General features: G+C 63.7%; 41 protein-coding genes and 1 riboswitch (3 of these 42 only partly in view). Of the genes, 15 read left to right on the forward strand and 26 right to left on the reverse strand.

Translation table 11 applies throughout. The annotated features are described in order from the left end of the window. A protein-coding gene (gene hypF, locus B9N93_RS05100; protein ID WP_085211488.1) for a carbamoyltransferase HypF crosses the window boundary here: on the forward strand, window positions 1-2041 show its 3' portion. The gene continues 224 nt to the left of window position 1, outside the view; 2041 of the gene's 2265 nt are visible here — the last part of the coding sequence; its start codon lies beyond the left edge, outside the window; its stop codon occupies window positions 2039-2041. Between the two features lie 88 nt (window positions 2042-2129). Here the strand turns inward: hypF and B9N93_RS05105 are convergent, their stop codons facing one another. The 6 genes from B9N93_RS05105 to B9N93_RS05180 all read right to left on the reverse strand — a co-directional run bounded on the left by B9N93_RS05105 (window position 2130) and on the right by B9N93_RS05180 (window position 16941). Continuing rightward, on the reverse strand, window positions 2130-3317 hold the full coding sequence (locus B9N93_RS05105; protein ID WP_085211490.1) for an iron-containing alcohol dehydrogenase: 1188 nt from the start codon (window positions 3315-3317) through the stop codon (window positions 2130-2132). Window positions 3318-3321: 4 nt separating this feature from the next. Continuing rightward, window positions 3322-3618 (reverse strand): antibiotic biosynthesis monooxygenase, encoded by a 297-nt coding sequence (locus tag B9N93_RS05110; protein WP_085211492.1) that lies wholly within the window; start codon window positions 3616-3618, stop codon window positions 3322-3324. A 202-nt stretch (window positions 3619-3820) separates the two neighbouring features. After that, window positions 3821-4912 carry a calcium-binding protein gene (locus B9N93_RS05115; RefSeq protein ID WP_085211494.1) on the reverse strand — a complete coding sequence of 364 codons (1092 nt, stop codon included), beginning with the start codon at window positions 4910-4912 and terminating at the stop codon, window positions 3821-3823. A 170-nt stretch (window positions 4913-5082) separates the two neighbouring features. Then, the gene (locus tag B9N93_RS24470) at window positions 5083-13482 is read right to left on the reverse strand and encodes an Ig-like domain-containing protein (RefSeq protein WP_125468845.1); all 8400 of its coding nucleotides are present in this window, start codon (window positions 13480-13482) and stop codon (window positions 5083-5085) included. Between the two features lie 389 nt (window positions 13483-13871). After that, window positions 13872-14342: a tRNA (uridine(34)/cytosine(34)/5-carboxymethylaminomethyluridine(34)-2'-O)-methyltransferase TrmL gene (gene trmL / locus B9N93_RS05175; protein WP_085211497.1), complete on the reverse strand. Its 471-nt coding sequence runs from the start codon at window positions 14340-14342 to the stop codon at window positions 13872-13874. 100 nt (window positions 14343-14442) lie between these two features. Continuing rightward, complete coding sequence (locus B9N93_RS05180) at window positions 14443-16941, reverse strand: glycogen/starch/alpha-glucan phosphorylase (RefSeq protein WP_085211499.1); 2499 nt, start codon at window positions 16939-16941, stop codon at window positions 14443-14445. Window positions 16942-17295: 354 nt separating this feature from the next. Here B9N93_RS05180 and B9N93_RS05185 point away from each other — a divergent pair, with 354 nt between their 5' ends. Then, on the forward strand, window positions 17296-20835 hold the full coding sequence (locus B9N93_RS05185; RefSeq protein WP_085211501.1) for an EAL domain-containing protein: 3540 nt from the start codon (window positions 17296-17298) through the stop codon (window positions 20833-20835). A 43-nt stretch (window positions 20836-20878) separates the two neighbouring features. Here B9N93_RS05185 and B9N93_RS05190 read toward each other — a convergent pair whose 3' ends face one another. Together B9N93_RS05190 and B9N93_RS05195 are read right to left on the reverse strand one after the other, a co-directional pair. Further along, window positions 20879-21721, reverse strand: coding sequence for a quinoprotein dehydrogenase-associated putative ABC transporter substrate-binding protein (locus B9N93_RS05190; RefSeq protein WP_085211503.1), 843 nt, complete (start codon window positions 21719-21721; stop codon window positions 20879-20881). A 148-nt stretch (window positions 21722-21869) separates the two neighbouring features. Continuing rightward, complete coding sequence (locus B9N93_RS05195; RefSeq protein ID WP_085211505.1) at window positions 21870-23732, reverse strand: methanol/ethanol family PQQ-dependent dehydrogenase; 1863 nt, start codon at window positions 23730-23732, stop codon at window positions 21870-21872. A 398-nt stretch (window positions 23733-24130) separates the two neighbouring features. Here B9N93_RS05195 and B9N93_RS05200 point away from each other — a divergent pair, with 398 nt between their 5' ends. Together B9N93_RS05200 and B9N93_RS05205 are read left to right on the forward strand one after the other, a co-directional pair. Further along, window positions 24131-25063: a quinoprotein relay system zinc metallohydrolase 2 gene (locus B9N93_RS05200; protein ID WP_254899340.1), complete on the forward strand. Its 933-nt coding sequence runs from the start codon at window positions 24131-24133 to the stop codon at window positions 25061-25063. Between the two features lie 72 nt (window positions 25064-25135). Beyond that, entirely contained in the window at window positions 25136-25948 is an 813-nt protein-coding gene (locus B9N93_RS05205; RefSeq protein ID WP_085211509.1) for a quinoprotein dehydrogenase-associated SoxYZ-like carrier, read from the forward strand. Window positions 25949-26011: 63 nt separating this feature from the next. Here the strand turns inward: B9N93_RS05205 and glgX are convergent, their stop codons facing one another. Next, window positions 26012-28132, reverse strand: coding sequence for a glycogen debranching protein GlgX (gene glgX / locus B9N93_RS05210; protein ID WP_085211510.1), 2121 nt, complete (start codon window positions 28130-28132; stop codon window positions 26012-26014). 546 nt (window positions 28133-28678) lie between these two features. Between glgX and amoC the strand changes: the two genes are divergently transcribed. Then, entirely contained in the window at window positions 28679-29437 is a 759-nt protein-coding gene (gene amoC / locus B9N93_RS05215; protein WP_085211512.1) for a bacterial ammonia monooxygenase, subunit AmoC, read from the forward strand. 340 nt (window positions 29438-29777) lie between these two features. Beyond that, a complete protein-coding gene (locus B9N93_RS05220; RefSeq protein WP_085211514.1) occupies window positions 29778-30017 on the forward strand; it encodes a hypothetical protein in 240 nt (79 codons plus the stop codon). Between the two features lie 46 nt (window positions 30018-30063). Here B9N93_RS05220 and B9N93_RS05225 read toward each other — a convergent pair whose 3' ends face one another. Then, window positions 30064-30915, reverse strand: coding sequence for a GNAT family N-acetyltransferase (locus tag B9N93_RS05225; protein WP_085211516.1), 852 nt, complete (start codon window positions 30913-30915; stop codon window positions 30064-30066). Window positions 30916-30946: 31 nt separating this feature from the next. Continuing rightward, window positions 30947-32419 (reverse strand): hypothetical protein, encoded by a 1473-nt coding sequence (locus B9N93_RS05230; RefSeq protein WP_085216176.1) that lies wholly within the window; start codon window positions 32417-32419, stop codon window positions 30947-30949. Window positions 32420-32607: 188 nt separating this feature from the next. Between B9N93_RS05230 and B9N93_RS05235 the strand changes: the two genes are divergently transcribed. Next, window positions 32608-33753 carry a cytochrome-c peroxidase gene (locus B9N93_RS05235; protein WP_085211518.1) on the forward strand — a complete coding sequence of 382 codons (1146 nt, stop codon included), beginning with the start codon at window positions 32608-32610 and terminating at the stop codon, window positions 33751-33753. 209 nt (window positions 33754-33962) lie between these two features. Here B9N93_RS05235 and B9N93_RS05240 read toward each other — a convergent pair whose 3' ends face one another. The 4 genes from B9N93_RS05240 to B9N93_RS05255 all read right to left on the reverse strand — a co-directional run bounded on the left by B9N93_RS05240 (window position 33963) and on the right by B9N93_RS05255 (window position 42249). After that, window positions 33963-36281, reverse strand: coding sequence for a DUF4465 domain-containing protein (locus tag B9N93_RS05240; protein ID WP_085211519.1), 2319 nt, complete (start codon window positions 36279-36281; stop codon window positions 33963-33965). A 155-nt stretch (window positions 36282-36436) separates the two neighbouring features. Further along, window positions 36437-38533 (reverse strand): TonB-dependent receptor, encoded by a 2097-nt coding sequence (locus tag B9N93_RS05245; protein WP_085211520.1) that lies wholly within the window; start codon window positions 38531-38533, stop codon window positions 36437-36439. A gap of 50 nt (window positions 38534-38583) precedes the next feature. Then, the gene (locus B9N93_RS24475; RefSeq protein WP_125468846.1) at window positions 38584-40977 is read right to left on the reverse strand and encodes a PKD domain-containing protein; all 2394 of its coding nucleotides are present in this window, start codon (window positions 40975-40977) and stop codon (window positions 38584-38586) included. 110 nt (window positions 40978-41087) lie between these two features. Continuing rightward, window positions 41088-41303: riboswitch (cobalamin riboswitch) on the reverse strand. Between the two features lie 43 nt (window positions 41304-41346). Beyond that, window positions 41347-42249: a LysR family transcriptional regulator gene (locus tag B9N93_RS05255; protein ID WP_217807270.1), complete on the reverse strand. Its 903-nt coding sequence runs from the start codon at window positions 42247-42249 to the stop codon at window positions 41347-41349. Window positions 42250-42360: 111 nt separating this feature from the next. Between B9N93_RS05255 and metE the strand changes: the two genes are divergently transcribed. After that, complete coding sequence (gene metE, locus B9N93_RS05260) at window positions 42361-44655, forward strand: 5-methyltetrahydropteroyltriglutamate--homocysteine S-methyltransferase (RefSeq protein WP_085216177.1); 2295 nt, start codon at window positions 42361-42363, stop codon at window positions 44653-44655. 52 nt (window positions 44656-44707) lie between these two features. Here the strand turns inward: metE and B9N93_RS05265 are convergent, their stop codons facing one another. Further along, window positions 44708-44929: a cysteine-rich CWC family protein gene (locus tag B9N93_RS05265; protein WP_085211524.1), complete on the reverse strand. Its 222-nt coding sequence runs from the start codon at window positions 44927-44929 to the stop codon at window positions 44708-44710. 215 nt (window positions 44930-45144) lie between these two features. Further along, window positions 45145-45594, reverse strand: a complete 450-nt coding sequence (gene nikR / locus B9N93_RS05270; RefSeq protein ID WP_085211526.1) for a nickel-responsive transcriptional regulator NikR — start codon at window positions 45592-45594, stop codon at window positions 45145-45147. Window positions 45595-45686: 92 nt separating this feature from the next. Here nikR and B9N93_RS05275 point away from each other — a divergent pair, with 92 nt between their 5' ends. Then, the gene (locus B9N93_RS05275; protein WP_085211528.1) at window positions 45687-46502 is read left to right on the forward strand and encodes a HoxN/HupN/NixA family nickel/cobalt transporter; all 816 of its coding nucleotides are present in this window, start codon (window positions 45687-45689) and stop codon (window positions 46500-46502) included. Window positions 46503-46567: 65 nt separating this feature from the next. Here B9N93_RS05275 and arsB read toward each other — a convergent pair whose 3' ends face one another. The 5 genes from arsB to B9N93_RS05300 form a co-directional block, all read right to left on the reverse strand. Further along, the gene (gene arsB, locus B9N93_RS05280) at window positions 46568-47647 is read right to left on the reverse strand and encodes an ACR3 family arsenite efflux transporter (RefSeq protein WP_085211530.1); all 1080 of its coding nucleotides are present in this window, start codon (window positions 47645-47647) and stop codon (window positions 46568-46570) included. Continuing rightward, window positions 47644-48165, reverse strand: coding sequence for an arsenate reductase ArsC (locus tag B9N93_RS05285; protein WP_085211532.1), 522 nt, complete (start codon window positions 48163-48165; stop codon window positions 47644-47646). Before B9N93_RS05285 ends, arsB begins: the two co-directional genes overlap by 4 nt. Then, on the reverse strand, window positions 48162-48605 hold the full coding sequence (locus tag B9N93_RS05290) for an ArsI/CadI family heavy metal resistance metalloenzyme (protein ID WP_085211534.1): 444 nt from the start codon (window positions 48603-48605) through the stop codon (window positions 48162-48164). The genes B9N93_RS05285 and B9N93_RS05290 overlap by 4 nt, the downstream gene beginning before the upstream one ends. Window positions 48606-48666: 61 nt before the next feature. Continuing rightward, window positions 48667-49011: an ArsR/SmtB family transcription factor gene (locus B9N93_RS05295; protein WP_085211536.1), complete on the reverse strand. Its 345-nt coding sequence runs from the start codon at window positions 49009-49011 to the stop codon at window positions 48667-48669. Between the two features lie 400 nt (window positions 49012-49411). Beyond that, the gene (locus B9N93_RS05300; protein ID WP_125468847.1) at window positions 49412-49660 is read right to left on the reverse strand and encodes a hypothetical protein; all 249 of its coding nucleotides are present in this window, start codon (window positions 49658-49660) and stop codon (window positions 49412-49414) included. A gap of 605 nt (window positions 49661-50265) precedes the next feature. On the opposite strand from B9N93_RS05300, the gene B9N93_RS05305 reads away from it, so the two are divergent. The 4 genes from B9N93_RS05305 (at window position 50266) to tnpC (ending at window position 53359) form a co-directional block, all read left to right on the forward strand. Beyond that, a complete protein-coding gene (locus B9N93_RS05305; protein ID WP_085211540.1) occupies window positions 50266-50775 on the forward strand; it encodes a hypothetical protein in 510 nt (169 codons plus the stop codon). 302 nt (window positions 50776-51077) lie between these two features. Further along, window positions 51078-51377, forward strand: a complete 300-nt coding sequence (tnpA, locus tag B9N93_RS05310) for an IS66 family insertion sequence element accessory protein TnpA (RefSeq protein WP_085211542.1) — start codon at window positions 51078-51080, stop codon at window positions 51375-51377. Next, window positions 51374-51715, forward strand: coding sequence for an IS66 family insertion sequence element accessory protein TnpB (gene tnpB / locus B9N93_RS05315; RefSeq protein WP_254899320.1), 342 nt, complete (start codon window positions 51374-51376; stop codon window positions 51713-51715). The genes tnpA and tnpB overlap by 4 nt, the downstream gene beginning before the upstream one ends. A gap of 78 nt (window positions 51716-51793) precedes the next feature. After that, window positions 51794-53359: an IS66 family transposase gene (tnpC, locus tag B9N93_RS05320; protein ID WP_085216178.1), complete on the forward strand. Its 1566-nt coding sequence runs from the start codon at window positions 51794-51796 to the stop codon at window positions 53357-53359. A 619-nt stretch (window positions 53360-53978) separates the two neighbouring features. Here tnpC and B9N93_RS05330 read toward each other — a convergent pair. Then, a complete protein-coding gene (locus tag B9N93_RS05330) occupies window positions 53979-55193 on the reverse strand; it encodes a tyrosine-type recombinase/integrase (RefSeq protein WP_085211546.1) in 1215 nt (404 codons plus the stop codon). Window positions 55194-55635: 442 nt separating this feature from the next. Between B9N93_RS05330 and B9N93_RS05340 the strand changes: the two genes are divergently transcribed. After that, complete coding sequence (locus B9N93_RS05340) at window positions 55636-56223, forward strand: transporter substrate-binding domain-containing protein (RefSeq protein ID WP_176225129.1); 588 nt, start codon at window positions 55636-55638, stop codon at window positions 56221-56223. After that, entirely contained in the window at window positions 56193-56909 is a 717-nt protein-coding gene (locus B9N93_RS05345; RefSeq protein ID WP_085211552.1) for a chorismate mutase, read from the forward strand. The genes B9N93_RS05340 and B9N93_RS05345 overlap by 31 nt, the downstream gene beginning before the upstream one ends. On the opposite strand, the gene B9N93_RS05350 is transcribed toward B9N93_RS05345, so the two are convergent. After that, entirely contained in the window at window positions 56890-57156 is a 267-nt protein-coding gene (locus B9N93_RS05350) for a hypothetical protein (protein WP_085211554.1), read from the reverse strand. The two genes, B9N93_RS05345 and B9N93_RS05350, sit on opposite strands and share 20 nt — an antisense overlap. Before the next feature lie 38 nt (window positions 57157-57194). Continuing rightward, on the reverse strand, window positions 57195-57671 hold the 3' portion of the coding sequence (locus B9N93_RS05355) for a PIN domain-containing protein (protein WP_085211556.1). Its footprint extends 9 nt past the window's final position; 477 of the gene's 486 nt are visible here — the last part of the coding sequence; its start codon lies off the right edge, out of view; the stop codon is at window positions 57195-57197. Next, on the reverse strand, window positions 57661-57671 hold the 3' end of the coding sequence (locus B9N93_RS05360) for a helix-turn-helix domain-containing protein (protein ID WP_085211558.1). Its footprint extends 1069 nt past the window's final position; 11 of the gene's 1080 nt are visible here — the last part of the coding sequence; its start codon lies off the right edge, out of view — the gene reads right to left on this strand; the stop codon is at window positions 57661-57663. Before B9N93_RS05360 ends, B9N93_RS05355 begins: the two co-directional genes overlap by 20 nt.

The raw sequence follows: 57671 nt of genomic DNA on the forward strand, positions 1-57671 counted from the left end.
CGTGGCCGTGGTCGAACCCCAAGGACTACAGGGCTTCGCCATCCGGCACAGCGCCGCCGCCGATACCGCCGACGCCCATCTCCCACCCGATTATTTCGTCTGCGACGATTGCTTGGCCGAGATGCGCGACCCGGCCCAGCGCCGCTACCGCTATCCCTTCATCAACTGCACCCAGTGCGGTCCCCGTTATACCCTCATCGAACGCTTGCCCTACGACCGGCCCCATACCGCCCTGGCCGGTTTTCCGCTGTGCCCGGATTGCCTGGCCGAATACAGCGACCCCGCCGACCGCCGTTATCACGCCCAGCCCTTGGCCTGCGCCCGCTGCGGTCCCAGCTTGGTTTTCCGCCAACCCGGCCAGGGCGATAGCGTGGGCGACGAGGCGGCGCTCGCGGCCTGCCTCGCCGCGTTGCGGGCCGGTTTGATCGTGGCGGTGAAGGGCGTGGGCGGCTATCACTTGCTGTGCGACGCGCTGGACCCCGGCCCGGTCCTGCGGCTGCGGGAGCGTAAGCACCGGCCCCATAAGCCTTTGGCGGTGTTGCTGCCCTGGCTGGGTGGGGATGGCCTGGAATGGGTGCGGCGGGTGGCCGAGCCGACCGTCGCAGAAGGGGAGGCGTTGCGCTCGCCCCTGCGGCCCATCGTGCTGGTGCGACAGCGCAGGCAGTCGCCCTTGGCCGGGGCCGTGGCCCCCGGACTCGACGAAGTCGGCCTGATGCTGCCTTATAGTCCCTTGCATCATCTGCTGGCGGAAGGCTACGGCGCTCCCTTGGTGGCGACTTCGGCCAATTTGAGCGGCGAGCCGGTCCTGATCGAGGCCACCGAGGTGGAAACCCGCCTGGGCCGGGTGGCCGATGGCTTCCTGCACCACGACCGGCCCATCCTGCGCCCGGCGGACGATTCGGTGTTGCGCCGTGTCGCGGGCCGGGTGCGCCCGATCCGCTGCGGGCGCGGGCTGGCCCCGCAGGAAATGGCGCTGCCCTTCCCGGTGGAGCGGCCCCTGCTGGCGGTGGGCGCGGACCTCAAGAACACCGTGGCGCTGGCGTTCGATGACCGGGTGGTGGTGTCGCCGCATCTCGGCGACCTGGGCACGGTGCGTAGCGCCGAGGTATTCGAGCGGGTGGTGGCCGATCTGTCCGCGCTTTATGGCGTCGAACCGGCCTTGATCGTCCATGACGCCCATCCGGGTTATCACTCGGCGCGTTGGGCGCAAGCTAGGGGACTGCCGTGCTGGCCGGTGTTCCATCATCATGCCCATGCCTCCGCCCTGGCCGGGGAGTGCGGCTGGCTGGACGGGCCATCCTTGGTGTTCACCTGGGACGGCACCGGCTACGGCGAAGATGGCACGGTCTGGGGCGGCGAGGCTTTGCTGGGTGCGCCCGGCGCGTGGCGGCGAGTGGGTTCGTTGCGCCGGTTCCGCCTGCCGGGCGGCGACAAAGCCAGCCGCGAAGCCTGGCGCTGCGCCCTGGCCCTGTGCTGGGCAACGGGCCGGGACTGGCCGGAGTGCCCCAAGGATTCCGGCCTGTTGCGCCAAGCCTGGGAACGCGGCTTGAACAGTCCCTTGGCGAGTTCGGCGGGCCGCTTGTTCGATGCCGCCGCCGCTTTGATCGGCGTGGCGCTGGAATCCAGCTATGAAGGCCACGCCGCCATGCGCCTGGAAACCCTGGCCCGGCCCGGTGCCGAGCCTTTGCCCTTGGATTTGGCGCGGAATGCCGGGGGCGTGTGGATCGCCGATTGGGCGGGTTGGTTGCCGATGTTGCTGGACACGGGTTTGGCCGCGGCGGAACGGGCCGCGATCTTCCATGCCAGCCTGGCCCGCCTGATCGCCGGGCAGGCGGAAGCCCTCCGGGCCGAACAGGGCGTGGAACGGGTGGGGCTTGCGGGCGGCGTGTTCCAAAACCGGCTGTTGACCGAACTGGCGGTGGCGGAATTGACCGGGCGGGGCTTCGAGGTGGGGTTACACCGGGACATTCCGGCGGGGGATGGCGGCATCAGCTATGGGCAGGTGATCGAGGTGGGGCGGCGGGCCTCAAATCCGCTGTAGCCCGGATGGAGCCGGGTGGAATCCGGGATATGGGCGCTTCGGCCATGCCCCGGATTCCGTTGCGCCCCAGCCATCCGGGCTACCCGGTTCAAGCCAGCCTGGCCCGCACGATGCCCGCGATCTCGTCGTCGCTCAGCACGATGGGGTTGGTCTTCATACTGGAACCCCGGCTGTGGGCGACGATGCGCGGCACATCCGCCCCGGCCACGCCCAGCGCCGACAGCGTCGGCAACTTCATGGCGCGGGTCCAGTCCTCCAAGGTTTCTACCAATAGGGCCAAGGCGTCCGCTTCGGCCAAGCCCACGTTTCCGGCGAATAGGCGACCGACCTCGGCGTATTTCGCCAGCGCCGGATTTTGGGGGTCGCGGGTTAGTATCGCCTCGATATTGCTCCGGGTCGCCGCCGCCACCAGGGTGCCGCATACGACCCCATGCGGAATCGGGAACAAGGAGCCCAAGGGCTGGGCCAATCCATGCACCGAACCCAGCCCGGCCTGGGCCAGGCAAATACCGGACAGGAGCGAGGCCAGCGCCATTTTCTCCCGGCCCAGCGCGGCGGATGCCCCGCCTGCGTACCAAGCCAGCAAGCCTTCCCGCGCCGCCCGCAAACCCTGTAAAGCCAGGGCGTCGGTGATGGGATTGGCGCGGATCGAGACATAGGCTTCCAACAACTGGGTGAGGGCGTCCATGCCGTTGGCGGCGATGAGTTCCGGTGGGCAGCCCGCCAGCAGGTCGGGATCGACGATGGCGTATTCGGCCATCAGCCGGTCGTCGCGGAAGGATTTCTTGAAACCGTCCGGGCCGTGGCGCGACAGCACGGCGTTCTTGGTGGCCTCGGAGCCGGTGCCCGCCGTGGTGGGCACGGCCAGGAACGGGGTGGCGGGTCCGGCGTAGGGCAGTTCCGGTCCCACGCCTTCCAGATGGTCCATGACCGAATTGCCGGGACGCAGCAGGCCGGCGATGGCCTTGGCCGCGTCCAGCACGCTGCCGCCGCCGATGCCGATCACGCCCTCGATCCCGGCCCCGCGCCAAGCCTTTACCGCCCCGTCCACCAGTTCCGGCGAGGGTTCGCCCGCCACCGTCACGCCTTCCCAAACGCAGCCTTGCGCCTGGAGCGCCGCGAACCAGGGTCCGGCCTGGGGCGATTCCCGGAACGAGCGGTTCCCGGTCACGATCAACCAGCGTTGGCCGTAACGGGCCGCGATGGCCGGGAGCCGGGCGAGGCTGCCCGCGCCGAATTCGATGCGGGGCAAGCGGCCTAGGCTGAAGGGTGCCATGGCTTCAAGCCTCGGGGTACAGGCCGAGCATGGGCACGCCCCGGCGCGGTTCGGCCATCATCTCGGCAACGGTGTCGCGCCAGGTGGCGTAGTGCGGCGTTTGCTTATGGGCGGTGGCGTCCCCGGCGGACGCATAGGCTTCGTAGAGGATGAAATGGTTGGGCTGCTCCGGGTCGCGTAGCACGTCGAAACGGCGGTTGCCGGGTTCCAGCACCGAGGCGGCATGGTTGGCGTGGGTGGCTGCGATAAAGGCGTCCACGCATTCGGGCTTGACATGGACATGGACCAGGGTGACGTGCATGGTGGGGTCTCCGCGCGGGATGGATGGAACCGGCATTCTAGTAGGTCATTCGGCTTGCGCGTAGGTTTTGCGGACGAGCCGTATGTTGTCATCGTCCATGCGTATTGGTTCCGGCGAGTGGAGGTGGAATGGCATCGAGCGAACCGAATGACCCACTGGGCGCTGTTCCGAATCCGCCCCATGGACCGGAAACGCGGACCGTTCAGGTCAGCACGAAGCCGTCCCCCGAGACGGCGATATGATGGACGCCGACCAATTTGACGGAGAAATCGTCCTTTTCGACGAATTGCCCGTCCTGGTTGATATCGAATTCGAGCAGGCTGGGGTTCTGGCCCGAACCCGGCACGAAGGCGATGGGGTGGTCGGCGTCGATCTTGCCCGCCGCCGAGGAACCCACGTGCAGGCCGTCCCACAGGGGGGCCGTGAACAAAAGCCGGTCCCCGGCGGTGGCGTAGACCGTGTCCTGGGTATTCGCCCCGAGGTCGTCGGCGCTATAGCCATAGTTGTCCTTGCCCTTGCCGCCGTCCAGGATATCGCTGCCCGCGCCGCCAATCAAAAGGTCGGAGCCATCCCCGCCGTAGAGTTTGTCGTTGCCGCCGCCGCCATTGAGGGCGTCGCTGCCCGAACCCGCGCCCTGCTTGGTGGTCTTGCCGTTGCCGCCGTAGAGCGTGTCGCTGCCATCGCCGCCCCTGAGGGCGTCCTTGCCCGCGTTGCCGGTCAGGGTGTCGCCGCCCGCGCCGCCGGAGAGGTAGTCGCCGCCCGCCCCGCCATAGAGGGCGTCGTTGCCGTCTTCGCCGAACAATTGGTCGTTGCCGCCCAGGCCGGTGAGCTTGTCGTTGCCACCATAGCCGATCATCAGGTCTGGTTTGCCCGAACCCTTGTGGATGTCGTCGAGGGGGTTGGCGCTGTCGCCGGTCCAGACCGGATTGCTGGCCGTGCTGGTGGGCGGGGTGATGAAGAAGTCCAGGGTGCCGTTGTCCTGGGACCAGGCCTGCCCATCGTTCACCTTGAAGGTGAGGTGCTGGACCCAGGTTCCGAAGGGGTTCGACGGCTGGTAGGCTGGTGCTTGATAGCCGAGGTTGGCGAGGTCGCCGACCAGGAGGGTGGCCTGGGCCGTGACCGCTTGCCCGTCGAGCAGGAGTTGGCCTTCGGCGGGCAGGCTGGCGATTTTGATCTTTTGCAGGGAGTCGCCGTCCGCGTCGGAGAAGGGGAAAGCGGCGGCGTCCAAGGCCAGGCTGGCACCTGGGGCGATAGCGACAGGGTTGTAGCCGGTGGTGGGGAGGGTATTGCTCATGGGGGAATCGCTCTGTGCTGGGGGAGGGGCCGTCGCCGGGGTTGGGAATCCGCGACGGCTTGGATTTTAAGGGCAAAGCGTTACGGCAGATAGCCGCGCCCGGACGCTCCAAACGGAACGCCCGCGCGAGGCGGGCGTTCGTGGGGCGGTGGGCGCGGTGTCGTGCCGGTTCAGCCTAGGGTTAGGAGCGTGTTGCCCGCGTCCACCACGACCTTGTGGACGCCGACCAGGGTGATGGCGAAATCCTGCCCCGCGCCGAACTGGCCGTTGCCATCCACGTCGATCTGGAGGGTGTGGCCGTCGAAGGCGATGTTGGTGCCCTGGCCCAGGCTTTTGGCCAAGAGGCCGCTGCCCAGGGCCGAACCCTGGTTGAGGAACCCGGCCCAGACGGCGTCGCTGAAGTCGATGGCATCCCCCGGCGTGGCTTTGATGACGTCGTGGAAACCGCCGATCAGATCGTCCGTGCCCAGGGCATCCGCCAGATAGCGGTAGATATCCTTGCCCGCGCCGCCATCCAGGAAGTCGTTGCCTTCCCCGCCGATCAAGGTATCCCGGCCGGCTTGGCCCAGCAGTTTGTCGTCGCCCGCCCCGCCGGACAGGAGGTCGCTGCCCGCGCCGCCCTTGAGAGTGTCCGCGCCGCCGCCGCCGTACAGCAGGTCGTTACCGCCCTTGCCATTCAGGAGGTTGGCGTTGGCGTCGCCCAGCAAGGTGTCGGCGGTTTTCTTGCCGATGGCCTGGCCGTTGCCGCCGACGGTTTGGCCCGCGCCCGAGGTCGGGGTGAGGGTCAGGGTGTATTGGTTGTCGCTGGCCGAGAAGGTCTGGCCGTCGCCGACCTTGAAGGCGAAGCCCTGGGCCAGGTTGCCCGATAGCACGTCCGGGGCTTGGTAGCTGAGCAGCCCATCGTCGATATCGGCGACGGCGATGGCCTGCCCGCTATGCACGGCTTGTCCGTCCAGCAGCAGCCGGCCTTCGGCGGGCAGGCTGTCGATCAGCACGGCTTGCAGATTGTCGCCCTGGTCGGGATCGGTGAAGGGGAAATCGGCGCTGTCGAAGACGTAGGCACCGCCTTCGGTCACGCTCGCGCTGTTGTCGGTGCCGGTCGGGGCTTGGTTGCTGCCGGTTTGGACGGGGGTGCCGGAGGTGGCCGCTGCAACCTGGAGGACGAAGGTGTCCGAGGCGCTCAGGGTCGGGAACAGGGCGTCGATGGCGGTGACCGTGATGGAGAGGGAGGCACCGGCATCGCTATTGGTCGGCGTGCCGCGGAAGGTGCGGGACGCCGGGTCGAACACCAGCCAGCCGGGCAGGGCCGAACCATCGGCTTGCCGGGCGCTGTAGGTGAGCGGATCGCCCGCCGCGTCCTGGAAGGTGCCGCCCGGCACCTGGAATTGGAAGAAGTTGTTGGGGGTGGCGGATTGGTCCTGGAGTTGGGCCGCCAGGGTGGGCGGGCCGTTGACCTGGAGGCTCACGGAGCCTACGTTGGTATGGCCCAGGCTGTCGCTGACCCGATAGAGGAAGCTGTCTTTGCCAATATAGCCGGTGTCGGGGGTGTAGATGATGGTGTCGTCCAAACCCACTACCAAGCGGCCATGGCTGGGGTCGGAGACATTCGAGACGAAGATGAAATCGCCTTGCGGGTCGGAATCGTTGGCCAGCACGTCGATGCTGACTGTTTGGTTCTGCCCGGTGACGGCGCTGTCGTCGAGGGCGACGGGCGCTCCGCTATCGACCGTGACCGTGATCGAGCCGACGCTGGTGTGGCCCTGGCCGTCGCTGACGCTGTAGGTGAAGTTGTCGGTGCCGACGAAACCGGCGTCGGGCTTGTAGGTGACGATGCCGCCATTGCCGGCGGTCGCGGTGCCGTTGGCGGGATCGGCGACCCCGACGATGGTCAGGGTGTCGCCTTCCGGGTCGCTGTCGTTCTGGAGCGCCTTGATGGTGACGGGCACGTCCTCGTCGGTGGTGGCGCTGTCGTCGGTGACCACCGGGGCACCGGGACCGGAATTGTCCACAGTGACGTTGACCGTGCCGACGCTGGCATGGCCCTGGCCGTCGCTGACGGTGTAGGTGAAGCTGTCGGTGCCGAAATAGCCGGTCTTGGGCGTGTAGGTGACGACGCCGCCCGCGCCCAGGGCCACCGTGCCGTTGTCGGGCGCGGAGACCTTGGTGACGATCAGGGCGTCGCCTTCGGGGTCGGTGTCGTTGTCCAGCACGCCGATGGCGATGGCGGTGTTCTGCTTGGTCTCGACATTGTCGGGGGCCGCGACCGGCACGCCGGGGCCGGTGTTGGTGACCGAGACATTGACCGTGGCGGTGGCTTGGTGGCCTTTGCCGTCGCTGATGGTGTAGGTGAAGCTGTCGGAACCCACGTACTGCGAGTCGGGGGTGTAGGTGATGACCCCGGTGTTGAGGGCGACCGTGCCGTGCTGCGGCTGGGTGATCTGGCCGGGGACCACCGACAAGGCGTCGCTGTCCGGGTCGCTGTCGTTGGCGAGAACCTGGATATCGACCGGCTTGTCCACCCCGGTGGAGGCGGAATCGTCGGCGGCGGTGGGGGCGCGGTTGACGACGTTGATGGTGACGGTGGCGGTGGCGGTGTGGATGCCATCGCTGACGATGTAGGTGAATTGATCCTGGCCGGTGAAGCCGGATTCCGGGGTGTAGGTCACGGTGTCGCCGGCGCTGTAGTCCACCTTGCCGTGGGACGGGTCGGTGCCCGAACTGAAGGTCAGGGGATCGTTCTGCGGGTCGGAGACGCTCTTGCCCAACCTGACATTGACCGTGTTGTTCTGCGGCACGTCGAGGGTGACATCGTTGGCGACCGGGGTGCCGTCCTCGATGGTGACGTTGACGGTGCCGGTGCTGGTGTGGCCCTGGCCGTCGCTGACGGTGTAGGTGAAGCTGTCGGGGGTGGTGCTGAAATAGCCCGCCGTCGGGGTGTAGGCGAGGGTGCCGTCGTCGTTGATCTTCACCGTACCGTGGGCCGGGAGCGAGGTCGCCGTCACCGTCAGGGTGTCGTTCTCGGGGTCGGTGTCGTTGGCGAGGACGGCGATGGTGACGTCCTTGTCCTGGCTGGTGGTGGCATTGTCGGCGGTCGCCACCGGCACGCCGGGGCCGGTGTTATCGACTGAGATGGCGACCGTGGCGGTGGCGAAATGGCCCTGGCCGTCGGTGATGGTGTAGGTGAAGCTGTCGGTGCCGGCGTATTGCGTGGTGGGCGTGTAGGTGAACACCCCATCGTCGCCGAGGCTGAGCGTGCCATGGGCGGGGGCGCTGAACGTGGTCACGGCTAGCGCGTCCTGGTCTTCCGGGTCGGTGTCGTTGCCGAGGGCTTTGATCTTGACGGTCTCATCGACACGGGTGGAGACCGTGTCGTCCTGGGCGGTGGGCGGATTGTTGACCACGGTGACGCTGACCGTGGCGGCGGCGGTGTGGCCCAGGCTGTCGCTGATGGTGTAGCTGAAGCTGTCGTTGCCGTGGAAGCCGGCCTTGGGGGTGTAGGTGATGACACCGGCGTTGATGGTGACTTTGCCGCCCTGGCTGGTGGTGCCGGTGCCGTCGCCCGCCTTGGTGATGGTCAGGGTGTCGTTCTGGGGGTCGCTGTCGTTGTCGAGGACCGGGATATTGACCGAGCCGTTCTCGTCCACCGACCGGCTGTCGTCTTGGGCGGTGGGTGTGCCGTTGGCGATGGTCACTTCGACCCGGCCCTGGCTGGTGTGGCCCTGGCCGTCGCTGACGGTGTAGGTGAAGCTGTCGGGGGTGGTGCTGGAATAGCCCGCCGCCGGGGTGTAGGTGAGGCTGCCGTCGGTTTCGATCTTGACCGTGCCGTGGGCGGGGCGGGAGGTGGCGGTGACGGTCAAGGGATCGCCGTCGAGATCGCTGTCGTTGCCCAGCACGTCGATGTTGACGGCCTTGTCCTGGCTGGTCGCGGCGCTGTCGTTGACCACCGTGGGCGGGTTGGGACCGCTGTTGGTGATGGTGACGGTGACGCTGCCGGTGACGAAATGGTTGTTGCCGTCGCCGAGGGTGTAGGTGAAGGTGTCGTCGCCGACGAATTTGCCATCGGGCGTGTAGGTGATGGTGCCGTCGTCGTTGATCTTCACCGTGCCATGGGCCGGGTTGGTGCCCGCGCTGACCGTGAGCGTGTCGTTCTCGGGGTCGGCGTCGTTGGACAGCACCGTGATGAGGGCCGCTTGGTTGATGTTGGTGGAAACCGTGTCGGCGACGGCGACCGGCGGCGCGTTGGTGATGGTGACGGAAACGGTGGCGGTGCTGGTGCGGCCCTGGCCCGCGGTCGCGCTGTCGCTGACGGTGTAGGTGAAGCTGTCGGTGCCGAAGAAGTCTTTGTCGGGCGTGTAGATCAAGCTGCCGCCGCTGATGATGACCTTGCCATGGGTGCCGTCGGTTTTGGAGGCGATGGTCAGGGCGTCGTGCTGCGGGTCGCTGTCGTTCGCCAGCACGTTGACGACGACGGTGCCGTTTTCGCCGACATTGGCGCTATCGTCCTGGGCGGTGGGGGTGCCGTTCTCGATGGTGACGCCGACCGTGCCCACCGTGGTATGGCCCTGGCCGTCGCTGACGGTGTAGGTGAAGCTGTCGGGGGTGGCGCTGAAATAGCCCGCCGTCGGGGTGTAGGTGAGGCTGCCGTCGGCATTGATCTCGACCGTGCCGTGGGCTCCGGCGGTGACCGCCACCACCTTGAGGGGGTCGTGTTCGGGGTCGCTGTCGTTGGCGAGGACGTCGATCACGACCGCCTGGTCCTGGATGGTGTGAGCGGTGTCGCTGACGACCACGGGCTTGCCCGGCCCGCTGTTGGTGACGGTGACGGTGACGGTGGCGGGGACGAAGTGGTTGTTGCCGTCGCTGAGGGTGTAGGTGAAGCTGTCGGTGCCGACGAATTGCGCATCCGGCGTGTAGGTGACGATGCCATTGGCATCGACGGTGGCGGTGCCGTGGCTGCCATTGGTGACCGCCGTCACGGTCAGGCTGTCGCTGTTGATATCGCTGTCGTTGCCCAGTACCGGGATCAGCACGGCTTGATCGACGCGGGTGGTGGCGGTGTCGTTGGTGGCGGTGGGGGTGGCGTTGGTCACGGTGATGTTGACCAGGCCGGTGGCGCTGTGCAGGCCGTCGCTGGCGGTGTAGGTGAAGCTGTCGGCACCGGCGTAGCCGGCATCCGGGGTATAGGACACCGTGCCGTCCTTGTTGAATGTCACCGAGCCATGGGCGGGCTTGGCGACCCCGGTCAATGATAGGGCATCGCCGTTGGGGTCGGTGGTGGCGGCCCCCAGGACGTTGAGGCTGCCGGGTTGGTTGGCGGTGGTGGTCAGGTTGTAGTTGCCCGCGACCGGCGTGCCGTCCACCACCGTGAGCGCGACGGTGGCGGTGCTGGTATAGCCTTGGCTGTCGGTGAGGGTGTAGGTGAAACTGTCGGTCCCGTGATAGTTGGAAGCCGGGATATAGACGAGCGAGGTTTTGTCCCCATTGATGGCGACCGTGCCATGCGCCGGGGTGGAGGTCGCCGAGATCGTCAGGGTGTCGTGGTTCGGGTTGTCGTCGTTGCCGAGGACGTCGAGGGTGGCGGGTTGGTCTTCTTGGACCGTGACGCCGATGTCGTTGTGGGCGGTCGGCAGGCCGGCGTTGTCCACGTTCAGATAGACCGTGGCGGTGGAGGTATGGCCGCGCAGGTCTTTGATGGTGTAGGTGAAACTATCGGCCCCGTAGAAATGGGCGTTGGGGGTGTAGGTGACGACCCCGGTGGTGGGATCGACCGAGGCCGTGCCATGGGACGGCGCGGTGGTGGTGATCGGATTGACCGGGTTGCCGGCGCTGAGCAGGTCGCCATTGGGGTCGCTGTCGTTGGCGAGGACGGCGATGGCGACGGCGGTGCCGAGGGTGGTGGTGCGGCTGTCGTCGACCGCCGTCGGGGTGCCGTTGGCGACGGTGATATGGACGGTGGCGGTGCTGGTGACTCCCGCGCTGGACTGGAAGGTATAGGTGAAGCTGTCGGTGCCCACGAATGTCGGGGCGGGGGTATAGGTGCCGATGCCGTGGCTGTCGAGGGTCACGATGCCGTCATTGGCCGTGGTGATCGTCGAGCCGGCCGCGACCACGTTTTCCCCGTTGACGGAGATGACGGTGAGCGTGGTGTTGTGCGGGTTCGAGTCGTTTTGGAGTACCGACAAGTTGGCGGTTTGATCCTGGCTCACTTGGACGAAGTCGTCGTCGGCTTGCAGCGATCCATCGCCGACGACGTTCAGGTTCACCGTCGCGGTGGCGGCGTGGCCGAGGGCGTCCTTGACCGTGTAGGTGAATTGGTCGGTGCCGAAATAGTCCAGGCTGGGGGTGTAGAGGAATTGCCGGTAGGTCGGGCTGGTGGGATCGGTATCGACCACCACGGTGCCGTGCGTCGGGGCCGTGGCCAGGAGCGGGAAGGTCGTGAGGTCGTGGTTGGGGTCGCTGTCATTGGTGAGGACGTCGATGGCGACCAGGGTGTTTTGGCCGGTCGCCGCGCTGTCGTTGATCGCCACCGGCTTGGCGTCGGTCACGGTGATGTTCACCGTGGCGGTGCTGAGCGCCCCTTGGCTGGACCTGAGGACGTAGGTGAAGCTATCGGTCCCGACATAGCCCGAGGCGGGGATATAGCTGCCGAGGCCGTTGGAATCGATGACCACCTTGCCGCCGTTGGTGGTGCTGAAGATCGCTTCGCCGGGCTGGGGCATGACCAGGAGGTCGGTCGAGGAGCCGCCGCCCAGGCCGATGATGGTGATGATCTCGCCAGCAGGATGGAGGTCGTTTTGCAGGATGTTGATCGAGGTCGCTTGATCCTGGGCTATCGTGATGTTGTCATCGACCGCCACCACCGCACCGGTGTCGGTGACGTTCACCGAGACCGTGGCGCTGGAAGAATGGCCGAGGAAGTCCTTGATCGTGTAGGTGAATTGGTCGGTTCCGAAGTAATTCGCGAACGGCGTATAGGTGACGACGCCCGTGGTGGGGTCTACCGTCGCCGCGCCATGGGCGGGCGCGGTGCTGATCGTGGGCGTTAATGGTTGGCCGTTGCTATCCAGCAGGGGTTTGTTCTGGCTGTCCTTGAGGTCGCCGTTGGGGTCGGCGTCGTTGTCCAGGATGTGGATTTGGACGGATTGGTTCTGTTGGGTGCTGGCGGTGTCGTTGACGGCGGTCGGGGTGCCGTTGGAGACGGTGAAGGTGACGGTGGCGGTGCTGGTCAGCCCGTTGATGGGGGCCGTGGCGGTGTCGCCCGCATCGATGAACTGGTAGGAGAAGCTATCGGTGCCCACATAGTTCGTGGCGGGCGTATAGCTGACATTGCCTTGGGGATCGATCACCACCGTGCCGCCATTGGTCGTGGTGAAGGTGGCGCTTTCATGGCCGACCGGCGGCACCCCGCTATGGCCCGCCGAGGTGCTGACTTCGACCACCAGGAGGTTATGGTGCTGGGGATTGAAGTCGTTATCGAAGACGTTGAACGATATCGCCTGATCCTCCGAGAGTGTCAGGTTGTCGTCGATGGCCTTGGCGACTTGCTGGTCGTTGACGACGGTGGCGGTACCGCTGACGCCGCCGGTGGTGTTGCCGACGGTTCCGGTGACGACCAGGCTGAAATATTCGCTGCCTGCGGGAATGGGCTGGTTGATGACAGGAACGCTGATGATGGCTGTGGTTTGGCCCGCCGCGATGGTGAACGCTATCGCTTTGTCGGAAGCGACACCGACATAGTTGGTTCCGCTGGCGGCGGTGCCATCTATTGTGTAATAACTGAGTTGTAGGTCGCTGGCGGCGGGTTGGTCGAGCCGGACGGTGAAATAGACATAGCCGTCGGATATCACGGCGGTCGGGTTGTCGACGCTGATGAATCCGGTGTTGAGCGTGGCTTGGTCGTTGGTGATCGTGGCCGTCCCGGTCAAATCCGAGTGTGCCGCGTCGATGCCGCTGGGGTTGGAAAGGTTCAGGGTGAAGGTTTCGTCGGCGTGGGGCAGGCCATCGTTGACGATGGGCACGGTGACATATTTGACGACTTCCCCCGCCGCGAAGCTCAGGTTGCCGGTCCGGGCCGTGTAATCGCTACCGGCCAGCGCCGTGCCATCGGCGGTGTTGTAATGGACCGTCACCGTGTTTTTGGCGGGCTGGCTGAGGTAGACGGCGAACGTGGCCGTCCCCGCCGAACGGTCCACCGAAACATCGGCGACGGTCACGGTCGGGGAGGCGGCACCGGTATTGTCGTCGTCGATGAGGGTGGCGATGCCCGAATCCCGCGAAGGGTCCAGCACGGCGTTGACCGGGTTGGTCAGGACCAGTTGGAAACCCTTGGCGATTTCCGCCACGTTGTCGTTGGTGATCTGGACCGTGACGGTCTTGTCGGTTTCGCCGGGTGCGAAGGTGAGGGAGCCGGTTTGGGCGGTGTAATCGCTGCCGGCCAGGGCGGTCAGGTCTGCGGTCATATAATCGACAGTGATGGGACTGCCGGACACCGCGTTCAACCGAACGTGGAAGGTGGCGACGCCGTTCTCGCCCACGACCAAATCTTCGACCCAAAGATAAGGAATAGCCATACGAGTATTTCCCAGAGTTAGATGTGAGGTTTATTCAAGCGGGCAAGGCCACTGTGCTATCGCCAAATTCTGATATTGGCCCGGGCGGAGCGCGGTCGTATCGAGGCGTGGACCGCTTGGGGTGTGCCATCGGGGTGGGCGCGACAGCCCGTAAATATAGCCCAAAGCCTTTCCCCAAAGGGTCGCAAGTCTGCGGTTTTGCGCGGAAATTCGCAATTATCCCCGAACAATCGGCCCAAGCCCACGCCGCCGCCTTGATTCCTTGTGCCGCGGCGCGGGGAGGCGAACCGCCGGATGGGGCCGAGCTTACCCCGGCCTGGAGATGGGATCGAACCGGATTTGACGCAAGGTCGCACCGGCACCGACGAACGGGTCGGGAGCGCGTGGATTCAAAGGTCTTGCGCCCCGGCGAAACCCTGCTGCCGCCAGGCCTCGTACAAAGCCAGGGCCACCGCGTTGGACAGGTTGAGGCTGCGGCTATGGGGACGCATGGGGATGATGAGCCGTTGGGATTCGGGCAGGCCGTCCAGCACGGCGGCGGGCAGCCCGCGGGTTTCCGGGCCGAACAACAGGGCGTCGCCGGGTTGGAACGCGGCTCCGGTGTAGCGGTGGCGGGCTTTGGTGGTGAAGGCGAACAGCCGTCCCGGCCGGACTGCCGCCAGGAAGGCGTCGAGGCCGGGGTGTTCCTTGACCTCGGCCCATTCGTGGTAATCCAGCCCGGCCCGGCGCAGTTTGGCGTCGTCCAACTCGAAGCCCAAGGGCTGGATGAGGTGCAGGGCCGCCCCGGAATTGGCGCAGAGCCGGATGATATTGCCGGTGTTGGGCGGGATTTCCGGCTGGTAGAGGACGATATGGAACATGGGTTGCCTTGATCCAAGGCCGGGGGGCGGGTGTTTGGTTCCCCGTCCTGGCCGGGTCGTGGGCGGGTTACGCGAGCAACCCGCCTCTACAGGAGGGGAATCAGCCGAGCGGCAGGGCATCGACCGGGGTGAGTTTCCAGATATCGCGGTTGTATTCGCCGATGGTGCGGTCGGTGGAAAACTTACCGCTGGCCGCGCAGTTGAGGATGCTCATGCGGGTCCAGTGTTCCGGGTCGCGGTAGGCGGCGGCAGCGCGTTTCTGGGCGTCCACGTAGCTGCCGAAGTCCGCCGCCGTCATCCACGGGTCCCAGGCACCGCGCACCGATTGGATGATCGGCTCGAAGATGCCCGGCTCGAACTGGTTGAAATGCCCGGATTCCAGCAATTGCATCACCCGGCGCAAGTCTTCGTTGGCCTCGATGATCGACCAGGGGTCGTAACGGTCGCGGGTGCGCTCGACTTCCTCGGCGGTCAGGCCGAACAGGAAGAAGTTTTCCGCCCCCACTTCCTCGCGGATTTCGATATTCGCGCCGTCCAGGGTGCCGATGGTCAGCGCCCCGTTCAGCATGAATTTCATATTGCCGGTGCCGGACGCCTCCTTGCCCGCCGTGGAAATCTGCTCCGACAGGTCGGTGCCGGGGCAGATGATTTCCATGGCGCTGACCCGGTAGTTGGGCAGGAACGCCAGCTTGAGCTTGTCGCCGACCTTGGCGTCGTGGTTGACCACGTTGGCGACGTTGTTGATGAGCTTGATGATGCGCTTGGCCATCACATAGCCGGGCGCGGCCTTGCCGCCGAAAATCACGCAGCGCGGGGTCCAGTCGCCTTCGTCGCCGCGCTTGATGCGGTCGTAGAGGTGGATGACGTGCAGCACGTTCAGCAACTGGCGCTTGTATTCGTGCATGCGCTTGACCTGGGTGTCGAACATCGCGTCGGGGTTGATGACGATGCCGACTTCGGCCTGTTTGTATTGGATCAGGCGTTCCTTGTTGGCCCGCTTGATCTTGCGCCATTGCTCGCGGAAGGCTTTGTCGTCGGCGTATTTCGCCAATTTGCCGAGTTGGCCGAGATCGGTGGTCCAGCCGGTGCCGATGGCTTCGGTGATGAGCGCCGACAGCCCCGGATTACAGGACGCCAGCCAGCGGCGCGGGGTGATGCCGTTGGTTTTGTTGTTGAACTTGTGCGGCCACATCTCGTAGAAGTCGCGGAACAAGCCTTGTTTCAGCAAATCCGAATGCAGTTCCGCCACGCCGTTGACAGAGAAACTGCCGACGATGGCGAGATAGGCCATGCGCACTTGCTGTTCGTAGCCTTCCTCGATCAAGGACATGCGACCCAAACGGTCCAGATCGCCCGGCCAGCGGCTGGCGACTTCGGCCAGGAAGCGGGCGTTGATCTCGAAAATGATTTCCAGGAGCCTCGGCAGCAATTGCCGGAACAGGCGCACCGACCAGCGCTCCAGGGCTTCCGGCAGCAAGGTGTGGTTGGTGTAGGCCATGGTCTTGGAGGTGATGGCCCAGGCCGCGTCCCAGCCCAGCCCATGCTCGTCGATCAGGAGCCGCATCAACTCGGCCACGGCGATGCTGGGATGGGTGTCGTTGAGCTGGAAGCAGTTCTTCTCGGCGAACCCGCTGAAATCCTCGCCATGGGTGTGGACCCATTTCCGCACCACGTCCTGGAGGCTGGCCGAGGCCAGGAAATATTGCTGGCGCAGGCGCAGTTCCTTGCCGTTCTCACTGGCGTCGTTGGGATACAGCACCATGGTGATGTTTTCGGCTTGGTTCTTGGAACGCACCGAGGCCGTGTAATCGCCCGCGTTGAATTCGTTGAGCCCGAATTCATCGGTCGCCGCCGCCTTCCACAGCCGGAGGGTGTTGACCGTGCCGTTCTGGTAGCCGGGGATGGGGACGTCGTAGGGTACGGCCAGCACGTCCTGGGTGTTGACCCAGCGGGTGCGGCCATTTTCGCCGTAGTTGTCGGTATGGCCGCCGAAGCGCACCCGGATGGTCAGCTCCGGGCGTTCCAGTTCCCAGACATGGCCGTTGCGGAGCCAGTGGTCGGGTTCTTCGACCTGCTGGCCGTCCTCGACGCTCTGGCGGAACATGCCGTATTCGTAGCGGATGCCGTAGCCCGTCACCGGGAGCTTCAAGGTGGCGCAGCTATCGACGAAGCAGGCGGCGAGGCGTCCGAGGCCGCCGTTGCCAAGGCCCGCGTCCGACTCGCTTTCCACCACTTCTTCCATTTCGAGGCCCAGGGTCTTGAGGGCCAGGCCCGCCGAGTCGGTGATGCCGAGGTTGAGGACGGCGTTGCCCAGCGCCCGCCCCATCAGGAATTCCATCGACAGGTAATAGGCGCGTTTGCAACCCGCCCCGTCGTAGGCGTAATTGGTGTTCTTCCAGCGCTCCATCAGGCGGTCGCGTACCGCCAAGGCCAGGGCGGTGTAGGTGTAATGGGCGGATTGGCTGGATTTGTCCTGCCCCAGGGTGTAGGTGAAATGGCGGCGTGTGTCCAAGGCCAGGGCATCGGCGGAAAGACCCAGCGAAGGCAGTTCGGTCAATTGGGCATTGGGCTTGCTCTTGGTCAAGGGTTTGTTCGGCATGGTTTGGAATCCCTAGGTTGGAGGAGGAAGAGGGGATGGCGATCCGGCGGGACGCGGGCGGGTGGCCGGGAGCGATCCCGCGCCCGGATCGCCCAGGGCGTGGGCGATTATCGCACTAAAGGGAAGACCGTCGAACGCCGATTCGGGAATTGCCGAGTTCACCCAAGGGCCGCGAATTCCATCCGGGAGCCGCGGCGGGTATCCACCTGATCGCAACGCCTCGTCCAGGGTGCGCCGCGATGGTGGTACATTGCCCCGCCGGGCAAGGCCGCCCTCGTCCCGGCTCCCCTTTGCGTCCGGGCCGGGCCGTGTCAAGCTTGCGGCCTCCGGTCAAAACCTGAATCCGATCATCACATGCGCCGATTGCTTCGACAGATTTTGCTCGCCCCCGCCGCGCTGGCCACGGGGATGGCCGCCTGGGCGGGTGAGCCCGTGGTGCTGCAACTCAAGTGGCAACACGCCTATCAATTCGCTGGCTACTACGTGGCCCAGGACAAGGGTTATTACCGCGACTTGGGGTTGGATGTGGATATCCGCGAGGGCCGTCCCGGTATCGATTTCGTCGCCGAAGTGGTTTCGGGCCGGGCGCAATACGGCACGGGTTCCAGCGGCTTGTTGCTCGACCGCGCCCAGGGCGCGCCGGTAGTGGTATTGGGGGTGGTGTTCCAGCATTCGCCCGATGTGTTGATGGTGCCGGCCCGGTCCGGGGCGTCTTCCCCGCAGCACTTGGTCGGGAAACGGGTGATGACCAATTACAGCACGCCCGCCGTCGCGGCGATGCTGCGTGGCGAGACGGGTTCCTTGTCCAAGTTCGGGCTATTGGACCAGACCAACGATCTGACCGGCTTGATCGAGGGGCGGTTGGACGCCCTGGCCGGTTATGAGACCGACCAGCCTTTCCTATTCCTACAGCGGGGGTTTCCGGTCGCCCTGTTGCGGCCTATCCATTACGGCGTGGATTTCTACGGCGATAACCTGTTCACCAGCGAGGCCGAGTTGCGCCGCCATCCCGACCGGGCGCGGGCTTTCCGCGCCGCCAGCCTCAAGGGTTGGGAATATGCCATGGCGCATCCCGACGAGGTCGTCCCGTTGGTGCGGCGTTATGGCTCCACCCGTTCGCTGGAGCATCTGCGCTACGAATATCAGGCGATGCGGGCTTTGATCCTGTCCGATATGGTCGATCTGGGTTATGTCAACCCCGGCCGCTGGCGGCATATCGCCGACACCTATGTGGACCTGGGCTTGTTGCGGCGTGATTATTCGCTCGATGGCTTCCTCTACGATCCCGGCCCGGACCGCGTCTGGGACGGCGTCCAGGGCTATCTCTGGGCCGCGGCCACGGCGGTGGGTTTGGCCTTGGGGGTCATCCTGGCCTTGTTCCGCTTCAACCGCCGCCTGCGCCGCGAGGTCCGCGAGCGCCTTTCGGCCGAACAACGCCTCAGGCGTAGCGAGCAACGGCTGACCGAGGCCCAGCGCATCGCCCATATCGGCAGTTGGGAGCTGAATCTCGCCACGGGCCGGGCCGCTTGGTCGGACGAGATGTACCGGCTGTTGGGCTATGAGGTCGGCGGCGTCGAGTCCTGCCTGGAAAACCTGCTTTGCCGCGTGCCCGCGGAGGATCGGGGCAAGCTGGCCCAGGCGTTGGCGGCTACCCGGGGGCGGGCCGATGGCGCGTACCGGGTCGAATACCGGGTGGACCTGCCCGGCGGCGAAACACGGATGGTGGACGAGCGGGGCCGGGTGGTGCTGGACGGCCTGGGCCAGCCCCTGCTGTTGCTCGGCACCACCTTGGATATCACCGAGCGCAAGCGCTACGAATTGGCGCTCAAGGAACAGCGGACCTATCTCCGCACGATCTTCGAGCATGACCCGCAGTGCATCAAACTCCTGGACCGCGACGGCGCGTTGTTGGACATGAATCCCGCCGGGCTGGCCATGATCGAGGCCGACAGCCTGGACCAGGTCCGGGGCCATCCGCTCTACGGCATGGTTGCGGACAAGGACCGCGGCGGTTTCGTCGAAATGGTCGCGGCAGTGTTCCGGGGCGAACCGCGCCGCTTGATTTTCGAGGGGACCGGATTGAAAGGCACCAGGCGTCATCTGGAAACCCATTCGGTACCGTTGTGGGATGGCGAGCGCCGTGGGGTGCGGGCCTTGCTGGGCGTGACCCAGGATGTCACCGAACGTCTCAGGGCCGAGGAGAAGCTGCGCCTTTCGGCGGCGGTGGTGGAGGCCACCCAGGAAGGCGTCATGATTACCGATCCGCAACTCCGCATCGTCGCGGTGAACCGGGCCTTCACCGCCATCACCGGCTACCAGGAACCGGAAGTGGTTGGCCGAAAGCCCGCCCTGCTGGCTTCGGGCCGCCACGGCCAGGATTTCTACCAGGCGATGTGGGCTTCGATCCAAGCCGTCGGCAGTTGGCAGGGCGAATTATGGAACCGCCGCAAGAACGGCGAGAGCTATCCCGAATGGCTGACCATCAACGTGGTCAAGGACACCGGGGGCGGGATCATCCATTATGTCGGGGTGTTCTCCGATATCAGCCATCTCAAGCAATCGCAATCGCAACTGGAATATCTGGCCCACCACGACCCCCTGACCGGCCTGCCCAACCGCCTGCTGTTCACCGCCCGCTTGGAACACAGCCTCGAACGCGCCGAACGCAACGGCTACCAGGGCGCGGTGCTGTTCCTGGACCTGGACCGCTTCAAGCATGTCAACGACAGCCTGGGCCATAACATCGGCGATGAATTGCTGCGGCAGGTATCGGGGCGCTTGGGGCAGGCCGTCCGCAAGGAAGATACCGTGGCCCGCCTGGGTGGCGACGAATTCACCGTCTTGATCGAAAACCTCAAGGATAGCGACGACGCCGCCCGCTTGGCCGATAAGCTGATCCACGGGTTGACCGACGCCTTCGTGGTGGATGGGCGGCGCTTGTTCATCGGGGCCAGCGTCGGTATCAGCGTCTATCCCAAGGATGGCCGCACGGTGGACCAATTGCTGCGCAACGCCGACGCCGCCATGTACCGGGCCAAGGAAGAGGGCCGCAATACCTACCGTTTCTATACCGAGGAAATGACCGCGCTGGCCTTGGAACACCTGGAATTGCAAAGCCGTTTGCGCCATGCCATCGAGGCCGGGCAATTGGTGCTGCATTACCAGCCGCAGATGGAGTTGGCCGGGGGGCGCATGGTCGGGCTGGAGGCGCTGGTGCGTTGGGAGCATCCCGAACAGGGGTTGATCGAGCCTTCGCGCTTCGTGCCGGTGGCGGAGGATACCGGCTTGATCCTGTCCTTGGGCGAATGGGTGCTGCGGCAAGCCTGTTGCCAGGCCAGGGCTTGGCTGGATGCGGGGCTGGAGTTCGGGCGGGTTTCGGTCAATGTGGCCGGCAAGCAAGTCCAGCGTGGCGATTTGCTGGCGGTGGTGCAACGGGCTTTGGCAGATTCCGGCCTGCCGCCGGACCGGTTGGAACTGGAAATCACCGAGAGCTTCGTGATGAAGGAGGCCGAACGCGCCATCGACCTGTTGCGGGCCATCCGCGCCTTGGGTGTCAAACTGGCGATAGACGATTTCGGCACCGGCTATTCGTCCCTGGCCTATCTCAAACTGCTGCCCTTCGACAAGCTCAAGATCGACAAGGGTTTCGTGCGCGACCTGCCGTGGGACGAGAACGACGCCGCCATCGCCCGCGCCGTGATTGCGCTCGGCCATAGCCTGCAATTCACCGTGATCGCGGAAGGGGTGGAGAACGAGGCCCAGCGCGAATGCTTGCTGCGGGATGGTTGCGACCAGGCGCAAGGATATTTGTACGGGCCGCCCATGGCCTGGGACCGGGTCGAGGCGCTGTTGCGGCGGGAGGAGGCATCCGTGTGGCGGGTGGTGGGTTTGTAGCGGGATGCGCCGGTCGGCGCGGCGCATCCCGCCTGGGGATGGGCTAGGGCAGCGGATTCCCCTGTGCGTCCACCAAGGGCACCTTGTATTCCTTGAGGGTCGCCTGGATTTCCCCGGCCTTGCTTTTAAGCAAGCCTTCCAGTTGCGCCTTGCGCTCCTTGTCCGGGAAGCGCACGCCCATCGATATGGGGAAATCGAATTTCAGCCCCGGTTCCGATTTCATCGGGATCAGCGCCAAGGGATTGCGCGAGGCCAAGTAACCGGCAATCGGTCCCCACACGATCACCATGTCGATCTTGCCGGCCTTGAAATCCTGGTCCAGGGTCTGGGCGGTGTTGGTGCTGACATCGCCGGTCATGGTCTGGTAGGGGATGCCCTGCCCGATCAAACCATGGTTGAGCAGCCAGGTGGTGCCGGGAGCGCCGTCGAACATGGCGATGCGGAGCTTGGCTTTCTGGTCGGCGGGCAGTCGGTCGAGGTCGGCGGGGGTTTTGATCCCGTCCAAGCCCTTGCCCTTGGCGTAGACCAGGGCGTAGGTCGAGCGGTAATAGGCCGGGGTGGTCGCCGTCAGTTCATAGCCCTCGGGCACGCCCATCACCACGTCGCATTTGTATTCCTCGGAGTCTTCGATCTTGGCCTTGAGCGTGTTGCGGATGAAGCCCAGGCGCTGGGGGAACCAGGTGTATTCGAGCTTCTGGCCCAGTGCCTTGGCGAAGGCTTCGGCGATCTTGTTCTCGAAGCCCTGGCCCTTGTCGTCGGAGAACGGCGGATTGTTGGGGTCGGCGCAGACCTTGAAGGCCGGTCCGCCCGCGTGGACCGGGCCGGAGATCGTCAGCAGGGATGCGAGGCCGCAGGCGAGCAGGCGGCGGTGGGTGCTGGGGCGCATGGAAAACTCCTTGTACTGCGAAAGTTGGGGTGGGGATTTTACTCCGGCGCGGCGGTGCCCGTGGGATTTCCACCGCCGTAAAAAAAGCCCCGGTCGAGGGATCGACCGGGGCTTCGGGTTCCTAGCTCAGGAAACTAGGTGCCGCCGCTTAATTGGGCAGGGCGAACACGGTGAAGACGCCGCCCAGCTTGGTGTGGCTGGAGAGGCTCTTGTACGCGCCGACCGCGCCCAGACCTTCGCTTTCGCCTTCGAGGCCCGCCGCCATGCCCACGCCGGCCCAGCCGCCGATACCGGACAGGATGCCGATATACTGCTTGCCGTTATGGGTCCAAGTGCTGACGTTGCCGATCACGCCGGACGGGGTCTTGAACTTGTAGAGTTCGGCGCCGGTGTTGGCGTCGCGGACCTTCAGGTAGCCTTCCAGGGTGCCGTAGACCACGAGGTCGCTGGCGGTGGAGAGCATGCCGCTCCACAGGGAGAACGGCTCGTCGATCTGCCAAGCGATCTTACCGGTGGTCGGATCCCACGCGGTGAAAGAACCCATGTGCGCGGATTCTTCCTTCGCGCCGGTCTTCACATTGGCCTTGGCCGGGTAGATGCTCAGGGTCGCGCCCACATACGGCTGGCCGGCGGTGTACTCCACCTGGAACGGCTCGTAGTCCATACAGGTGTGGTTGCCGGGGATGTAGATCAGCTTGGTCTTGGGGGAGAAGGCGACCGGGGGTTCGTTCTTGGAACCCATGGCCGAGGGGCAGATGCCCTTCTGGTTGTGGTCTTCGCCGCCCTGTTGGGTGGAGTATTGGCTCACGACCTGCGGACGGCCGGTCTTGGCGTCCACATGGGTGGCCCAGTTGACGGCCTTGTCGAATTTCTCGGCGACCAGGAGTTCACCGGTCACGCGGTCCAGGGTGTAGCCGAAGCCATTGCGGTCGAAGTGGGTCAGCAGTTTGCTGTGTTCCTTGCCGTCCTTGTCCTTCATGGGCAGGTCGATCAAGGTCATTTCGTTGATACCGTCGAAGTCCCATTCGTCGTGCGGGGTCATCTGGTAGACCCACTTGGCTTCGCCGGTATCCACGTCACGCGCCCAGATGGTCATGGACCATTTATTGTCGCCCGGACGCTGTACCGGGTTCCAGGTGGACGGGTTGCCGGAACCGTAATACATCAGGTTCAGGGCCGGATCGTAGCTGTACCAGCCCCAGGTGGAGCCGCCGCCGATTTTCCACTGGTCGCCCTGCCAAGTCTTCAGGGAGGAATCCTTGCCGACCGGGGCCATCTTGCCATCGGTCCAGGTCATGGTCTTGTCGGGGTCGATCTTCATATCGGCGTCCGGGCCCATGGAATAAGCTTTCCAGGCCAAGCTGCCGTCCTTGATGTTGTAGGCGGCGATGAAGCCGCGTACACCGAATTCGCCGCCGGAGATGCCAGTGAAGACCTTGTCCTTCACGACCAAGGGCGCGTTGGTGTTGGTCATGCCGGCTTTGGGATCGCCGTTCTTGACCTTCCATACGATCTTGCCGGTCTTGGCATCGAGGGCCACCAGGGTGGCATCGCCTTGGGCCAGGAACACCTTGCCGTCGCCATAGGCCAGACCGCGGTTGACCACGTCGCAGCACATCACGCCGATCACCTGGGTCTGGTCGGTGCCCGCGTCGGGGGCGTAGTTGTATTCCCAAACCACGGAGTGGGTATCCTGGTTCAGCGCGTAAACCTTGTGCGGATAGCCGGTGTGGATGTAGATCAGGTCGCCGACGACCAAAGGACCACCTTCGTGGCCGCGCAGCATACCGGTGGAGAAGGTCCAGATCGGTTGCAGGCTCTTAGCGTTGTCCTTGTTGATCTGCGTCAGGCTGCTGAAGCGGGTGCCGTAATAATCGCCACCCCAGGTCGCCCAGTTCTGGGGATCCTTGGAGAGCTTTTCCACTTCGGCATTGGCGAACGTAACCCCGGGGGCTGCCAGCACGGACGCGATAGCGGTCGCGAGCAACCAACTTTTCACGGGTTTTTTCATCTCTTTTCCTCCTCGTAATCTGTTGTGGCTAACAGAGTACTGTTGTTAACGACAAGTTACCCTTAAAGCGATAGGGACGGTTTTTTCATTGAGCAAGGAAAAATTTCCTGAAATTATCCTGATATTTTCCCGGCTAGGCCCGTCAGCGTGCGTAAATTGAAGGATTTCCACCTAAAAGTCAATGATGCGGAAACGGGGCTGCGACGGTGGTTTCCGGGGCTTGCAAGCCAAGTTTCGCCCCTTGATCGTGCCTTTCGGGCTGGTGGTCGGAGGCTCGCGCCGAGGCCGGGGCGGGGTGGCGATTGTCACGGAACGGGTGGGCTAGCAAGCCGGGGTCGATGGTTGAATCCCCATCCCGGCGCGGGGAAAATGCCCTGCCACTTCCAAGGAGAATCACCATGAAATCCCCGCTCGCCGCCTGTGTCTTGGCCTTGCTCGCCTTACCGTTGCCGGGTAATGGCGGGCCGTTGCCCGAAATCTCGCTCCGGGAAGTCGCGCCCGGCGTCTATGTCCATCAAGGGGTGCATCAACTACCGGACCGCCATAACTGCGGCGAGATCGCCAATATCGGCTTCATCGTCGGCGAGCGTTGCGTCGCGGTGGTCGATACCGGCGGTAACCCGGAGCAGGGCGAAGCGTTGAAACAAGCCGTGGCGGCCGCGACCCCGGTGCCGGTGTGCTATGTCATCAATACCCATGTCCACCCTGACCATATCTATGGCAACCTCGCTTTCAAAAAGCCGGGGGTGAATTTCGTCGGCCATTACAAGTTGGAACAGGCCATGGCGCTACGGGCACCTTATTACCGGGATTTGGCCGAGCGCGAATTGGGGTTCAAGCCCGGTCCCGAGCATTTCATCCCGCCCGACCGGCCGGTGCGCGATACCCTGGAATTGGAATTGGGCGGGCGCACCCTGCTACTGACCGCCCATCCCACCGCCCACACCGACAGCGACCTCAGCGTCTATGACCAGAAAACCCGGACTTTGTGGCTGGCCGATCTTTTATTTATGGGGCATACGCCGGTGGTCGATGGCAGCCTGAACGGCTGGCTCAAGGTGATCGATAAACTCAAAGGGATCGATGCCCGGCTGGCGATTCCGGGACATGGTCCGGTGTCCGCTGCCTGGCCCTTGGCGCTGATATCGGAGGAACGCTATTTAAGGATGTTGCAAACCGAGATCCGCGCCGCGCTCAAGGCCAATAAGACCATGGAATGGGCCATGGCCAATGTCGGCCAATCTGCCCGCCCGGAATGGCAGTTGTTCGACGAGTTCCACCAGCGCAATATCGCGACGGCGTTCGCGGAGTTGGAATGGGAAGACGAATAGCCGGGCATTCCCACCCATCCCGGCCCGGCCTACAATCCCGCCTCTTTATAAGCGTTGTCTTTTGGAGGAACCATGAACCCACCCCGCGCCCCGCGTATCCTCTTCCTTACCCTGGCTGGCTTCTTACTGGCGGGCACCGCCCACGCCGCGGGCGAAGAAGACCTGGCCTGGAACACCCGCCTCAAGCAGCAGTTCTACGGCGACCGCCCCATTGAGGAAGGCACCCAAGTCGTCGAATTGACCGCGCCCTACCGCGCTGAAGACCCGGCCTTGGTGCCCCTGCAAATCACCAGCAAGATTCCCCAGGCCCAGGACCATTACATCAAGAACATCACCCTGGTCATCGACAACAATCCGGTGCCGTTCTCGGCCTCGTTCGATTTCACGCCCGAGAGCGGCAAGGCCGATGTGGCGCTGCGGGCGCGGGTGAACGCCTATACCAATATCCGCGCCATCGCCGAGACCAACGACGGCAAGCTTTATATGAACAAGGCGTTCGTGAAGGCCAGCGGCGGCTGTTCCGCGCCCATCGGCACCGACCTCGAAGCCGCCATGGCGCGGCTGGGCAAGATGAAGTTCAAGTTCGACGGCGACAAGGCGGCGCTGGGCCAGCCCAATCCGGTGCAATTGCTGATCAGCCATCCCAATATCAGCGGGATGCAGATGGACCAGATCAGCCGTTTGGTGAAACCCGCCCATTTCGTGGACGAGGTGAAGGTGAGTTTCGACGGCAAGCCGGTGTTGACCGCCAAGACCGATATCGCCGTCAGCGCCGACCCCAATTTCCGCTTCTATTTCGTGCCGGACAAGGCGGGCGAACTCAAGGCCGAAATCAAGGACAACCTGGGCAACCATTTCATCCAGACCCAGGCGGTGACGCCGTAGCCGGGATTTTCCCCTGGGCATGAAAAAGGCCGGTGCGACCGGCCTTTTCCATAGGCGGAACGCTCAGCCCCGTTCCGCCACCAGGACCACCAAACTGCGGTCGCGCACCAGGAGCGAGCTTTCATGGTGGAGCGGGAGGCCGTGGCCGGGCTGGCAGACATCGAAGGGCTGGCCGGCGCTGGTATCCACCTTCTTGGTCCAGCGGCAGCCGCCCGGCGCGTGCGGCAGTAGGAAGCTGACCGCGTGGGGCAGGGGATTCGATAGCAGGCACAATTGGCGTTCGCCGGTTTCGGCGGCGTGGATATGGCAGCCGATGGCGGATTCGGTATGCCAATCCGGCATCCAGCCCGCGGGGTTGAACCAACTCACGTCCTCGGGTTTGTAGAAACGCTCGCTGGTCAGCACCGGATGCCGCCGCCGGAAAGCGATCATATCGCGCACGAATTCCAGGAATTCCTGGTTCTGGTCGGCGAGGCTCCAATCGAACCAGGAGATCGCGTTGTCCTGGCAATAGGCGTTGTTGTTGCCGTGCTGGGTGCGGCAGAACTCGTCGCCGCCGAGGATCATGGGCACACCGCGCGATACCAGCAACGTCGCCATGAAGTTTTTCATCTGCCGGAGGCGCAGCCGATTGATATGGGCGTCGTCGGTCGGGCCTTCCACGCCGTAGTTGGCGCTGAAATTGCCGTCCGAGCCGTCGCGGTTGTTCTCGCCGTTGGCGAGGTTGTGCTTGTGGGTATAGCTGACCAGGTCGTTCAGGGTGAAACCGTCGTGGCAGGTGACGAAATTGATGCTGTTGATCGGGGCTTTGCCGCTGTGTTCATAGATATCGGCGCTGCCGCACAAACGGCTGGCGAACGCCCCCGCCAAGCCCGCGTCGCCGCGCCAATAACGCCGCACATCGTCGCGGTAGAGGCCGTTCCATTCCGACCAGCGTTCCCCCGGAAACCGCCCGACCAGATAGGCACCGCCCGCGTCCCAGGCTTCGGCGATCAGCTTCACGTCGCGCAGGATCGGGTCTTCGGCGATTTGTTCCAACAGCGGTGGGTTGGGGATCAGGTTGCCGTTGCGGTCGCGGCCCAGGATCGAGGCCAGGTCGAAGCGGAAACCGTCCACATGCATTTCCACCACCCAATAGCGCAGGCAATCGAGGATGAAGTTCCGCACCACCGGGTGGTTGCAATTGATGGTGTTGCCGCAGCCGGAATAGTTCTTATAGCGGCGCTTGTCCTCTTCCAGGATGTAGTAAATGCTGTTGTCGAGGCCGCGGAAGCTCAAGGTCGGGCCGGTCTCGTCGCCTTCCGCCGTGTGGTTGAACACCACGTCCAGCAAGACCTCGATCCCGGCTTTGTGCAGCGCCTTGACCATGGTCTTGAATTCGTCCACCTGGCAGCCGGGATAGAGCCGGGTGCCGTAGCCTTCGTAGGGCGCGAAGAAGCCGATGGTGTTGTAACCCCAATAATTGGAAAGCCGCTGCCCGGTTTCGGGATTCACCAGGGTGGTTTCGTGGGGATTAAATTCCTGTAAGGGCATGAACTCGACGGCGGTGATGCCGAGTTGCTTGAGATAGGGAATCTTGTCGATCACCCCGAGATAGCTGCCCGCCAGTTTGGTGCCGGAACTCGGGTGGATGGTGAGTCCACGCACATGGGTTTCGTAGATGACCAGATCGGACCAGGGATGGTAGAGCGGGCGGTCGTCCTCCCAGTCGAAACCGTTGGCGGTGACCAAGCCCTTGACCAAGGCCGGTTGCCGCCAATCGGGGCTGTGGTCCTGGTTGGCCGAGAAGCCCATGAAGTCCCAGTGCGGCGGGCTGGTCAGCGCGGTGGCGTAGGGGTCGATGAGGATACGGCGCGAATCGAAACGGTGGCCGCGCTCGGGCGCGACCGGGCCATCGACGCGGTAGGCGTAGACCAAGCCCCGACCGGCTCCTTCCACCACGATATGCCACATGTCGCCGGTTTTATGCTGGCGCGGGTCGAGTTCGATGACCTGGAACGGCTCGACGGCGTTGATATCCTCGAACAGCAACAGCCACACCTTCACGGCATGGCGGCTGAACAAGGCGAAATTGACCCCGCCCTTGTGCAGGTGGACGCCGTGCGGCAACGGCGAGCCGGCACCGTAGGAGAACGGGGGGCGTTTGGTGGAAACGATGTCCAAGGGGCGCTCGGCGGATTTCATGGCGATGAACGTGTCGCTAGCTGGATGAATATCGGCGTAGACCAGGCGTTCCTTCGGCGGAAAAGCATTCCCCGACCGCGGATGATGATGAATTTATCGAGTCCTAACGACTTCAAAATCAAGGGCTTATCGGTGAATTCCAGGGGTCTGACGCTAATCTTACCATTCTAGTTGGTTAAACGGGAAATTTGTCGCATCGCGACCACTAGCCTATTTTTCCGATAAATCAAATTCCGCCGGGCCGCCATCGCCTGTGGCATATCACTCGGACACTGGGTGAAATGCCATCATGTCCTGGCTTGGAGCGGGTGTTACCCTGTCCGGCGAGGATGGCGGAAGTGCCGGTTTCGCGTAAACTCCGCCCGCCTCGGAAGGCCATTCCGGCCTCGCCCCGGTGGGATATCCGAAAAATTTCTGAGCGAAACCCTGGGATACCGGAATTTTTTTTTAAGGCTCGGGTCAGAGCATGCGTCAGTGGTTAACAACCGATGAAGCTGACACACACAACCGCTGTTCAATCAACAACAAGTGTTTTTGGAGGTTAATATGGCTGCAACGACTGTTGGCGGCGTAAGCGTGCAAGACAAGCCGCTCTTGAATACCAAGTGGCTGGCGTTCGCATTCACGATCTACACGGTGTTCTATATGTGGGTGCGCTGGTATGAAGGTGTCTATGGCTGGGCGGCCGGCCTCGACTCCTTCGCACCGGAATTCGAGACCTACTGGATGAACTTCCTGTATACCGAGATCGTGTTGGAAGTGACCACCGCGTCGATCCTGTGGGGTTATATCTGGAAGAGCCGCGACCGTAACCTGGACGCCTTGGAACCCCGCGAGAACCTGCGCCGCAACTTCACCCACCTGATCTGGGTGTTCGCCTATGCCTGGGCGATCTACTGGGGCGCTTCCTACTTCACCGAGCAGGACGGCACCTGGCACCAGACCATCGTGCGCGACACCGACTTCACCCCGTCGCACATCATCGAGTTCTACCTGAGCTACCCGATCTACATCATCACCGGCTTCGCGGCGTTCCTGTACGCCAAGACCCGCCTGCCGTACTTCGCCAAGGGTCTGTCCCTGCCGTACCTGGTGACCGTGGTCGGACCTTTCATGATCCTGCCGAACGTGGGCCTGAACGAATGGGGCCACACCTTCTGGTTCATGGAAGAGCTGTTCGTAGCTCCGCTGCACTATGGCTTCGTGATCTTCGGCTGGCTGGCCCTGGCCATCGCCGGTGTGTTGCTGCAGATTTTCTACAGCTTCTCCGAAGTGCTGAAGAAGGACCTGTGCCCGGACCTGTAATCGGTACGCACGGCTAGGGCGGTTGGGTTCCCCGGACGGAAACCCAGCCGGTCCCGGCTAGATTGGAACCGTCGTCCGAGAGGGAATTCGGACGGCGGTTTTTTAATGCCCGCAGATCGACACCACCCGGCGGTCGATGGGCGAAAAACCACGGCCAGGCCACCCGCATTGCCCCGGAAAATTTAACTTGCTAGCATTCGGCGGTCCCAGGTATGCCCTGGACGCTTGGATTCGCGAGCAGCGTTCGGTTCCGCCGGTAGGGCGCGGAATAAGCGGATGGGTTTTCCATCCCGCGATACACCAAAACAAGAAGAACCGCCCCCTCCACCGGAAACGCCCCATGCCAGACCTGATGTCCAAATTGAAACACGCCGGTCGTGTCGTCGTCGGTGGAACCTGGGGTTTGGTGGCGTGGAGCCTTTCGGGTGTGAGCGCGGTGGCCATGGTCATCTGGGGCATCAAGGCGGTCGCCATCCCCTTGCTGATGCTCAAAACCGCTTCCTGGGGCATTTGGGGCTTGGGCGTGCTGCGCGAGGCCAAGACCCGCCCCCCCTTGCCGCCGCCTTCCGATCCCTCTTGAAGACCGGGCCGGAAATCCATCCGGCTTCCAGCCCCTTCGATATTCCCTAACCCAGCTCGAACGTGGTGATGCCGAACACCCGCGCCAAGGGCGTGGCCGGGATCGCGCCCTGGTACATGCGGGCGGTCTCGAACACCACCGTCATCCCATGCCGCGCCGCCAAGGCCACGGCGTCCGCGTTTGGCTCGGGCACGTCCAACAGCACCGGCTCGCCCGGTCCCGCATGGTTGCGCAAGGCCAGGAACAAGGTTTCCGCACCCTCGGGGGTGTCCGCGAACAAGGGGCCGATCTTCCAGCCGCTGTGGCATTTCCGAATCATGCCGTAACCCGCCAGCCCGCCGCCCTTGGGTAGCCCGAACGCGGCGCTTTCCGACTGTCCGATCCAGGGCCGCAGGAAGGTTGTGCGTGGCGCGGGGAATAGCTCCGCGTCGTAACGCGCCACGGTCTCGAACGGTAGCGCCGCCAGCGGCACGGTGGTGGCCGTGGCGGGCGGCTGCCGTCCCGGCGCGATGCCCTGGTAGCGCACATTGCGGTAGGCCAGCGCGAAACCCGAGCGCCCATAATCGGCCTGTCGCTCCACCACGCCGTCCAGCCCGATGGTCTGTCCGCGCAGATATTCCATGGCGGTCCGCCAGAGTGTCATCCCATGGCCTTGGCCCCGGTGTTCCGGCTTGACGATATAAAGCCCCAGGAAACCGAAGCGCCCGCCATAGCTCACCGCCGACAACGAGCCGATCAGTTCATTCCCGAGGAACGCCCCGAAAAAGCCCTCCGGGTCGGCGGCATGGAAGGCTTCGGCGTCGTACAGGCCGGGATTCCAGCCTTCTTGGGCCGCCCATCGCAGGGGGATTTCCAGTTCGGCGCGGCTGAGGGGGCGGACGGTCGAAGCGGTGTTCATGGCGGTGCCTCGTGGGTTGAAAGCGGCGACCTCAGTAGATGAACCCGACGCCCAGGTTGAACTCGTCGGGCACCGGGCCGCCATTCGAGCTGATGTTGCGGTAATCGGCCTTGATCGCGATGTTCTGGATCGGCTTGTAGGTCAGGCCGCCTTGGTAGATCCAGCGGTCGTAGAAGCCGCCGTAATTATCGAAGCCCGTGGGCACGGAGGCCAGGGTGTTATAGCGCTCGTAGCGGAAGAAGGGGGCCAGGTATTGGCTGCTGTCCTTCCACAGCCAGGGCATGATGTCGTAGGCCACTTCGGTATACCAGCCGTAGTTCGCCGAACCGATGGTCTCGCCCTTGGCTTGGCTCAGCACGGCGGCGTCGCCGATATGCCCGTAAGCGCCCAGGGCGCGGAATTCCATGCCCCTGTAGCGCCATTCGACATGGCCTTCGTAGAGTTGGGTGAGGGCGGATATTTTGCGCCCCGCGTAGAGTTCATCCTGGCCCGCGTCGCCGATGAAGGTCGAGGCGCCCACCAACAGGCCGGGCACCGCGGCGGGCGTGTAATCCAGGCGTCCGGTATAGGCCCAATTCTCGGCGATGGACATGCTGCCGCCTTGGCGACCCTCGCGTATCCCCGAGCTTTCGAAGCCCTCGGCGTTCAGGCCGTTCATGGCGTACATGCGGTATTGCAGGCCGGGGACGATTTCGCCGAACAGCCCCGCGCCCATTTCGCGCCAGGTGCTGGGGATGATGTATTGCTCGACATTGGGGCGGTGGTTGCCGTGGAAGGTGGTGGGTTCGTGGATTTCGTTGATGAAGCCCATCGGCACCAACATCAGGCCGGCCCGGATGTTGGCGGCGCGGTGCAACAAGAAATCGAGCTGGGAGAATTCGACCGAGACCTCGCCCTTTTCTTCGCTGCCCTCGCCGGTGCTAGCGTGTTCGAATTCGAACTCGTTGTTGAGGATGATCCAGTCGTTGAATTTATAACCGACGTACAGCACGGCGCGTTCCATATCCGCCGTATCCTTGGCATCGCCCTTGTCGGCCACGTAGTTGGTATAGAGGAATTCGCCGTAGCCGCCGATGGACAGCCCGCGGTTGACCCGGTAGACCTCGGACGCCGCCGGGCCGAAGCCGTATTGGCTTTTGTATTCGCGCTTGTCGGGAATGATGAGCTGGGTTTTGAGCTTTTCGACCTCGGAGGCGAGGATGTCGGTCTTGCGCTCGGCGTCGGTCTTCGACTTGCCTTTGGCGGAGGGTTCGGCGGGACCGGCACCCGTGGCAGCTTTGGTGGCGTCCTGCTGGCCCGCCTTCAACTGCTTCACTTCCTGCTTGAGGGTTTCGTTCTCGCCCGCCTTGGCTTTCAGGGCTTCGATCTCCTTTTGCTGCTGCTGGATGATCTTCCACATCTCTTCCATGGTGGCGGGCACGGGTTGGGCGGCGTGGGTGGCGGCGGAACAGAGCGCCGTGCCGATGGCTACGCCCAGGGAAAGGAAGGGTTTGTTGGCTTTCATCGGGAACTCATTGTGCATAGGGATGATAGTCAGGATTATATGCAAGCCTTTCCCAAATGGAAACGCTTCTCAAGTAATGGGTTAAGCATTACACTCTTTAGAAAATCGATTCCCAGGGAAACATCGCCATCGCCGGGCTATCGGGTCGCCGCGCCGATGAATCCCCATCTCCTAAGTACAGGTTTTCCATGAACAAATTCAATGCCGCCGCATTCCTCGCCTTGGCCCTGGCCTTGGACGGGAACGCCCAAGCCGCGAATATCAGCCGCAAGGCGCAACTGGGCCGCCAATTGTTTTTCGATACCAATCTATCCACCCCGCCGGGCCAGGCCTGCGCCACTTGCCACGATGCCGGCCTGTTCTTCAGGGATCCCGACCAGGATGTTCCGACTTCCGAAGGCGCGTCCCCGGAACTCAAGGGTTCGCGCAACACGCCCACCGCGCTGTATACCGCCTTCATTCCCAAGTTCCATTTCGACAAGGCGGAGGGTTTGTATGTGGGGGGGCAATTCTTGGATGGCCGCGCGGCGACTTTGAAGGAGCAGGCCAAGGGTCCGTTCCTGAATCCTTTGGAGATGGATAATCCGGACAAGGCCACCGTGGTGGGGAAGGTGAAACAGGCGGAATATGCGCCCTTATTCCTCAAGGTCTATGGCCGGCGGGCTTTCGATAATACCGGCAAGGCATACGACCGCATCGCCGAGGCCATCGCCGCCTTTGAACGGACGCGGGTGTTCGCGCCGTTCACTTCCAAATATGATTATTACCTCGCGGGCAAAACCCAATTCACCGAGCAGGAGCGGCGCGGGCGGCAGGTGTTCGAGGCCGGGGACAAGGGTAATTGCGCCGCTTGCCATCCCGACCGGCCCGGCGCGGACGGCACGCCGCCGCTGTTCACCGACCACACCTACGACAACATCGGGATACCCAAGAACCCGGACAATCCGTTCTATGCCTTGCCCAAGGATTTGAACCCCGAGGGTTCCGCCTTCGTGGACAAGGGGCTGGGTGGCTTCGTCAAAAAGCCCGCCGAGGACGGCAAGTTCAAGGTGCAGACCCTGCGGAACATCGCCAAGACTCCTCCCTATATGCACAACGGTTATTTCAAGACCTTGCGCGGGGTGGTGGATTTCTACAACACCCGCGATATTAAACCGGCCTGCCCGGACCCGTTGACCCCGGAGGCGCAAGCCTTGGCCCAGGGCTGTTGGCCCGCGCCCGAAATGCCGCGCAATGTGAACCACGACGAACTGGGTGCTTTGAACCTGACCGAGCAGGAAGTGGATGATCTGGTGGCGTTCTTGCAAACCCTGACCGATGGCTATCAGCCTTAGCGGCGCCATCGTTGCCCCGGCCTGACGTGCCCACCAGAGCATTTCCGGTTTGGGGGTACGCTCAGCCGTAGGGTGGGCATGTACCCATGCCCACCGCTTAACCGGGCAATCCCGGTGGGTACGGAATACGTACCCACCCTATCAATGACGTGAAAATGCGCTCGCCGGGCCGGACATCACGTAAAAGCGATATGGATGCGGGGATATCCTCAACGCTTCTGTGTCGATTTATATGAGGCGGCGGTATCCAAGACGGCGGTTCCCTGCTTGTTGGGAGGCACTTGCACGGTGATCGTCCCCTGGCAGGATTGGACGCCGTCGTTGGCGCTGAAGCGGACGGTGTAGACCCGGCCATTGCCGGTGAAGGGTTGGCCTTTGCGGGCCCGGCCCTGGCGCTCGGCGCGGAGCAGGACGCTTTGCTGGGTCTTGGGTTCTTTGGCCGTGGCCCTGGGCTTGACGATCTTGGCGTCCGGTCCGGTTTTGTCCTTGAGTTTGGGATTCCTGACGGGTTCGTCCTGTGAAACGGCGTCGATGGCGAGGGTGTAGGCGTTGGGGCCGGTGACGCCGAGGATGTGGACGGATTTGAAGCCCTGGTTGGGGGGCCAGAGGGAGGCGCGGCTGGGCCGGGCCGAACCGCAGTCCAGGGCGGTGCCGTCCGCCGTGACCAGGAGGTTGAATTCGGCGCTGGCCGACCTGGGGTCGGGGCCGAAGTCGTCGGTGGCGGTGAGGCGCAGGGTCAGGGATTGCGCGGTGCCGTCGGCCAAGGCGGGGGTGGTCAGGCGCAGTTCCGGGCCATCGGCACCCTGGAGCGGCACGGCGGGACCGCCGGTTTGTTCCCATTGGTAATGGAGGGCGTCGCCGTCGGGGTCCAGGGCGGTGGCGTGGAGGATCACTGCCTGGTTTGGCGCGGCCAGGCGCTGGGGTTCCGGGGTGATCATGGGCGGGTTGTTGGCGGTGACGGCGACCTGGGTCTCGCGGCTGTCGCGCAGGCTGCCGTCGGACACGGTGAGGCGGAACCCCAGGGTCTGGCCCAGGGCCGCCAGGGGGACGACCGTGGTGGGCTTTGCCGCCGTCGGGCTGGACAGGGTCACGGCGGGGCCGGAAGTTTGTTCCCAGGCGTAGCCCAGGGCGTCGAAGTCGGGGTCGTAGCTGGCGGTCCCGTCCAGGACCAGGGTGGCACCAGCCCGGATCGGGATGAATTGTGGGAGTTCGGCCACCGGGGCATGGTTGACCCGTTTAATCATGATATTCACAACCGCCGGATCGCTGGCATTGCCGTCGGGGTCGGTGACCACCAACTGGAAACTCATCTGGGTGTTCGCCGCCGCCACCGGCACGGTGAGGCTTGGCCGCGCCGCGTGGGCATCGCTCAGGGCGGCCTGCGGTCCGGCCACCTGGGTCCATTGGTAGCCGAGGGCTTGGCCCTGGGGGTCTTGGCTGGCGCTGCCGTCCAGGGTCAGCGTTTCCTGGGGGGAGGCGGAACGGTCGTCGCCCGCGACCGCCAGGGGCTTGTTGCGGACCGTGATGCGCACGCTGTCGGCGTCGCTCGACGCGCCGTCGTTGTCGAGGACGACCAGTTGGAATTCGAGGACGCCGTCGCCGCCGGTGGGCGCGGCGAAGGACGGGGTGGCGGTGGCGGCGTCCGCCAAATCCACCCCGGACCCGGCGGTTTGCGACCATTGGTAGGCGGCGATGACGCCGTCGCTGTCGGTCGCCGACCCCTGCAATCGCACCACGCTCCCTCCGTTCACCGTTTGATCCGGGCCGGCGTCGGCCACCGGGGCGGACAGCGTGGCCGCGCTCAAGTCGTCCATCGCGAAATAGGCCGGTGTATTCATGCCGAACTGGCCGACATCGGAGGAAGACAGGGCGAATTTCAAGCCGTCAATCGCGCCCAGGGGCGACAAGTCCAACCACGTCCAGCGCTTGACGATATAATCCTGGCTGTTGTCGCCCGGCCTGTAATCGGCCAGATAAAAATCCACGGTCCCGGACTCCTGCCCGCCCTTCAAGCCGGTAACGGTCAATTTCAGCCAATCGGCATCATCGCCGCTGGCCCCGCCGAATTTCTTCGCGAAACTATCGCCGTTCAGCATGGACAAGGCCGCATAGGTGGTATTGGTCACATAAAACCCATCGACATGCACCGTTTGAGCGAAGCTGATGGGCGACCCGTCGCCAGCGACGTAGTTCACGCCAAAATGACCACCGCTGTGGGCCTGCCCGGCATAGACGCTGTACTGGTTGCCATATCCCGGCGTGGTGTCGTCGGTCATGTTGGAATAGGCCCAACCCACCGCGGTTGTGAACCCGCCCCAATCGGTCATTGCATTCGAGAAGGTCGCCAATCCTGAAACGAAGGTGCCTGGATTGGGTTCGCCCTGGGGTATGGAGGGATTGGTTTGTCCGGCCCAATAGCTGTCGGGGTCCAAGGCCAAATCCTCGAAATCACTGACGACCGTTGCCGCCTGGAGTGGCGGGGTCAGGGATAGGCTGAGCAAGGTGATCGAAGGCCATTCAAGTTTCATGATGATTTTTCGCAAAGAATCAAAATTCAAAGGGAAAGGTTTCACTTCCTATAGGGCGCGATGGCGCGGTGTCTTGCACCGGATGCCGCCGCTTGCCGTGCGGCGCCTATTGGCCGCACCTTTTGAGTCCGAAAGGACGCGGCGTTATCGCATGGTTAATTTCCTGGAGATGAAAAGGTATAGGTCAAGCCGGCATAAAACTGGCGGGTCGGCATGGGATAAAAAGACAGGCCATACGCCGTGGTTTCATAAAAATCGTCGAATAGGTTATTGATGCCGGCGAAGAATTCGGCATCCCCCAGCTTGTAAAAGGCTTTCAAATCCACCCTTTGGTAAGCATCGAGTTTTGGTGCGTCGACGCCGGGGGCGATATTCGCCCCATTGCTGCGCGAGCCGATAAACTCGGCGGAAACGCTAAGGCTTAGTTGGGTCGTGGCCTGCCACAGCAGGCTGACTTGGCCGGTCAGTTCCGGCACCAGCGGCACCTTGAGTCCGGTGTTTTCAAAACGGGCGTCGATGAAACCGAAATTGCCCGACAAGCTGAGTGTATCCATCGGCATCAAGCGCCCACTAAACTCCAGCCCTTGCCGTAAGGTGGCGTCCGCATAATTCCGGTTGACGTGGTTATCGTAATAAATCTCCTGGTCATTCCTCATCCTGAACAAGGCCAGCGATAACCGCCCTCCGCTTTGGAAGCGCAGCCGCCATCCCGTCTCGAAATTATTGCCGGACTGGGGGTGTAAATCCGGCGCGCTCAGCACCAGTTCTTCCGCATTCGGATTGCGATAACTATGGTTATAATCGAAATACCATGCCAGATGGTCCGTCATATTCCAAGTCAATCCTATATCGGCGGCGAAGTTTTGCCAGGTATTATTGCTGTCGTCTAGTGCGAGCCAGCGATTTTCGCAACCCAAGGGCCGATACGGGAAAACCGGCGCGTAAGTACACATCCGCTTGAGCGCCGCCGACTGCCGCTGCATCGCGAAACGGTCATACCGGTAGCCGGCATCCACTACCAGGGGTATGGGCAAACTCCAGCGGGTATTGATGAAACCGCTCTGATTGGTGTATTCCGCATCTTTTTGCACGCTTTGATCGGGAATATCTTGGCCATTTTCATTGCGGGCCGCCGAACCGAAACGCCCGAAATACCCTAAGGTCCAATCCTGAACAATGGGGCCGGAATTAAAGGCCAGTTGGTGCCTAATATCTACCTCCTGGAATTTGAAGGTATTTTTCCAAGGGGCGACCGCGTTGTCTCCAGTGGACCAATAGTTGGCCGCTTCATAAGGATTATCCCGATACCGGTAGGACCATTTCAGCACGGTCGAGCCCACGGGACCCCAATCCATGGAGCCACCGGCCTGGCCCATGTAATCGCGGGTTTTGCCGCCGCCATCGGGTGTGGAGGCTGCGCGGCGTAATTGCGCGTTATTGATCACGCTATAATCGACCGGACCGGGTAAACCGTATCGATCGTCGTGGAATCGGAATCCAGCCTGCAATTCCAAAGCCTGGGTTAATGAATGAGCGAGGTTGACGGTCGCTTGGTTTTTGTCGAGAAACGAGTTTTCCCGATAACCATGGGTCTGGTTATGGAAGGCGTTCAAGGAAGCGCGGGTGGAACCGCTTTTGAAAGAGGCGTTCAAGTTTGAGTCCAGGGTATCGAAGCTGCCATAGTTGCCATAAAGGTCCGCCTTGGTCTGATTGCCGCGCCGGGTGACGATATTGATGACGCCCCCGACCGCGCCGTCCCCGTACATGACCCCGTTGCCGCCGCGGATGATCTCAACCCGCTCTATCTGCTCCAGGGATAAAGTCGTGAAATCGACACCGGAAAGATCGGGGGAATTCAATTTGACGCCATCCACCAATACCAGCACATTGCTGGAATAGGTATCGCCCATACCGCGAATATCTACGCCACCAAATTTATCATTCCCCGTAGAACTTCTTAAGTTGACGTTGGCTTCCCGGCTCAATAAGTCGATTAGAGAATTGCCAGGGGCGTTTTCTATGGCTTTCCGGTCGATGACGGTGATGTTTTTGGGTTGATCCGGTGCCGTGTCATAAACAGTAACTTCTGGTAATTGATGGGCTTCATCTTTAAGGGTATCACCCCAGGCCGATTCGATGGGCCTTATCCCCATGGCCAGACCTGCGGAAGCCAGCAGATTCAATAATTCCGTCGTGCGGAAACGCATTTTCATCGTTCGGGCAATCGCCAGCCATCCGGCCCGCTGGAGCATCGCCGGTAATACCGGCGTAACGATTGATCTCAATCGACAGGTGGTAACGCTCAACGCTTCTGTGTCGATTTATATGAGGCGGCGGTATCCAAGACGGCGGTTCCCTGCTTGTTGGGAGGCACCTGCACGGTGATCGTCCCCTGGCAGGATTGGACGCCGTCGTTGGCGCTGAAGCGGACGGTGTAGACCCGGCCATTGCCGGTGAAGGGTTGGCCTTTGCGGGCCCGGCCCTGGCGCTCGGCGCGGAGCAGGACGCTTTGCTGGGTCTTGGGTTCTTTGGCCGTGGCCCTGGGCTTGACGATCTTGGCGTCCGGTCCGGTTTTGTCCTTGAGTTTGGGATTCCTGACGGGTTCGTCCTGTGAAACGGCGTCGATGGCGAGGGTGTAGGCGTTGGGGCCGGTGACGCCGAGGATGTGGACGGGTTTGAAGCCCTGGTTGGGGGGCCAGAGGGAGGCGCGGCTGGGCCGGGCCGAACCGCAGTCCAGGGCGGTGCCGTCCGCCGTGACCAGGAGGTTGAATTCGGCGCTGGCCGACCTGGGGTCGGGGCCGAAGTCGTCGGTGGCGGTGAGGCGCAGGGTCAGGGATTGCGCGGTGCCGTCGGCCAGGGCGGGGGTGGTCAGGCGCAGTTCCGGGCCATCGGCACCCTGGAGCGGCACGGCGGGACCGCCGGTTTGTTCCCATTGGTAATGGAGGGCGTCGCCGTCGGGGTCCAGGGCGGTGGCGTGGAGGATCACTGCCTGGTTTGGCGCGGCCAGGCGCCGGGGTTCCGGGGTGATCGTGGGCGGGTTGTTGGCGGTGACGGCGACCTGGGTCTCGCGGCTGTCGCGCAGGCTGCCGTCGGACACGGTGAGGCGGAACCCCAGGGTCTGGCCCAGGGCCGCCAGGGGGACGACCGTGGTGGGCTTTGCCGCCGTCGGGCTGGACAGGGTCACGGCGGGGCCGGAGGTTTGTTCCCAGGCGTAGCCCAGGGCGTCGAAGTCGGGGTCGTAGCTGGCGGTCCCGTCCAGGACCAGGGTGGCACCGGCCCGGATGCCGAGGGATTCCGGGAGTTCGGCCACGGGCGGATGATTGACCACCTTGATCATGATATTCACGACCGCCGGATCGCTGGCGTTGCCGTCGGGGTCGGTGACCACCAACTGGAAACTCATCTGGGTGTTCACCGCCGCCACCGGCACGGTGAGGCTCGGTCGCGCCGCGTGGGCGTCGCTCAGGGCGGCCTGCGGTCCGGCCACCTGGGTCCATTGGTAGCCGAGGGCTTGGCCCTGGGGGTCTTGGCTGGCGCTGCCGTCCAAGGCGAGCGTTTCCTGGGGGGAGGCGGAACGGTCGTCGCCCGCGACCGCCAGGGGCTTGTTGCGGACCGTGATGCGCACGCTGTCGGCGTCGCTCGACGCGCCGTCGTTGTCGAGGGCGACCAGTTGGAATTCGAGGACGCCGTCGCCGCCGGTGGGCGCGGCGAAGGACGGGGTGGCGGTGGCGGCGTCCGCCAAATCCACCCCGGACCCGGCGGTTTGCGACCATTGGTAGGCGGCGATGACGCCGTCGCTGTCGGTCGCCGACCCCTGCAATCGCACCACGCTTCCCCCGTTCACCGTTTGATCCGCACCGGCGTCGGCCACCGGGGCGCGGTTCGCCGCTTGCGTTTTCTGGTGGATAACGCCGATGGCGTCCAGGTCGAATCCGGCGCTGCCGGTGGTTTTATAGGGATCGTATATGGGATTGCCCGAAGAATCCTGTTCGGTGCCATTACCCAGGATATCCTTGATACGGACATAGCCGATATTATTCAGGTCCAGGTCGGGAATACCTGATAGGTCGCTCAAATCGAATGGGGTACCATAGCCTTGGCGGTATTTCCCCGCGAGGCCGTCGATATTGGTGGGATCGACGGCCCCGAAAGCCCCTACTTTCGATGGCGTATAGGAATAATTGGGGAATCGGTAAAAATCCGTGCCGTTGGATGATACTTCCACCCAGGCCAGTTCCAGGAAGGTATCGCTGAGGCTGTTTTCGAAAACGGCAAAATCGCTGCCATCGCCGTCCGCGATGGGTTGGGCGAACGTCAGGGTAATACTGCCGCCGTTGCCGAGCGAGACGATATCGTAAGCATCGCCCACGGCTGGCCCTAGGGCTTTTGGCGGGGTTTGCCAGCCGGCATCGACATCGGTGCCGGGCCGATAATCCTGCCACCCGGTGGCCCAGGCGGTGAACAGCGGACTGCCCTTCGCGATTGCGGTCGAGCCGGCTTGGCCGGCCGCCGGGGCGAAAGGTCCGGCGTGCAGGTCGGTGGCGGATACCAGCAAGCAAGCGGCCATCAGCACGCCTAGCGGGAGGGTGCCGATGTTGTCAACGCCCTTGGCGACGGTGCGGATGGAAACTGGCGCTGTTCGCGCGATACCCGCTTGCGACGGGTGAACCGCCCGGATGGATGGAATGCTGGACATGGGATACCGCCGCGCCGCTTCGCAGATGGGGTGGATGGCTGGGAGCAAAGCGCGGACGGACGAAAAGGCAGAGGATGGACTCTGGAAATTTCGCCAACAGCCCACCGCTGTCTCGAACAATCTTACAGGCCAGTCTCCGGGCTCATAAGCGGCGTATCGCCCCATCCCCGGCCTTCCCATGCGTTGCACAGTGGCGTATTCGAGGAGGTTTAACTTATCTACCGTTGCGGGGGCAGCGTCGGCTTTGGCCGTTGGACGGCATCACCGGCTTCCTGTTTAAGCGCGGACCAGGGAAGGCCCGCGGCACCTGAAAGAGTGCCGGATATTAAGCCGACCGTGGCCCATGTGCAAGCCGGACGGCAGGCGGTTTCAGCGCGGACCCGCGCGATAGCCGCGCGCCAGATCGACGAAGGCCCGCAGGTAGTCGAGTCCAGCGTCCTCCTCGCGCAAGCCCAGGAAAATCCGCTTGGCCACGCCCGCCCGCCCCAGCTTGACCGCCTGGACGGCGAACCGCGCCGCCTGTTCTTCGACCAGCCAGCGCGGCAGCGCCGCCACGCCGCGCCCGCTGGCGACCATCTGCAACAGGATGTCGGTGCTTTCGATGGGCTTGTGGCGTTTAGGGCCGATGCCGGCCGGGGTGAGGAATTGGGTGTAGATATCGAGCCGGTCGATGGCGACCGGGTAGGTGATCAAGGTCTCGCCGGCCAGGTGCCGCGGCTCCACATACGCCAACTCGCGCAGGGGATGGCCCGGACCCACGACCAGCACCTGCTCGTAGTCGAATACCGGCTCGAAGACCAGGCCCGGCTTGTGCAGCGGGTCGGGCGTCGCCAGCAGGTCGATCTCGTAGCCGAACAAGGCGCCGATGCCGCCGAACCGGAATTTTTGCTTCACGTCCACATCCACCCTCGGCCACGCGGCGAGGTAGGGTGCCACGATCTTCAGCAGCCATTGGTAGCAGGGGTGGCATTCCATGCCGATACGCAAGGTGCCGCGCTCGCCCGAGGCGAACTGCCCGAGGCGCTCCTCGGCGTGTTCGAGTTGCGGCAACAGCCGGTGGGCGACCGCCAGCAGATATTCGCCGGCCTGGGTTAAGCGCAGGCGGCGGCCCTCGCGGTGCCAGACCGGCAACCCGAGTTGGTGTTCCAGTTTGCGGATGCTATGGCTGAGCGCGGACTGGGTCAGGTGCAGTTTTTCGGCGGCGGCGGTCAGCGAGCCATGCTGTTCGACGGCGCGGACGATTTCGAGGTGGGCGCGTTCCAGGCGGGGCATGGGGGCGGCTGATCCATGAAGAAAGTTAATCGATGGGTGAATTAATACCATTTTAATTCATAAGCCGGGGTGTTTAGCATGGCCACCTTTCATCTTCGCAAGGTTTGCAACATGGTCACCACCCACAATCTCGGTTTTCCGCGCATCGGCGCCCAACGCGAACTCAAATCCGCCCTGGAATCCTACTGGAAAGGGCGATCTTCCCGCGCCGAACTCGAAGTCCTGGGTGCCGAACTACGCCGCCGCCACTGGGCGGAGCAAGCGGCGCTCGACTTCGCGCCGGTCGGCGATTTCGCCTTCTACGACCAGGTGCTGGACATGAGCTTCACCCTGGGCAACCTGCCCGAGCGCGTGCTGGGTTTCCACGGCGACGCGCTGGACAACTATTTCCGCGTGGCGCGTGGCCGTTCGGCCCCTGTCGCCGACGAGCAGGCGGGGTGCTGTGGCGGGGTGGCGGCTGGCGAGATGACCAAGTGGTTCGATACCAACTACCACTACATCGTCCCCGAATTCACCGCCACCACCACCTTCAAGCTGGACGCCTCCCGCTTGCTGGAACAATGGGCCGAAGCCCAGGCCCAGGGCGTCGCGGCCAAGCCGGTCATCATCGGCCCCGTGACCTACCTGGCGTTGGGCAAAGCCAAGGACGGCTCCGGCAAGCTCGCCCTGTTGGAACGCCTGCTGCCCGTCTACGCCGAACTGTTGGAAACCTTGGCGGCGCAGGGCGTCGAGTGGGTGCAGATCGACGAGCCGCTGCTGGTGACGGAACTGGACGCGGACTGGCGGCACGCCTACGACCACGCCTACCACGCGCTGAAAAGCTGCCGCGTCAAGCTGCTGCTGGCGACCTACTTCGGCCAGTTGCTCGAAAACAGGCATTTGGCGCTGAACCTGCCGGTGGCGGGATTGCACATCGACGCCAGCCAGGGCCGCGAGGATATCTGGCCGCTGGTCGATACCTTGCCTCCGCACAAGGTGCTGTCGCTGGGGGTCGTCAATGGCCGTAATATCTGGAAGACCGACCTGGGCGCGGCGCTGGATTGGCTGGAGCCGCTGGCGGAACGGCTGGGCGCCCGCTTGTGGATCGCGCCGTCCTGCTCGCTGCTGCATGTGCCGGTGGATTTGGACAGCGAGGAGAACCTCGACCGGGAAATCAAATCGTGGCTGGCCTTCGCCAAGCAGAAGCTGGGCGAACTCGCCTTGCTCGCCACCGCGTTGAACCAGGGCCGCGCCGCCGTGCGGGCCGAGTTGGACGCCCACCGCGCCGCCATCGAATCCCGCCGCCATTCCCCGCGCGTCCACAATCCCAAGGTCAAAGCCGCCCTGGCCGGGATCGACGCCGGGCTCGGCCAGCGCCAAAGCCCCTACGCCCAACGCGCACCCAAGCAGGCCGCGCGGCTGAAACTACCCAAGTTTCCTACCACCACCATCGGTTCCTTCCCGCAGACCGCCGAAATCCGCTGGGCGCGCCGCCAGTTCAAGGCCGGGGAGATCGATGCGGTCACCTATCAGGCGGCGATGCGGGCCGAGATCGCCCGCAGCGTCCGCGAACAGGAAGCCCTGGGCCTGGATGTGTTCGTGCATGGCGAGGCCGAGCGCAACGACATGGTGGAGTATTTCGGCGAGCAATTGGACGGCTATGCCTTCAGCCAATTCGGCTGGGTGCAATCCTATGGGTCGCGCTGCGTGAAGCCGCCCATCCTGTTCGGCGATATCAGCCGCCCCAAGGCCATGACCGTGGAATGGATCGCCTACGCGCAATCCCTGACCCACAAGCCGATGAAGGGGATGCTGACCGGCCCGGTGACGCTCCTCAACTGGTCCTTCGTGCGCGACGACCAACCGCGCTCGGTGTCCTGCCAACAATTGGCCCTGGCCATCCGCGAGGAAGTGCTGGACCTGGAACGGGCCGGCCTGCGGGTGATCCAGATCGACGAGGCGGCGCTGCGCGAGGGGTTGCCGCTGCGGCGGTCGCAATGGCAGGCGTATTTGGACTGGGCGGTGGCATCCTTCCGCATCGCCGCCAACGGGGTGCGGGACGAGACCCAAATCCATACCCACATGTGCTATTCGGAATTCAACGACATCATCGCCTCCATCGCCGCCATGGACGCCGACGCCATCACCATCGAAACCTCGCGTTCCGACATGGAATTGCTCGACGCCTTCGATAGCTTCAACTACCCGAACGAGATCGGGCCGGGCGTGTACGACATCCACTCGCCCAACATCCCGACCCAGGAACATATCGTGGCGCTGATGAAAAAAGCCGCCGAGCGCATCCCGGCGGAGCGGCTGTGGGTCAATCCCGACTGCGGACTCAAAACCCGGCAGTGGAGCGAGGTCATCCCGGCCCTGACCCATATGGTCGCCGCGGCCAAGACCCTACGTGCCACGGTGGACTGATTCCCGTCGAAAGTCCCGGCCCGGAAATGGTGGGCATAAGTACATGCCCACCCTACGGCCAGCGGAGCGCATCCAATCGAACATCGGTGCTGCTTTCCAAGAGCGCCAAGCAGGCGACGCAAAGGCAGCCGTCGTAGGTTTGCCGGATATGGTCCACCGTTTCCCGCGACAAGCGTACTTCCATACAACCGCATTGGTGGATGCGGTTGGCCTTGCAAACGAACTCCCGCGCACAACGCGGGCAGGTTTTCGCTTCATGCTTCTGGTCGGTCATGTTTCCTCCTGGGCAGGTGCCCTAGCCTAGCCGGTCCCGCTGATGGGTGGGGCAACGCCCTGGCGCGTTGGCAGGAAGGGCGGGCACTATCGACGGCAGCGGGGATGACCATGGTCAAGACCCCGCCGAGGCGTGTATGATCTTTTATAAAATCTTCATATCAAACCGGCGGTTTCCGGGCGGGAACCCATTGGGTCGGGGGCCGAATGAGCCGCTCAACTGAGCGGGTGGCAATGCCCGTGGTGGTGGGGATCGGTCGAATCGGCGTCCACCGCCACCAGGTTCAGTACGCTATGCCGCACGCCGCGCTCCGCCGCCATGGCATCCGCGAACCTGCGGATTTCCTGGGTCGGGCCGCGCAGGAACAGCGTTTCCATGCAGTGTGCGTGATCGAGGTGGACATGCATGGCGGACACGACCAGGCCATGGGCTTGATGCTGGAGTTCGGTCAAGCGCTCCGCCAAGCGCCGTTCATGGTGGTTGTAGACATAGGACAGGCTGGCCACGCAATAGGGGGCGGCGTCCGTGGCGAGTCGCGCCGCTTCCAGTTCCCGGCGCAACATGTCGCGCACCGCCTCGGAGCGGTTGGCATAGCCACGGGCTTGGATCAGCGCGTCGAAATTCTTGGCCAGCGCTTCGTCGAGGGAAATGGTGATACGTTCCATAAATTAAAAATCCGGGGAATTTCCGCTGGGATATTCCGGCGATTTTAGCGTAGGAACCGGGGGGTTCCCGCATCCAAACTTGAGGAGGCCGCGTGCAAGCCTTGCCACAGGACACATTATTGTTGACGGCCTTGGTGTTCGCGCTGGGCTTGAAGCACGGCTTCGACGCCGATCATCTATCCACCATCGACGGGCTGATCCGGTACAACAGCCGGGCCAATCCCCGGTGGGCGCGGTACTGCGGCGTCCTGTTTTCCCTCGGGCATGGCGGGGTGGTCATCGCGGTGGCTGCGGTGGCCAGTCTGGCGGCGCGGTCTTGGGCGGTGCCGGGCTGGATGGAAGGTTTCGGCACCTTGGTTTCGGTTTTCTTCCTGGGCTTGCTCGGCTTGGCCAACCTGTTCGCGGTCCTCCTGACGCCCTCCGGCCAGGAGGTCCGGGTCGTGGGCGTCAAGGGGCGCTGGCTGGGAGGTTTGCAAAGGGCCGGCCAACCTGCCCTGGTCGCGCTGGTGGGGGCGTTGTTCGCCCTGTCCTTCGATACCCTGAGCCAGGCGACCGTGTTCGCCCTGGGGACCGGTTCCCCCGGCGACTGGCCCCGTGCCGCCGGGTTGGGGCTGGTCTTCATGCTGGGGATGTTGACCACCGATGGCATCAATGGCCTATGGATTTGGCGGCTGCTGCGGCGGGCGGATCGGACAGGGCGGATCGCCTCCCGCATCATGGGACTGACCGTGGCCGTCCTCAGCTTGGCAGTGGCGGCGTTGGGGGTGGCCAAATATCTTTCGCCCCAGGTCGGCGCCTGGATGGAGGGGTCCGAATTGTCCGTGGGCTTGGGGGTGGTCGGCGTCCTCTGCGCCGTTTTCGCCGTGGCTTGGGCTTTCGCCCGTGCCCGTTTTTGCAAAGCGGCCTGACCGGGACGGATGGCAAAGGGAGCCCGCCGGGAAGCCAGGCGACATGGTTCCTCCGGCGGGAATATTCAGGCGGTTTTGACAGGCGGCGGGAACCAATGGCGGGTCCGGTTGCACACGGCGCAGACCGACAGCATCACCGGAACTTCCACCAGCACGCCCACGACGGTGGCGAGCGCCGCGCCGGATTCCGGGCCGAACAGGGCGATGGCGGTCGCGACCGCGAGTTCGAAGAAGTTGCTGGCTCCGATCAGGGCGCCCGGCGCGGCCACGGCATAGTTCACCTTGAACAGCTTCATCAGGCCATAAACCAGGGACGAGTTGAAATAGACCTGGATCAGGATGGGGATGGCGATCAGGCCCACGTGCAGCCAGCGGCCCGTGATGTTGTCGGCCTGGAAGGCGAAAATCAGGACCAGGGTCAGCAGCAGCGCGGAAATCGCGATGGGGTGCAGGCGCGGCAGGAAGGCTTGCTCGAACCACGCCTTGCCCTTGGATCGTAACAACCCATTGCGGGTCAATACACCCGCCGTCAGCGGGATCACGATGAACACGACCACCGACCACAGCAGCACATCGAACGGCACGTCGAGGCCGGAGGTGCCCGCCACCAGGAACTTCACGATGGGCGCGAACAGCCCGAGCATGATGAGGTCGTTCACCGCCACCTGGACCAGGGTATAGGCGGGATCGCCGTCGGTCAGGTAGCTCCACACGAACACCATGGCCGTGCAGGGCGCGGCGGCTAGGATGATGACCCCGGCGGTGTATTGGTCCGCCATCTCCGGGCCGATCCAGGGCAGGAACAGGTGCTTGAAAAACAGCCAGCCCAGCAAGGCCATCCCGAACGGCTTCACCAGCCAGTTCACGAACAGCGTGACCAAGAGCCCCTTGGGATTCCGGCCCACATCGGCCACAGCGCCGAAATCCACCTTCAACATCATGGGGGTGATCATCAGCCAGATCAGCGCGGCTATCGGTAGGTTGATGTGGGAAACCTCCATGCCGCGGATGGCGGCGACCGGTTCCGGCAGCAATTTGCCCAGGGCGACGCCGATCCCCATGCACAGCGCCACCCAGACCGTGAGATAACGGTCGAACAGGCTCATGTGCTTGGGTGCGGCCGCGGTGGTTGCGATGGTGTTCATGACCGCTGGACCTCCTTGCAACCGCCGGGGGTGTCCTCGCCGATCCGGTTCAGCGCGGCGGAGAGTTCCGGTCCCGCCATCGTCTCGAACGGCAAGGCCAGGAGCTTCTGGATGCGTTGTTCCAGGGCGGCGTAGGTCGCTTCGAAGGCGGCTTCGATTTCTTCCGGGGTGCCCGTCACATGGGCCGGGTCGGGCAAGCCCCAATGGCCCCGGACCGCCTTGCCGAGATAAACCGGGCAGGTCTCGCCGCCCGCCGAATCGCAGACCGAGATCAGGATATCGATCCCGGCCTCCTCGAATTCCTCCCAGGATTGGCTCTTATAGCCTGCGGTCGGCAAGCCATGGCGTGCCAGGGTGGCGAGTGCCCCCGGATTGATGCGGCCTATGGGGTGGCTCCCGGCGCTGTAAGCCCGGAGACGGTCCCCGCCAAGATGGTTGATCAAGGCTTCGCCTAGGACGCTGCGGCAGGAGTTGCCGGTGCAAAGGACCAGGATGTGGAGCGGTTGTTTCGCGGTCATGGGCGATCCCCGGTCTTGGAACCTGGACAACAGGCGGACTTCGGCTCCAGCCGGACCACCGTGTCCGCGCCGAACATCGGGATCGATTTCAGCGTGTGGAAGGCTTCCCAGGCGACGCCTTGGGGATCGAGCGACCAGTATTTGTCGGACTCGGCATAGCAGCAGGCGGCCCGGCCCTGCGCTTCGACCGGCAGGGCGGCGGCGCTCAAACCCTGGCGGACGGATTCGAGTTCATCGCCGAAATCGACTTGTATCCCCAGATGGTCCAGGCCGGGTTCGCGGCCCCGCGCCGAGAGGGCGAAATTGACGCGGGGATCGTCCAGCATCCACTTGGCGTAGTCGGCTTCGCGGACTGTGGGCGCGGCCTGGAACAGCGCACTGTAAAAGCGGATGCTGTCTTCTAGGTTCTCGACGGCGAGATGGACATGGAATCGTTTCATGAGAAAGCTCCCGGACGGTGGTGGGTTGAAACAGCGTGGTGTGGCGGAGTGGGTCCATCGGTTATGGAGTGGGAGGCCCGTCCGCGCCCGGACATCCCGATGGCGGCGTGGCCGGACACGGCTGGCCACCGCAGCAGTTCTCCATCAGGAAGGCGAGCAATTCATTCATCGCCGTGTAGTTGGCCGAATAGATCACGAAGCGGCTTTCCTGACGGGATTGCACGAGGCCCGCATGGCTCAGTTCTTTCATGTGGAAGGTCAGCGAGGACGGCGGAATCCCCAAGGTTTCCCCGATCTTCCCGGCAGGCAACCCTTCAGGGCCGACCTGGACCAAGAGGCGGAAGATGGCGAGGCGGGAGTCCTGGGCGAGGGCCGCCAGGGCGGCGACAGCGGTTCTTGTTTCCATATTTCCATGTTAATGGAAATATTTTCATATGCAAGCGCGTTCTTCAAATCCATTGCAAGCCCGGCGGGCGGCGCTCATCCGGCGAAGCGGTAATTGATCCGCCACGGCTTGCACCCGTTTGGATTCACCGGTAGGTAAAGCCCGCGCTCATGGAAAGCTTGTAAGGCCATCAGTCCCAAGTTAAGCCTTTTTCGTGGACGTCAAGGAACAGGTTCGGTAGGTCGTCGGTAAGGTTCATAGGATTTCCTCATGGGGTCGGGTGGTTGAAATGGGAGGGACAATCTGACCCTTTGGGCGGGTCATTGTGTCCCTGACCCTTTTCGGCATCGGCGGGAGTCTCAAGCGCCAATGTCGAAATGCAGGGTCAAGGGATCGGTATAGGCGGTCAGGAACTTGTTCCTCATCGCCGGAAGGTAGGCCGGGAGGATGCGCCAGGACCAAATGCGGGGGGGGCCAGCTTTTTGCCGTTGGTGGCCGTCCGGGAGGTGGTTTCCACCTTGAGGCCCCGGTTCCGCAGGCGGTTGAGGTTGGGCGCAATCGAACTCACGCCGTAGCGGGCTTGCAGTTCGGTGGACTCGATGGCCTTCCCGGCCAGCAGTTCGGTCAGGACCACGATGTCCATATGGTCAACGAAGGGCTTGCTGCTCACGGCTGGCCCTCCAGGAACGCCCGGAGGTCTTCGGGCTTGTAGACCGGGCGGTTGCCGATCCGGCGAAAAGCCGGGGGCTGGTTCTTCTTGCGGCGCTCCTGTAGGGCTCTGGGGCAGCCCTTTCAAAGTGTAAAAATAGCCCTTCTAAATCAATGGGTTGAAAAGGCCATTTTTCTGTGTCGAAGCGTAGGACGCCACCAACGGCGACATGGGCCACAGCAAAATCAGGGACTTACATAACCCGATTTCGCCAACCGGGTAAACCACTTTGAAAGGGCTGGGCTCTGGGGGAAAGCGGAAACCCGGCCTGGGTCAGGTAGTCACTGGCCTCGGCGGGGCGTAGGACGATGGTGGTCTGCATGGCATGAACTCGCGGTTTCGGGACATTTCCCAGCCATGAAACCACGGAAAGGCGCTTACAAAGTCGGCTTGGGCGAGGATTTTTGTAAAATTGGGGCACCGGACAGCCCGTGTCCACATGGACACAGAGAAAAAAGGACCCCATGGAAACCGAACAAGACGTCCTCCAGCGGTTGATGACCGCCTAGCCCCATATCGTGACGGAATGCCGCCAGGTACTCGGCTCCGAACTGCACTATCAGGCGATGGTGTACAGCTCCCTGCGGAACCAGGGTCAGGTGCCCGCCCAACAGGTCGGCATGAATGTGAAGATGTGGATTTCCAACCTGGTATCCGACCTGTTCAAAACCCTCGACGCCAGGAAGCGGGAGGGCTTCCAGGGTGGATTCGAGCCCATTCCCGATGTCTGCTTGTTCTCGCCGGGAATCGAGGGCGACTGGCGCAGGCGCAACAACAGAGCCACGCTTCGCCACCTCCTGCTCGCGATTGAGGTCAAGGCATCCGAGCGCAGCGGTGGCAGGCTGTCGGCCAGGGAAATCGTTTTCGACATCGAGAAACTGGCGGCGCACCGCCAGGAAGCCCAGGCGCGGGGCTCTACCTTCCACCCCGTGATGATGGTCATCGACACCGCTCCTTTGCTGGCCGAGCGCATGATGGGCGCGAGCCTCAAACAGGCTCAGGACGCCGCCAGGGAACTGTCGGTGAGCCTGCTTTACCTTTCGCCCAGCGAGACCCTGGAGGCGGTTCTCGGCTGATGGATGGGGCCATAGAGGCGCATTCAGGCCACTGGACGCCGTTAAACCGCATGAGGTATAAACTCCTGGGCTTATAGATTTAGCCCTTCTTCATCGTCGCAACCGGTCCTCATCGAGGTGGGTTGTTTTTCTTGCCCATTTGGCTGAGCTGCTGGGTACCCGCTCGACCTCACATTCGAGGCGTCGGGGTCTTACCCAGGAGTAATCCATGACCAAGCCGCTCGTCCGTAAGCCTCCAACCCTCCCACATGGACGCCCTGGTTAAACCGCGACACCCTTGGGCCTTTTGTTGGAGGAGCGGGATGAAGAAGCGGGATTTGCCGGAGGTCCACGTCGAGGCGTGGAGGAAGAGCGGGTTGAGCCAGGCCGAGTATTGCCGTCAACGGGGCGTGAACCCCAAGACCTTCTCGGGCTGGGTGAAGCGGGAAGCCCCCACCGGGGAGCCGTCCGGCCTTGGATTGATTCCCGTCCGGGTGGCCCCGGCCGCCAGCGCCGTGGAAGTGCCGGCCCTGGTCCTGCGGCTGGCCCCGGGTGTCCGGTTGGATATTCCCGCGACGGTACCGGCGCGCTGGGTGGCGGAATTGCTGAGGGGCTTGGCGTGATCCGGCGTCCGGAGCATCTGTGGTTGGTGGTCGAGCCGGTGGACATGAGGCGGGGCATCGATGGGCTGTCGGCCCATGTCCAGCACCGGCTGGGCCGGTCGCCGTGTTCCGGCGCGGGGTTCATCTTCCGGAACAAGGCGGGCACACGGCTGAAGCTGCTGGTGTGGGACGGGAACGGGGCGTGGCTGTGCCAGCGTCGGCTGCACCGGGGCGGGTTCGCGTGGCCCGCGCTGGGCGAGGCGGTGTTCGCGCTGACGCCGGCGCAGTGGGAATGGTTGGTGGCGGGGATGGACTGGCGACGCCTGTCGGCCACGCCGCCGGTGGATTGGCAAGCCTGAGGACGGGGACGGAGCATTCCCCCGGAACCCAGTGTTTCCAAGGGTTCCGGGGGGTCGGGCGGGGGTATGATCGGGGCCATGGAAGCGCTGGCCCAACTCGACCTGCTGAACCTCGAACCGTCCGCCAAAACCCGATTGGCGGCGATGATCGCGGCGTTGCAAAGGGCGTCCGCAGCCAAGGACCTCAAGATCCAGGCGCTCACCCTGGAACTCGCCCATTTGCGGCGGATCCGCTTCGGGGTCAAAAGCGAAGCCCTGCCCCAGACCCAGCGCGACCTGTTCCAGGACACCTGGAACGAGGACTCGGCGGCGGTGGAGGCGGAGATCGAGCGCCTGGCCGACGGCGCGGCGGCCCCCGCCGCCGCCAAGCCGAAGCGCGCGGGGGCCGGACGCCAGCCGTTGCCGGACCCCCTGCCGAGGATCGAGCACCGCCACGAACCGGAGGCCTGCCAATGTCCCCGTTGCGGCAACACCGACCTGGTCCTGATCGGCGAGGACGTCACCGAGCAACTGGACGTCGAACCGGCCCGGTTCTTCGTCCACCGCCACATCCGGCCCCAATACGCCTGCCGCCCCTGCGAAACCGTCGCCGCCGCCCCGGTGCCGCCCGCCATCATCGACGGCGGCCTGGCGGCGGTGGGCCTGCTGGCCTGGGTGCTGATCGGCAAGCACGTCGCCCACCTCCCCCTGTACCGCCTGGAACAGATCGCCGCCCGCGACGGGGTGGTCCTGTCGCGCTCGACCCTGGCCGACTGGGTGGGCCGCCTCGGCGTGGCCCTGCAACCCCTGGCGGACCGGCTCGCCTGGCACCTGCGCCGGGGCGGCACGCTCCACGCCGACGAAACCCCGGTGGCGCAACTCGACCCCGGCAGCGGCAAGGCCAAGAAGGCCTACCTCTGGGCCTACCGCAGCAACGACCTGGAACCGGGACCCCGCATCGTCGTGTTCGACTACCGGCCGGGCCGGGGCGGCGGGCACGCGCGGGCGTTCCTCGGCACCTGGCAAGGCCACCTGCGGGTCGACGACTATGCCGGGTACAAGGCGCTGTTCGCCCCGGAACGGGAAGCGGCCCCGCCCTGCGTCGAACTGGGCTGCTGGGCCCATGCGCGGCGCAAGTTCTTCGAACTCCACCAAGCCAACCAAAGCCCCATGGCCCTGGAGGCGTTGCGGCGCATCGGCCAGCTCTACGCCGTCGAAGCCGAGGCCCGGTCGCTGGACATCCCGGCCCGCCAGCGGCTGCGGGCCGAACGCGCCCTGCCGGAACTGGAGTCCCTGCGCGCCTGGCTGGCCGAGACCCGCGCCCGCACCGCCCCGGGCACCGGGGCCGCCAAGGCGCTGGACTACACCCTGAAACGCTGGCCCGCCCTCGTCCGCTATGCCGAGACCGGCGATTTGCCCGTGGATAACAATCCAGTGGAGAACGCCATCCGCCCCATCTCCGTCGGGAAAAAGAATTGGTTGTTCGCCGGTTCCGAACGGGCCGGCCAACGCGCCGCCTCCATCCAGACCCTGCTCGGCACCGCCAAACTCAACGGGCTCGACCCCGCCGCCTGGCTGCGGGACACCCTCGCAAAACTTCCCGCCTGGCCCAACAGCCGCATCGACGAGTTACTGCCGTTCCACACCCAGATACCCCAGGCATAGGCCGAGCAATCAGGACAGGTGGTAGCGCTGGACGCTTACGAACGGCTGGCACCGGGTCAGTCTGATCTGATTGCGCCTACCAGTTCTTGGCCCTGGGAATCTTCTTCTTGGTGGCCGGTATCTTCGCCGGGGCGGATGCCCTGAACTGCTGGGGTTTGTTTCGCGTGGTGTTCCCACCTTTCGGTTGTATCAATAATCGGCCTGTTGTTAAATAAATAACACACTTTGTGTATCTCTGAGGAACGGATCGGGTATAGGTCTTGCCAGGCGGGATGTGTAGGGCCAGTACTGGAATTTGGTCGGGAGTTGATAACGCTTGGCTTGCGGGGCTTGATTTGAGGGTGTGTCCATGTGGACACGGGAGGTTTTCGTATTTGCAGAGCGGCTTTCCGGCCTGCCGTTTCGGTTTGCCGGATGGAGCTTGATGCCGCTTGGAGAAAGGGGGGCGAAGGCCGGTGATGGGGGTGGGTTGGCGGGTTACGCCGAATCCATGCCCGACGAGGAAATTCTGCGGCAGTTGCTCTGGTGCTGAGCCAGGAGCGAACCGCTAAGGTTTGAAATGCAGTTCGGCGGGGGCCTGTCCATATGGACACAGAAGAAGGCTCCCTTCGGGGGGGGGTCAAGCCTGCTTCTTGAACGGAACCACTTCCGCGCCTTGCTTGAGTCCATCCAGGTAATCCGCCCAAGCCTGCATCATCTTCCGCCGCTCCGGCAGGTGCGCCGTGCGGTTGTAGGCCCGCCCGAGCGGGTCCCGGACGGAGTGGGCCAACTGATGCTCTATGAAACCCGGGCGGAACCCCAGCACTTCATCCAAGACCGTGCGGGCCAGAGCCCGGAACCCATGGACGGTGATTTCCTCCTTGCCGAACCCCATTCGGCGCAACGCCGCCAGTAAGGCCACGTCCGACATGGGGCGGGAACCGTTGGGCGTCCTGGCCGAAGGGAAAACGTAGCGCCCATGTCCGGTCAAGGGTTGGAGTTCGCGCAGAATCTCCAGGGCTTGGGTCGCCAAGGGCACGATGTGCTGGGTTTTGGTCTTGGGGGCGGTATAGCGCCATTCGGCGGCTTCAAGGTCGAAGTCGGCCCATTCGGCTTGCCGTAGCTCGCCGGGGCGCACGAAGAACAAAGGGGCCAGCCGAAGGGCGCAATGCACGGGCAGCGTGCCTTGGTAGGCGTCTATGGCCCGTAGCAACTCGGCAATCTGCTTGGGTTCGGTCACAGCCGCGAAATGCTGCCCTTTGGCAGGGGGCAACGCCCCTTTCAGGTCGCCGGAGGGGTCGCGCTCGGCCCGCCCGGTCGCCACGGCATAGCGGAAAACCTGCCCACAGTTCTGCATGGCCCGATGGGCGGTTTCAAGGGCACCACGGCTTTCGATTCGGCGAAGCACGGTCAGGAGTTCCGGGGCCTTGATGTCTGCTATCGGACGCCCGCCCAGCCAGGGGAAAATGTCCCTCTCCAACCGCCTGATAATGCGCTCTCCATGGGCTGATGCCCAGTTGGAGGAGTGCTTGGCATACCACTCGCGGGCTACCACTTCAAAGCTGTTCGCCGCCCGGTCGGCTTGCGCGGCCTTCTGCGCTTTCTTCTGTTCGCCGGGGTCCACGCTGTTCGCCAGCAGTTTGCGGGCCTCGTCGCGCTTCTGCCGGGCTTGGGCAAGGGTGGTCTCGGGGTACACGCCAAAGGCCAGCCGCTTTTCCTTGCCGCCAAAGCGGTACTTGAGACGCCAGTAGCGGGAGCCGTTGGGCATGACTTCAAGGTAAAGCCCTTTCTCGTCGGACAGCCTGTAGGGCTTGTCCTTCGGCTTGGCGTTCTTGCAAGCGGTGTCGGTCAGCATGGGGCACTCCGTCCAAGGTTCTCGCGGGTTGCGGCCTTTGGGGGCATCGGAGGTGGGGGCACACGCATATGCCCCTGGAGATGCCCCCTTATGCCCCCGGATTCCATAGGAACGCTTGGGGCATCTTTGGACGAATTATAAATGAAAAAGCCCGCGTGGAGCGGGCTTTAGGGACTTGTTAGGTTGTCCTAGGAACACTAATTGGTGGAGGTGGCGGGAATTGAACCCGCGTCGCACTCCTACGGCCAACCTATTGAATTCCCGAACGGCAAAGAGCCAGCGGTGCTGGAAATCATGGGAAATCGTCTCACCTAAACGGCTCACGTTTTCGTCCCACAGGGTAGCGCCCAACCGGGCTTGCTGCAACTTCATGTAGGCGTTCATCATCGGCCCGATGGCCCTGTTAAACTCCGCCGCAGTCCCGGATTGCGCCATATACGCCATGCCATTAAAAGCTCTCAGATTCTTCAACCTCTGCTGGGTTGCTCTGCTCGCAGGCTGCGCCACCCCACACACCCATGATAGCGATCGGCTCACCTCCCCCTTCCGGGTCGGGATCAGTGGCGATTATCCGCCGTTCTGCCTCCGCGCATCCGACCCCGCCGCAAGCCTGGGCTACCAGGGCTTCGACCTCGACCTGTTGCAGCGACTGACCCGCGACCTGGATTTGCCACAGGCCCAGCCCGTGCAGTTCCAGTGGCCGAACCTCGCGCAAACCCTGGCCGGAAACCGCGTGGACCTGGCCGTTTGCGGCATCACGGTCCGCCCCGACCGGGCGCGGGCCATGATCTTCACCCGGCCCTATGCCGTCAGCGGCGCGGTCGCCGTCCTGCCCCGCCGGGATGTTGCCCGTTTCAAGACCTTGGCCGATTTGGACCAACCGGGCGTCCGGCTGGGCGCCAACACGTCAATGCCGGTGGCCATCTGGAACGGGTCGCCCGCGCCCATTTTCCTCGGGCCATCCTCCAAAGCACCCGCAACAATCTGGAACTGCGTAGCTTGCTGGAAACCGGGCGCGTCGATGCCGTGATCTCGGATACCCTCGAAGCCGCCACCTGGGACGATGTCGCTTTGCTCGGGCCGTTCACCCAGGACCGCAAGGCCATGGCGCTGCCGCTCGACCATGTGGAATTGCGTGACCGCATCGACGATTGGCTGGCGGCCCGCGAGACCGATGGCTGGCTTCCGCAACAGCGCCAGGCGCTCGGCGCTCAAGCCGCAATGGCCCCGGAACAAGTCTGCGCCGAAGCGATTTCGGCCAACCTGAGTCAGCGCTTCTCGCTGATGCCGTGGGTGGCCGCCGTGAAGCGCCGCGAGAGCTTGCCGATCATCGACCCGGCGCAGGAAGCCAAGGTCTTGGCGCAGGCCCGCGCAATGGCCGCCCGCGAGGGATTGCCGGAAAACGAAGCGGCGCGGCTGTTCACTGTGTTGATGGAACTCTCGAAGTCGATCCAGGCACGGAATGGGAACGCCGAAGCGGAAGGTCTCGGCCTTCCCGAACTGCGGCTCGCTGTGGCGGGCGTGAGCAGCGCCTTGCTGCCCGAAATCCGGCGCTATGTCGGCATCTTGGCCGATCATTCCGAAATGCTGGAAACCACCCTCCGGCACGACCTGGGCGAGTGGCTGGATGCAGATAAGGTCGGGTCACTGTTGGAGGTGCTGCCGCCTCGGGCGTTTGGTTCGCTGAAGTCCAAGCCTAGGCGCGCTGTTCAATAGGCCGGGGCAAGGCGAGATCGTGCACCGCCTCCCAGTGCCAAGTGTTGAACCCGGGCGAGCCGACGATTTCAAACCGCAGCAGGTCCAGGCCGTCAACCCGGAGACAGCGCTTGTATTCGGCATAGGCGTCAGGGTCGGCGAACACCTGCTGGAACAGGGCTTGACCATACCCCGCGATCTTCCCAGCCTCCGCCCATGCCTTCTCCGCTTTAAGGAAGGGATAGCGCAGATGATCTCGAAATACCATTCCAAATCCCGCTCGTCCTCGGCGCAATTGCGAGGCCATTAACCCAGGCCGCCCAAAATCCGCTCGGCCTCCGCCCAGGGCAATCGACGCTTGTTTTCCCGCATTCGCCTGAGCGCGGCCAACGCTTCATCGACGGTGAGCAACCCCTCCTCGACCATGGCCCGAAGCAGCCAGATCGTGCCCATGGCCGGAACATTCTCCTGATTCGCGACGGACTTAAGCGCCTGGTCTCCCGTCAGCAGCGGACAGCCTTCCTGCTTGGCGAGGGCCAAGGCTAGATAGTCATTGGAACTGGGTCCCGTGCCATATCGGGAAGGCAGTGAATAGGCGTACTCGATGTATTCAGCTGATACTTCCAAAACGAGCAACCCATTTCCTTCCAGCCCTGGGCTACCCGGTTCGATTTCTTCCCAATAGAGGATATCGGGCACGCCGAAGCGCATTGGAAGGCGGAAGAACGTGGTCATCAACTGCCCAGCCTCCATGTCGATAAGGATGTTGGCATCACTGATGAG

Source organism: Methylomagnum ishizawai, assembly GCF_900155475.1.
GTDB lineage: Bacteria > Pseudomonadota > Gammaproteobacteria > Methylococcales > Methylococcaceae > Methylomagnum > Methylomagnum ishizawai_A.

Coding starts and splice junctions, on each gene's coding strand:
- B9N93_RS05105 (WP_085211490.1), bottom strand. CDS start 3,317: ATGGCACCCTTCAGCCTAGGCCGCTTGCCCCGCATCGAATTCGGCGCG.
- B9N93_RS05110 (WP_085211492.1), bottom strand. CDS start 3,618: ATGCACGTCACCCTGGTCCATGTCCATGTCAAGCCCGAATGCGTGGAC.
- B9N93_RS05115 (WP_085211494.1), bottom strand. CDS start 4,912: ATGAGCAATACCCTCCCCACCACCGGCTACAACCCTGTCGCTATCGCC.
- B9N93_RS24470 (WP_125468845.1), bottom strand. CDS start 13,482: ATGGCTATTCCTTATCTTTGGGTCGAAGATTTGGTCGTGGGCGAGAAC.
- trmL (WP_085211497.1), bottom strand. CDS start 14,342: ATGTTCCATATCGTCCTCTACCAGCCGGAAATCCCGCCCAACACCGGC.
- B9N93_RS05180 (WP_085211499.1), bottom strand. CDS start 16,941: ATGCCGAACAAACCCTTGACCAAGAGCAAGCCCAATGCCCAATTGACC.
- B9N93_RS05185 (WP_085211501.1), top strand. CDS start 17,296: ATGCGCCGATTGCTTCGACAGATTTTGCTCGCCCCCGCCGCGCTGGCC.
- B9N93_RS05190 (WP_085211503.1), bottom strand. CDS start 21,721: ATGCGCCCCAGCACCCACCGCCGCCTGCTCGCCTGCGGCCTCGCATCC.
- B9N93_RS05195 (WP_085211505.1), bottom strand. CDS start 23,732: ATGAAAAAACCCGTGAAAAGTTGGTTGCTCGCGACCGCTATCGCGTCC.
- B9N93_RS05200 (WP_254899340.1), top strand. CDS start 24,131: ATGAAATCCCCGCTCGCCGCCTGTGTCTTGGCCTTGCTCGCCTTACCG.
- B9N93_RS05205 (WP_085211509.1), top strand. CDS start 25,136: ATGAACCCACCCCGCGCCCCGCGTATCCTCTTCCTTACCCTGGCTGGC.
- glgX (WP_085211510.1), bottom strand. CDS start 28,132: ATGAAATCCGCCGAGCGCCCCTTGGACATCGTTTCCACCAAACGCCCC.
- amoC (WP_085211512.1), top strand. CDS start 28,679: ATGGCTGCAACGACTGTTGGCGGCGTAAGCGTGCAAGACAAGCCGCTC.
- B9N93_RS05220 (WP_085211514.1), top strand. CDS start 29,778: ATGCCAGACCTGATGTCCAAATTGAAACACGCCGGTCGTGTCGTCGTC.
- B9N93_RS05225 (WP_085211516.1), bottom strand. CDS start 30,915: ATGAACACCGCTTCGACCGTCCGCCCCCTCAGCCGCGCCGAACTGGAA.
- B9N93_RS05230 (WP_085216176.1), bottom strand. CDS start 32,419: ATGAAAGCCAACAAACCCTTCCTTTCCCTGGGCGTAGCCATCGGCACG.
- B9N93_RS05235 (WP_085211518.1), top strand. CDS start 32,608: ATGAACAAATTCAATGCCGCCGCATTCCTCGCCTTGGCCCTGGCCTTG.
- B9N93_RS05240 (WP_085211519.1), bottom strand. CDS start 36,281: ATGAAACTTGAATGGCCTTCGATCACCTTGCTCAGCCTATCCCTGACC.
- B9N93_RS05245 (WP_085211520.1), bottom strand. CDS start 38,533: ATGCTCCAGCGGGCCGGATGGCTGGCGATTGCCCGAACGATGAAAATG.
- B9N93_RS24475 (WP_125468846.1), bottom strand. CDS start 40,977: ATGTCCAGCATTCCATCCATCCGGGCGGTTCACCCGTCGCAAGCGGGT.
- B9N93_RS05255 (WP_217807270.1), bottom strand. CDS start 42,249: ATGCCCCGCCTGGAACGCGCCCACCTCGAAATCGTCCGCGCCGTCGAA.
- metE (WP_085216177.1), top strand. CDS start 42,361: ATGGTCACCACCCACAATCTCGGTTTTCCGCGCATCGGCGCCCAACGC.
- B9N93_RS05265 (WP_085211524.1), bottom strand. CDS start 44,929: ATGACCGACCAGAAGCATGAAGCGAAAACCTGCCCGCGTTGTGCGCGG.
- nikR (WP_085211526.1), bottom strand. CDS start 45,594: ATGGAACGTATCACCATTTCCCTCGACGAAGCGCTGGCCAAGAATTTC.
- arsB (WP_085211530.1), bottom strand. CDS start 47,647: ATGAACACCATCGCAACCACCGCGGCCGCACCCAAGCACATGAGCCTG.
- B9N93_RS05285 (WP_085211532.1), bottom strand. CDS start 48,165: ATGACCGCGAAACAACCGCTCCACATCCTGGTCCTTTGCACCGGCAAC.
- B9N93_RS05290 (WP_085211534.1), bottom strand. CDS start 48,605: ATGAAACGATTCCATGTCCATCTCGCCGTCGAGAACCTAGAAGACAGC.
- B9N93_RS05295 (WP_085211536.1), bottom strand. CDS start 49,011: ATGGAAACAAGAACCGCTGTCGCCGCCCTGGCGGCCCTCGCCCAGGAC.
- B9N93_RS05305 (WP_085211540.1), top strand. CDS start 50,266: ATGGTGTACAGCTCCCTGCGGAACCAGGGTCAGGTGCCCGCCCAACAG.
- tnpA (WP_085211542.1), top strand. CDS start 51,078: ATGAAGAAGCGGGATTTGCCGGAGGTCCACGTCGAGGCGTGGAGGAAG.
- tnpC (WP_085216178.1), top strand. CDS start 51,794: ATGGAAGCGCTGGCCCAACTCGACCTGCTGAACCTCGAACCGTCCGCC.
- B9N93_RS05330 (WP_085211546.1), bottom strand. CDS start 55,193: ATGCTGACCGACACCGCTTGCAAGAACGCCAAGCCGAAGGACAAGCCC.
- B9N93_RS05340 (WP_176225129.1), top strand. CDS start 55,636: ATGCCATTAAAAGCTCTCAGATTCTTCAACCTCTGCTGGGTTGCTCTG.
- B9N93_RS05350 (WP_085211554.1), bottom strand. CDS start 57,156: ATGGTATTTCGAGATCATCTGCGCTATCCCTTCCTTAAAGCGGAGAAG.